Genomic DNA, 45,285 nt, shown 5'->3' with positions numbered 1-45,285 from the left:
GGGCGGGGTGTGGGCGGTGTCCAGCCGAACAGGTGTTCCAGGACAGCGCCGCACACTCGGCCCTGGCAGGCACCCATGCCGCAGCGGCTTGCCAGTTTTGCTTCGCGCCAGTTTTCATGGCCGACCAGTTCGCCGTACGGTACGTCTTCGCAGCGGCAGACCAGGGTATCGTTGCGGGCCAGGGTCTTGAGCCGTGGATCGAGGGCGAAGGCCTTGCTCAATGCCCCGGCGAAACTCTGCCAGCGTGCGCGGCGCGGCCACAGCTGCTGGGCGGCTGCGCTATTGCCAACCGCCGCGTGGCCGGCGATGGCGCCTTCCACCAGCGCCAGTTCGCTGCCGCCAAAACCGGTGCATTCCCCGGCGGCGTAATGTTCATGGCGAGTGGTCGCTTGCCAGGCGTCAACCGCCAGCGCCTGGTCTTCAACCGCGCAGCCCAGGGCCTGGCCTAATTGAGTATTGGGAATCAGCCCAAAGCCGCAGGCGAGCCGGTCGCAGGCCAATTCAATCGTCTTGCCTTGCTGATGCAGTCGCACACCCTCCAGCCGTTCCCGACCGAGCGCTTCCACCACATGGGTGTCGGTGCGGTAGTGCTGGTCGAACAGACTGAACGATTGGAAAAATTTGCCTGGCCAACGTGGCAGTTGCGCGGCGAAACCGACGACAGCGGTGCGGCTGGCCTGCTCGGCGATGCGCAGCACACGTGCACCTTGATGCTTCGCGGTGGCGGCGCCGGCCAACAGCAAGGGGCCGCTGCCGGCGATGACCAGCCGTTCGCCACGCACCGGCAAGCCACCTTTGATCAGCGCCTGCAAGCCGCCAGCACCGGTCACGCCGGGGAGTGTCCAGCCGGGAAACGGCAGCAACAACTCACGGGCACCGGTGCAGAGAATCAAGCGCTCGTAGCTGATCTGCCAGCCGCGCTCGGCATCTTCCACCAGCAAGGTTTTATCCGCCGCGCAGGCGATCACGCGGGTGCCGGCATGGCAGCGCACGTTGGCGCAGCTTTGCAGTTGCTCGCGCAGGCGTCGGGCGGCGCTGGGCAGGTTGGCCTGGGGGCCGTCGCGCCAGATCTGCCCACCGGGCAGCGGGTTGTCGTCCAGCAGCATGATGCGCGCGCCGCTGCTGGCTGCGGCGAGGGCGGCGGCCATGCCAGCGGGGCCGGCGCCAATGATCAGCAGGTCGGTGGCTTCGTTCATGGTCGGGTCTGCACCTGCATGCCGTCGTGGCACAGGGTCTGGCAGGCCAGGCGTCGACGGCCGTCGATCAGCACCCGGCACTCCTGGCAGATACCCATGCCGCACAACGGCGCTCGGCGCTGGCCGCTGACCGAGGTGCGACTGCAACCATCCGCGCCCAACGCCAATGCCGCCGCGACGCTGGTGCCGTTGGCGACGGACAGCGGGCGGCCGTCCAAAAACAAGTCAGGCATGGGCCGGATCTCCCAAAAAACGCTGCGGCAGGTAAGGCTGCGCGGCCAGTGGTGGGGTTTCGTCGAACAGTTGCGCGACGAGCAGGTCGGCCGTTGCCGGCGCTGTTGTGACGCCCAGGCCTTCGTGACCCACCGCCAGCCACAGTCCCTGGCGCTGTGGATGTTGGCCCACCAGGGGCAAGCCGTCGGGGCTTGCTGCGCGAAAACCGGTCCAGGCCCGGATGCCATTCAGGTGCGCCAACCCAGGCAGGTAGTCGACGGCGCGCTTGAGCATCTTCGCCAGCATCCAGCCTTCCACCTGCGGGTCAAGCGTGCCGAACTGCCGCGAGGCGCCGATGAACAATTGTCCGGTCGGGCGTGGTTGGATATTGCACGCCACCGACGGTCCGCTGGCGTTATGGGCGCTGGTGACGTAGCCCAGTTCCACCAGGGTGTGGGTGACGGTAGCGGGGTAGCGGTCGGTGATCAGCAAGTGGCCCTTCTTCGGCACGATCGGCAGTTCCGGGCATAATTCAGTGGCCTGGATGCCATTGGCGAGGACCACCGCTTGGGCGCTCAACCAGCGACCGTCGTCGAGGCGCACGCGATGACCGTCGACTTCGCTGACCTGCGCCCGTTGCTGGCGAATGTTCGGCGCGTCCAGCATCCAGCGCGCGGCCGCCGGGGCGTAGAGGATGCCGTCGCCCTTGATCAGCAGCCCACCTTCCAGCCCCGGACGCAGCTCGGGTTCACGCTGATGCAGCGCGGCGTGGCCGATCAGTTCGCAGGCTTCGCCATGGGCCAGCAGGTTCAGGTATTTGCTATGGGCCACCGCCATTTCTTCGGCATTGGCTGCCAGCCACAAGGTGCCGTTGTTGCGCCAGGCGCAGCCGTCGGGCAGGGCTGGGGCCAGTTCGCGCCAGCGTTGCAGGGAATATTGACTGAGGGCCAGTTCCGCCGGGTTGTCATCGAGCACCAGCAGGTGCCCCATGCCGGCCGCCGTGGCGCCGTGCCAACCGGCGTCCAGCACCAACACGTTGACGTTGCGTCGGGCCAATGCCTGGGCACAGGCTGCACCGATGATGCCCGCGCCGATGATGATCACGTCGGCGACATGGCCCTCGCTCACGGACGAATGCCCCAGGCGAACGGGTCATCTGCTTCGATGATCAGTGTGGTTTCGGCGCTGATGTAGGCGCGACCGCGAATGGTCGGCACGATGCGCTCGCCCGAGTGCTCATAGGAACCCTCGAACTCGCTGCCAATGACACTGGCCTGGCGCCAGATCTGGCCGGGTTGCAGTTTTCCATCGGCGGCCAGGCACGCCAGTTTGGCGCTGGTGCCGGTGCCGCAAGGGGAGCGGTCATAGGCCTTGCCCGGGCAGAGGACGAAGTTGCGGCTGTCGGCTTGCGGGTCGTCGGCAAACAGTTCGATATGGTCGATCAGGCCGCCGTCCTCGCCGCGAAAACCCTGCTGCTCCAAGGCTTGCTGCACGGCGTAGGTGTAGGCGGTCAACGCGTCGAGGTTATCGCCGGCCACGCGCTGACCATGTTCGGCGATCAGGAAAAACCAGTTGCCGCCCCAGGCCACGTCGCCCACCACCTGGCCGATGCCGGGCACTTCCAGGGTCAGGGCCTTGCGGTAACGGTAGGCCGGCACGTTGCGCACGCTGACCGAGCGGTCTTCGTGCAAGGTTGCCTGTACCGTGCCCACTGGGGTTTCGATGCTGTGCACGCCGGGGCCGATCCTGCCCAGGTGGGCCAGTGACGCCACCAGGCCGATGGTGCCGTGGCCGCACATGCCCAGGTAGCCGCTATTATTGAAAAAGATCACGCCGGCACAGGCGCTCGGGTCCACCGGCTCACAGAGCAGCGCCCCCACCAGCACATCGCTGCCCCGCGGTTCGAGCACGCAGGCCGTGCGCCAGGCGTCGTGTTCCGTGGCCAGGCGTTGCTTGCGCTCGGCCATGCTGCCCTGGCCCAGGTCAGGAAAACCGTCGGTGACCAGTCGGGTCGGTTCGCCGCCGGTGTGGGAGTCGATCACGGTGATGCGTTTCATGGGAGGGCCACGTCCGTTCAGATGAGTGACGGCAAGCGTGGCCCGCGCCGGGGGGCGACGGCTTGATGTTTTTATCTGTCGCCGATGACGAAATCGGCACAGTGCCGATCCATCAATGGCTGGAAGGTAGGAACTTGAACAACGTCTCGCAGACCCCGGCGATGTGTTCGTCCAGCAGCATCACCGCACGCTCGACGTCACCGGCGCGGCAGGCCTTGATGATTTCCCGGTGCTCGTGATCGGCGCGCTCCTTGCCCGCCGAAAGGCTCATCTGCATGCGCAAGTAGCGCTCCAGCTTGTCGTGCACCGAGCGGATCAAACTAACCATGAAGGGTCGTTGCGCCGGTTCGTAGAGGCAGGCATGCAGTTGCCAGTTCAGCTCGGCCCAGCGCCCGACGTCGTCTTCACCGACGAACTCCCGGCAGATGCTTTCGGCGCGGGCGAAGGTGGCTTCGGTCATGTTGGGAATCGCCAGGCGCAGCACTTTGTCTTCCAGCAGCATCCGCACTTCGAACATCTGCGCCAGCTCCGCCTCGGAAATGCGCGTCACCATCGCCCCACGATTGCGCTGGAACATCACCAGGCCCTCGGCCTCCAGGCGCTTGAGGGCTTCGCGCACCGGGATCTTGCTGACGTTGAACTGCCGGGCGATGTCATCCTGGCGAATGGGCTCGTCCTCGGCAAAGTGCCCGGCCACGATGGCATCGCGCAGGTGGCGGGTGATGATTTCCGAGGTGGAAGGGGTGTTGCCCAGGTCAGGCAGGTTGAACTTGGATAAAGTCACGGCGGCGGGTCGTTCGGCTTAGGTGGGGATATGGTATACGACTTTGCCGGGATGGTCCTTGGAGCAGGCGATGAAGCAGTCAAGGGTACGAAACTGTGGCGAGGATCCGCCATCCGGTGATAGACGCCCCCGCCAGCAGCGCCAGGCCGAACACGATCAACGCCACGTCGGCGCCGAAATGATCGGCCAGCACCCCTGTCACCACCACCGGGATGCTGAACCCGACATAGGCGAACAGGAAGAACCCGGCGCTGACCCGGGCCTTTTCCGTGCCGGCCATGGCCGTGATGGCCGATAACCCGCCCAGGTACAGGAAACCGTAGCAGGCGCTGCTGGCGCCCAGCGCTCCGAGCAACACGGCGAGCAGGGAGCCGGCGCTCGCGCCCCAGGCCAGCAACGCATAGCTCGCGGGCAGGATCAGCAGACCCAAGCCCGTCGCCCTGGCCGGTTGCATGCGCCGAACCCAGGGCTGGAAGAGCAAGCCGCAACTGATGACCGTGAAGGTCGACAGGCCAGACCAACGCTGCAAATCATGGGTCGCCAGCACCGACGGTAATATGGCGATGACCAGGCCCGAGGTCGCCCAGGCCAGCAGCATGGAAAAACTGTAGGGCAGGCTGCCGGCGGGAAACAAAGGCAGGCGCAGCAGCGGTGCGTCTTTGATTTTCAACGCCGGGTCCGGTAGCCGCCAGACCACGACGATCGCCATGGCAGCCAACATCAGCTGCAACCAGAAGCTGCCGGGCGTGGCGCTGTGATGGACGAACAGGAACAGACTGGTCAACGCCGCGCCCAGGCCAAAGCCCAGGGAAGTGCTGGCGGTGACCCGGTTGGCCGGCGAGCGGGGATCGCGGGTTGCCATTAGCTCGGCCATATAGGCGGTTGATGTGGCCGAGGCCAGCCCTGTGCCGACCCCCATCATCAGGCGCGCCACGCCCAGCGCTTCCAGGCTCGGCCAGAGCAGTGTCACCAGCGTCGCCAGCATCGACAGCCCGAGGGCGACCAGGATCAACGGTTTGCGTCCCACCCGGTCGGCCAGCCCGCCAAACGCCAGCAGGACCGGTAGTACGCCCAGCACATAACCGGAAAACGCCACCGCCGTGGCGCCGGCCCCGTAGCCGGACAACTGCGCGTAGGTGGTGTACAGCGGTGCCTGCAGGTTGACCGCAAGGGTGATCAGGCAAAGGCCGAAAGCCAGCCCCCAGGAATGTCGATGCGATGGGTTCAAGGGTGTTCCTTAAAGGGTGTGCATGAAGTCCCGGGGACTATCTCTGCCGGGCACCGCGCAAACAAGGAACAGGTCCAGGCCATTTGTGCTTAACTGTTCGCTAAAAAATCGAGAACACTTAGCCAAGAGTGCAGCCGTGGACCTGAAGATCGATCGCAACGTTGCCGAACCCGTGATCCGGCAGCTCGTGACGCACCTCATGGGCTGGATCAACGCCCATGGCATCCGCCCCGGCGCGCGCATGCCATCCATTCGCCAACTGGCCCGGGAAAACGGCCTGAGCCAGTCGAGCGTGATCAAGGCCTATGACCAACTGGTCGCCAACGGGGTGCTGGAGTCTCGACATGGCGCGGGTTTTTTTGTCGCGCAGCAGTTGGTCCGACCCGTGGAGCCGGAGCCCGAAACGGATAACGCGCGGTGGCGGTTGTTCGACAATGAATCGACGCAGCTCAAGCTCGGTTGCGGCTGGCTGCCCGACGCCTGGCGCGACGACACCGACCTGGGCCAGGCGATCCGCCAAGTGGTGCGCAGCGACAACCACGCGTTGTTCAACTACAGCACCCCGTTGGGCTCGCCTCATCTGCGCCTGCACATTCAAAAGCGCCTGGGCCTGATCGATATTCATGTCGATCCGGCGCAAATCATTACCACCCAAGGTGCCAGCCAGGGCCTCGACCTGCTGGTGCGAACCTTGCTCAAGCCCGGTGACCTGGTGCTGGTGGAAAGCCCCGGCTACTACAACCTGTTCAATCTGCTGAAGCTGCATGGGGTCAAGACCGTGGCGGTGCCGAGAACCGCGCAAGGCCCGGACATCGCCCGCCTGGAACAGCTTCTCGGCGAGCATAAGCCTTCGTATTTCTTCATCAACAGCATGTATCAGAACCCCACCGGCACCAGCCTGGCGCCGAGCGTGGCCTATCGTCTGCTGCAACTGGCAACGGCCCATGACTTTCGCCTCATCGAGGACGACATCTACGCCGATTTCCAGAACGGTCCGACTTCACGCCTGGCTTCCCTGGATGCCCTGGACCGGGTGATCTACCTGGCGAGTTTTTCCAAGACGCTGTCCAGTTCGCTGCGCATCGGCTACGTGGTCGCCCATCCCGAGATCATCCAGCGCCTGGCCGAAGTCAAGATGATTACCGGCATCGGTTGTTCGCTGCTGGCTGAAAACGTGGTGGCGACGTTGCTGGCCAACGGTGCCTATCGCAAGCTGATCCAGCGCTTGCGCCAGCGCCTGAACAAGCAGATGGCGAGCACGCTGCGCCAATTGGACCCGGTCCACTGGGAGGTATTTGCCGAGCCGATGGGGGGCTTGTTCGTCTGGGCCAGGCCTCGGTGCCTGGCGGCACAACGGGTGCAGCAGATCGCCCAAGAGCTGCAGATCCAACTGTCCCAAGGCTCGACGTTCCTGCCCCAGGGCGAGGCGTGCGACTGGTTGCGGTTGAACGTGGCTTATACCCAGGATCATCGTGCGCAGGTGTTCTTCCAGCGGGTGGAGCAGGAGTCGATTGCGGCGGGCCAATAGGGTATGGGGGATTGTTCTGGCGCCATCGCGAGCAAGCTTTGCTCCCACAGGGGAGGGCCGGGGCCAGTCACAAGACTTGTACCCACTGAAGATCTCTGTGGGAGCAAAGCTTGCTCGCGATAGCGGACTAAACGGTCACAAAAAAAATCACAGTGTTAATGGGAATAAATATCAAACAGGAATGAGTTGTTGTATCTTTCGCGACACATTCTTGTCAGCCTCCAGATGTGGTGGCTTTTTTCCATTAGGATTGTGCATCGATGCGTCGGATTCTCGTTTCACTGTGTGTGCTCCAGGCTTACTCCGTTTCCACCTGGGCAGAAGAGCCAATCCCTGCCAACCCGGCGACCCTTGAGCTGCAAGCCACGGATATCGTGGGTAATGCCGACTATGAATCAGCACAGGGCCCGGTGAAGGGCTATCACGCCACCCGTTCGGCCAGCGCCACCCGTACCGACACGGCGATCCATGAAACCCCGCAATCCATTTCCGTGGTGTCTCGCGACGTTGTCGAAGACCTCGGCGCCACGCGCCTGCAGGACGCCCTCGATTACGCTGGCGGGGTCGGCCGGGGCAACAACTTCGGCGGCCAGGGTCTGACCACCTTCACCGTACGCGGTTTCACCACCGGAGAGTTCTATCGCAACGGCTTCCCGATCAACCGTGGCTACCCGAACATGCCGGACGCCAACACCATCGAGCGACTGGAAGTCCTGCGCGGCCCGGCCACCATGCTCTATGGCCGTGGCGACCCGGGCGGCACCTTCAACGTGGTGTCCAAGCAGCCGTTGGCCGAGCGTACGGTGACCCTGGGCAGCCAGGTCAGCGACCAGGGGATGCGTCGCGGTACGCTGGACGCCTCCGGTCCGTTGGATGAAGAAGGGCGCCTGGCTTATCGCCTGAACGTGATCGGCGAGGGCGGCGATACGTTCCGCGACCACGTCGAGACCGAGCGTTACGGCATCGCGCCAGTGGTGAGCTGGCAGGTCAACGACACCACGCGCCTGACCTTCGAAGGCGATTTCATGCGCAACAATGCGCCGCTGGACCGTGGCGTGACCCATTACGCCGGCCAGCGCGGCACCGCGTCGCGCGATACGTTCTTCGGCGAAAAAGACGCCGGCAAGCTGCACAACGACAACAATATGCTGCAGGTGCGTTTCGAGCACATGCTCAACGACGACTGGACCCTGGCCGGCGGTACCCAGTGGCTCGACGGCACCTTGCAGGGCAATGCCATCGAAGGCAACGGCATCGCCGCCGATGGGCGTACCCTGGGTCGCAACTTCAACTACCGCAAATTGGAATGGACCGACCGCGACACTCAGCTCAACCTCACCGGGCATTTTTCCACTGGCGGGTTCGAGCACACGTTGCTGACGGGTATCGAGTATGAAGACTACGACTACCAGTCCATTATCCAGCGCTCCTCCGGCGCTATCGGGGCCTACCCGATCGATATCTTCGACCCGGTGTATGGCCAGCCACGCCCGGCGTTGACGCGCACGCCCACAAATGATCAGGAAAATCTGAAGACGTTTGGTGTATTCGTCCAGGATCAGGTGGCGCTGACTGAGCGCTTGAAGCTGTTGGCCGGGGCGCGTTTTGAGCGGTTCGAGCATGAGTACGAGAGTTTCGTCCCCCAGAACCCGCCCGGTAGCCGGAACTGGGAGGTCACCGACAGCGCCGTCACCCCGCGCCTGGGTGTGATCTACGACTTGACCGACACCGTGGCTGTCTACGCCAACACCGCCCGCTCGTTCAAACCCAACAGCGGTGCCAGTCGCGAAGGTGGCGGGTTCAAGCCGGAAGAGGGCAAGTCCTACGAAATGGGCGTCAAGTGGGAAGCGCTGGATCGCCAGTTGAGCGTCGATGCGGCGGTTTACCAGATCGAAAAACGTAACGTGCTCACCACTGACCCGGTGGACTCCACCTTCAGCGTGGCCGCCGGCGAAGTGCGCAGCCGTGGTTTCGACCTGAACGTGGCGGGCAATTTGACGCCGGAGTGGCGCGTGATCGGTGGTTACGCCTATGTGGATGCCGAAGTGACCAAGGACATCAATATCCCGTCCGGCACTCGCTTGCTCAACGTGCCCAAGAACACCTTCAGCCTGTTGAACGTCTACGAGTTCCAGGATGGCGGCCTCAAAGGGCTGGGCCTGGGGCTAGGCGCCAAGTATGTGGATGAACGGGCCGGCCAGACGGCGGCGAATGCGTTCTCCATGGACAGCTACACCGTTGTGGACCTGCTCGGCTACTACAAGGTCAACGAGCGGATCCGCCTCAACCTGGACCTGAAGAACCTGTTCGACGCCGACTACGAAGAAGGCGCTTTCGGTAACGTCTATGCCTACCCAGGCGCACCGCGGACCGTGCAGGCTGGCATCTCCTACACGCTCTGAATCCAATGCGTCATGAAAACCCCGAAGGTCCTGCCTTCGGGTTTTTTCTTTTTACCACTTGTCTCTTTACCACTTGCCTGTGCTCATCCCGCCGTCCACCGGCAGTATCGCACCAGTCGTGAAATCGGCGCCCGCCAGGTACAACACGGCCTCGGCAATTTCCTCGACGGTGCCCACGCGACCGGCCGGGGCCAGGTTGTCGAGAAATTCGCGGTGCGCCGGGTCGTGCATGGGCGTGTCGATGATGCCGGGGGCGACGGCATTGACCTTGATGTTGTGAGGCGACAGTTCCAGGGCCAGGGCGCGGGTCATCTGGTTGACGCCGCCCTTGATCAACACCGGCAGTGCTGCCGGCACCTGGATGTTCGGTTGCAGGGCCACGGCGGCTGAAATGTTGATGATGAAGCCTTGCTGGCGCCCGATCATGTGCGCGGCAGCGGCCTGGCTGGCGTAGACCAGCCCCTTGAGGTTGGTGTCCAGCAGCGCGTCCAGGTCCTGGGGGCTGTATTCGACGAAGGGTTTTGGCAGGAAGAAACCGGCGTTGTTCACCAGCCCGTCAACGGCGCCAAACGCCGCGACGGCTTGGCTGATGAGGGCGGTTGAAGTGGCCGGGTCAGCGATGTCGCCGGCCACGCCGATGAAACCCGCCGGGTGGCCGAGCTCGGCGGCGGCAGTGTCCAGGCCGGAAGGGGAGCGGGCATTGCCCACCACGTTATACCCCCGGGCCAGGAACGCCTTGACCAAACCCAGGCCGATCCCGCTGGAAGCGCCGGTGATGATGACGGTTTTGTTGAGGCTCATGATTGACTCCTGATCACATTGAGTTGAACCGATGCGCCTGTGTTGGCGGTGGTTGAGTTCAGGGTATTGATGCGCCAGGGTTTGATAAATAAGGCTTCTGGTACTTGAGTTGATACGTCATGTAATCAATGGCCGGGGCCACACATACCCCCGGTGGACCCCTGTGGGAGCGAGCTTGCTCGCGATGGCGTCAGGCCAGTCGGTATTGATGCTGACTGACACACTGCTATCGCGAGCAAGCTCGCTCCCACAGGATTGTCAGGCAGTCCGGTTGGTAGGCAGAAAAAAGCCCGGTCAATCGGACCGGGCTCGGAAGGGTGGAGGGTTATTCCTTGGGAAGACTTCGATACTGCGTCGTCGTCATCCCCGCGTACCCCCAGTTATCGGTGTCGACTTCCTCGATCACGATATGGGTCAAGTGCGGGTCCTTGCCCAACACGCGCTGGAGGGTTTCGGTGATTTCGGAAATCACCTGGGCTTTCTGTTCCCGGGTGACGCCGTCTCGGGTAATTCGCACATTGACGAAAGGCATGTTGCACTCCAACTGATGGGAAATGAGCGCAGGACAACCCTGCGCGGCGGAAGGCCACTGTATTTATACGCTGCAGACTGATAAACAGGCTTTGGGAAACTTCAGTTGATACGCGGTGTAATGAATCATGAAGCGTCATTTCGAAGATCTGCAGTTGGGCAGCATAGAACTGTTCTGCCTGGCGGCGGAGGCGGGCAGCTTCACGGCGGCGGCGCAGTTGGCGGGGGTTACCCCGGCGGCGGTGAGTCGCTCGATCTTTCGCCTGGAAGAGCGCCTGGGTTCACGGCTTTTCGTGCGCACCACCCGCAGCATTCGCCTGACGGAAGCCGGCAAGACCTATTTCGAGCAATGCCGCCAGGCGTTGACGCAACTGGTCGAGGCACAACAGGAAATGATGGGCGCGCAATCGGTGCCGTCCGGACAACTGCGCATCAGCCTGCCCACCACCTACGGTCATCACCGCATCCTGCCCTTGCTGCCGGCCTTCCGGGCGCTGTACCCGCAAGTCAGCGTGGACCTGCACCTGAGCAATCGAAACATCGATTTTGTTGCCGAGGGGTATGACCTTGCCATCCGGGTGCGAGCCCAACCCGACTCGTCGATGATCGCCCGGCTGCTGGAAGACGCGAAACTGGTAGTGGTCGCGTCTCCTGACTATCTGCACAAGGCCGGCATGCCGCAGGTTCTTGAAGACCTGGACGAGCACGAATGCATCCAGTTCGAATTGCCCAGCAGCGGACGACGGATTTCCTGGTTGTTCAATGTCGAGGGCAAGGAAAAGGAGGTGTTCGGCGAAGGGGGTTACTGTTGTTCGGACGATGTGCTTGGTGGCGTGACGCTGGCCAAACATGGCGCAGGCTTGTTCCAGACTTACAAATTCATCGTCGAACAGGAACTCGCCAACGGGCAACTGGTGGAGGTGCTTGCGCCTTTCGCGGGTCGCTCACGGCCGTTCACCTTGCTCTATCCCCATGGCCGCTACGTGCCGCAACGGGTGCGCGCTTTTGTGGATTTTTTGCTGCAGTACCGGGAGCAGTGGGCCGCGGATTGAGGGGAAAAAACTACCGGTGAGGGGAGCAAACCGTCATGTGATTTTTAAGGCTGAAAATACATATCGATCGTTCCCACGCGGAGCGTGGGAACGATCAAAACAGATATCTCGTGGACCCGGTCAACCCGCTATCAGAACCGAAACGCCTGACGACCGATCAGCAGCCACTTGCCATTCTTCTGCTTCTGCCAGATCTGGAAGTTCTCGATTTCCGTTGGCACCACTTCAGTGCCCTTGAGCGCCTGGGCCGAGAAGTGATTGCGCACCAGGGCCACATCACCGGACAGGGTGATTTTCTGGTTCTGCATTTCCAGGGTCTTGAACGCACTCTTGCCCGTTTCAATGTCGGCGATGAAGGCTTTCTTGTCCTGGATGTTGCCGCTGGAGTGGCCGTAGGTCAGGTTTTCGGCAGCCAGTGCCTGGAGTTGTGGGATGTCTTTGTGCAGCATGGCTTGGGTCAAATGATCGACCGCCTGGGCCACTTCCTGCTCGGGCGATGTAGGGGCGGCCGCTGCGTAGCCGCTGAACAGGCACAAGAAGCTGATGACCAATGTCGCTTTTTTCATGGGGATTTCCTTGTTGTTGTAGGTATCAGGAACGCGAGCGATGGGTGCTCGTCGGTCATCGTACAACTAGGAGTGAGATGTTGGCAAACCAGCCGGGTGCATGGCTCAAGAGCGCTGACAATGTGGCGAGGGAGCAAGCTCTCATGGAACAAATTGCAACCATGTGATTTTTAAGGCTGAAAATACATATCGATCGTTCCCACGCTTCTGCGTGGGAATGTCGCCAGGGACGCTCCGCGTTCCGCTTCTGGAAGGTGACGCAGAGCGTCACGGGATGCATTCCCGCGCAGAGCGTGGGAACGATCAAAGTCCAATCGGTCTATGAGGAACCGCAGGAAAATATCGGGCAAGGTGCCATTTGATAACGCAACAAGTTGTAGCCGGTCAACTGTAGGAAAATTCCCCAAAGCATCCGCCAACGTATTATCTACGGCATGACCTCGTTTAATATCGATGAGGCCAAAGCGTCCCGTAAGGCACTGTATTTACACCAATACAGCCCCAAGAAATAACGAAGAAAAATCGCCCCGTTTAATTGCCATAAACATATCCAGCTCGACACGTTTAAATACATTCCACATTACGCTCTAAAGGCTACGAGACCTTGCGTCCTTACTTACGCATGCGTCAGAATCCGCCGGCTTGTGCGCTTTGCCCCGGGCCTCTATCGTTTACCTGCCACTGCCCATCAGTGGTCGGGTTTAGTCGCCCGGATGGTTTTAGTAAAGTGCGTAAGTACCATTCAGTCAGGTCATTCTATCCCTGTACTTGATGGTGGTTGTGCGCAGGGCGCCCCTGGGCGCGCCGGGCTTGCTAATTCCACCGGTCGACTAACCTGCGCACAGCCGCCACCCTTCTTTTAGTCGAGAAAGGTTGCGGCCCCAACTGAGGGAATTAGTTATATGTTCAAGGTTACTCCCAACCCCCCGGATATCGACTCGGTACTCTACGGCGACTCTCTCGACCCTGAAAAGTTGAAAGAGGCGGCAGACCGCGCGCTCAAGCACTACCTGAACCCCGGGGCAACGAAAACGCAGATACAGCCCCGCAAGCCCAGCACGATCTTCACCATCGACGCAGCGGTGGATGACGAGACGTTGCTCGTTGAGGCGTGCGAATCCTTGGCATCCGCCAGCGTGATGGTCAGCGACCTCACCGATTTGACGGACGGCCCAAGACGCCAAACGATGCTGGTGCTGCAACGGGTCATCATGTTGGGTGAGCTAGCGGTCAATCGAGTACTGGATAACCACAAGCCTGGGTAGTCGCCAGGCAGTGTTGTGGGGGGGCGCCGCAAGCGCCCTCACAACCTAAGTCCGCGAAGCTCGGTGGAACGTTGGGTTCCGTCAGGCACTGCCAACCGCATGGGCCTTGTTGCTCCGCCTTCACAAGCCTTCCCGAACCGCCCCCCGAATCCCTTCCAGCAACATGGTGAACGCCGGGTTGTCGTTATCCTCGCGCCACACCAGGTGCAATTCGCTTTGCACCCCTTCGCCCAGGTCGATCTCGCGAAACACCACCTGCTTGAACACCACGCTGCTGGCGCAACGCGGCACCAGTGCCAGGCCCATGCCGGCGTTGACCAGCGCCAGGATCGTCAGCGACGACCCCAGCCATTGTACGAATTGCGGCGCGACCCGGGCCGAGCGCAGCATGCCGGTGAGCAGTTCGTTGAAGGGCGGGTAGGCGGCGTGGGAGTACATGAGGAACGGTTGGGCGTCCAGATCCTGGACGCTCACGGTCTCGGCGCTGGCCAGCGGATGCCCGGCAGGCACCGCCAGCACGAAGGGTTCGCGCACCAGGCATTCGGTGGCATAGCCGGTCTCCAGCAGCGGCGAGCGGACGATGCCCAGGTCGATGCGCCGGGCGCGCAGGGCTTCGTGCTGCTGGTAGGTGTTCATCTCCGCCAGGACGATTTTGACCTGGGGCTGTTTCAGCCGGGCCTCGGCAATCACCTTGGGCAAGAACTCGTATACCGCGCTGCCGACGAAGCTGATGGTCACCGAACCGATGTCGCCCTGGGCATAGCGCCGGGCGGCGATGGCGGCTTGTTGGGCCTGTTCCAGCAGGTTCTGCGCTTCGATGAAAAACGCCCGGCCGGCGGCCGTGAGCGCCACGCTGCGGGTGCTGCGGGTGAACAGCTCGACACCCAGGTGGTGCTCCAGCAATTGGATCTGCCGGCTCAGCGGTGGCTGGGTCATGTTCAGGCGTTCGGCGGCGCGACGGAAGTTGAGTTCGGTCGCCACGGTGGTGAAGCAGCGTAGCTGGGCCAGTTCAAACATTGATTCAATCCAGGTATCAATCAAGTGCCAAGTTAGATTAGACGGGAACAATCCGCTGCGTCCATCATCGTTCCGTTCCCCACAAAAATAATGATCGGGAGGCACCCTTGAATAACGTAACGGACTCCACCCATGACAGCACCCTGGCGCTCGCGGCGGCCAAGGTCAAACGTCATGTCCTGCCGCTGGTGGTGGTGATGTTCATCGTCAACTACATCGACCGGGTCAACATCGGCTTCGTGCGCAGTCACCTGGAAACCGACCTGGGCATCGGCGCAGCGGCCTACGGGCTCGGTGCCGGGCTGTTCTTCGTCGGCTACGCACTGTTTGAAGTGCCGTCCAACATGCTGTTGCAACGCTACGGCGCGCGGGCCTGGCTGACACGCATCATGTTCACCTGGGGCGCGGCGGCGATGGCCATGGCCTTTGTGCGCGGCGAGACCAGTTTCTATGTGCTGCGCTTCATCCTCGGCGCGGCGGAGGCGGGGTTCTTTCCCGGCATCATCTACTACTTCACCCAATGGCTGCCCGCCAACGAGCGCGGCAAGGCGATGGCGATCTTCCTCAGCGGCTCGGCCATCGCCTCGGTGATTTCCGGCCCGGTGTCCGGCGCCTTGTTGAACGTCAGCGGGATGGGCCTGCATGGCTGGCAGTGGATGTTCCTGATCGAAGGTTTCGCCTCCATCGTGCTGTGCGGGTTTGTCTGGTTCTGGCTGCAGTCGCACCCGAGCCAGGCGAAATGGCTGAGCGCTGGAGAGAAAACCGTATTGATCGCGGCCATCGCCGAAGAGCAACGGGCCCGGGAAGCGGCCCAGGTGATCAAGCCGTCGATGTTCAAATTGCTGGCCGACCGGCAGATCGCGCTGTTCTGTTTCATCTACTTTTCCATCGCCCTGACCATCTACGGTGCCACGTTCTGGCTACCGAGCATGATCAAGAAAATGGGCAACCTGGGGGATTTCCAGGTTGGTTTGCTCAACTCCATTCCATGGATCATTTCCATCATCGCGATGTACGGCTTTGCTGCCCTGGCCGGCAAATGGAAATTCCAACAGGCCTGGGTCGCGGTGACGCTGGTGGTCGCCGCGTTCGGCATGTTCATGTCCACCACCGGCGGGCCGATCTTTGCCTTCGTGGCGATCTGTTTTGCGGCGATCGGTTTCAAGGCGGCGTCGGCGTTGTTCTGGCCGATTCCCCAGGGCTACCTGGATGCGCGCATCGCGGCGGCGGTGATCGCCTTGATCAACTCCATCGGTAACCTCGGCGGCTTTGTCGCGCCGACGGCCTTCGGTTTCCTGGAGCAGACCACCGGTTCCATCGAGGGCGGCCTGTATGGGTTGGCCGCCACTTCGCTGGTCGCCGCCGTGGTGATCTTTTTCGCCCGCACCGCACCGAAGCGCGATACCCCGAACTCACGGTCCGGCCGCCCCGAAACCGTTGTCCAAGCCGATCAGTCGCAAACCTCTCAAGCTTTGAAACCTGGCCCATCGGGAGCCGCTGTATGAAGATCAAACGCGTCACCGTCACACCCATCGCTTTTCGCGATCCACCTTTGCTCAACGCCAGCGGCATCCATGAGCCGTTCGCGTTGCGCTCGATCATCGAGATCGAGAGCGACAACGGTTACATCGGCCTCGGCGAGAGCTACGGCGATGCGCCGGCCCTGGCGATCCAGCAGCAGTTGCAGAGCCAGTTGATCGGCCTGGATCCGTTCAACCTCAACCAGTTGCGGGCTATCGTCCAGGCGACCGTCGCCGCGCATAAACCGGTCAGCATTGCCGGTGCCGAACTGGCGCCGGGTTCCCACGCGAGCAAGGCGGTGAGCAATGCCTATTCGGCGTTCGAAGTGGCTTGCCTGGATTTGCAGGCCCATTACCTGAACGTGCCGCTGGTGGACTTGCTGGGCGGCGCGATTCGCGACGAGATTCCGTTCAGCGCCTACCTGTTTTTCAAGTACGCCGAGCACATCGACTCGCCGTACCCACCCGACAGTTGGGGCGAGGCGCTCAACGAAGAGCAGATCGTTGCCCAGGCCCGGCGGATGATCCAGGACTATGGCTTCAAGAGCATCAAGCTCAAGGCCGGCGCCCTCGATCCGGAGCATGAAGTCGCCTGCATCAAGGCGCTGAAACGGGCGTTTCCCGGCTACCCGTTGCGCATCGATCCCAATGGCAACTGGTCCCTGGAAACCTCGATTCGCATGGCCGAGCTGCTGGGGGATGACCTGCAGTATTACGAAGACCCGACGCCGGGGCTTGAGGGCATGGCCGAGCTGCACAAACGCACGGGGCTGCCGTTGGCGACCAATATGGTGGTCACCGATTTCGATGAGTTTCGCCGCAGCGTGGCGCAGGACAGCGTGCAGATCGTGTTGGCCGACCACCATTACTGGGGCGGCCTGCGCGACACCCAGGCCTTGGCGAAAATGTGCAGCACCTTCGGCCTGGGTGTGTCGATGCATTCGAACTCGCACCTGGGCATCAGCCTCATGGCCATGGCCCACGTGGCGGCCGCGGTGCCGAACCTGGACTACGCCTGTGACACCCATTACCCGTGGCAGGAGCCGGATGAAGAAGTGATCAAGGGCGGCAAGCTGCCGATTGTCGACGGCTGCGTGAAGATCACCCGCGCGCCGGGCCTGGGCTTGGAACTGGATCGGGATCAACTGGGCAAGCTGCATGAGCAGTTCCTCAGTTGCGGCATCCGCCAGCGCGACGATGTGCGCCAGATGCAGCGTTACCGGCCGGACTGGAAGACCGTCAAGCCGCGGTTCTGAAGTCACAAAAGCAACACGGTGGAGACCTGTGGGAGCGAGCTTGCTCGCGGTAGCGGTGTATCAGTCGGCATCAATGTTGAATGATTCTCCGCCATCGCGAGCAAGCTCGCTCCCACAGGGTTGGTGGCCACCCAATGATCAACTGGCAGGACAACCGGCCCACACCCAAAGTACCGCCCCCCGTCGCAATAGCCGTCTTACACCCAAACTGCCGCGCCGGGCCGGCGCTGCCAAAGCATCCGCCAATTGCCTCCAAGGCAGCGTATGACGCGCCCGGGCGCCTTTCGATAATCGCCTCCGACATCCCGTCCCCTGTTGCGGAGCGCGCCATGCACAACAATAAAAATACCCGCCAACGTTTTTTGCCTGCGGTCATCGTAGGTGTTTCGAGCCTGGGCCTGATGCCTTGGGCCAGCGCCGAAATCATGCTGTACGACAAGGACCAGACCACCTTTTCCACCGACGGCTACATCAACGCCTTTTACGTCAACAGCGACGTGGACCGCGCGGGTGAGCAGTACGACCGTCGGCAGGCGCGGGTCAAGATGGGTTTCTTGCCCAACTACCTGGGCTTCAACATGGGCAAGCAGGTCGATGACCTCAAGCTCGGTGCCCGGGCCTCGTTCTGGGTGACCATCAACGACAGTGAAACCAACGGCACCGACACCGCCATCGACGTGCGCCAGTTCTACGGTACCGTGGCCAACCCGGAGTGGGGCGAAGTGCTGATCGGCAAGGACTTCGGCCTGTTTGCCCGCTCCAACATCCTGCTGGACGAACTGCTCGCCGGTTACGGCCAGGTCAGTGACAGCCTGGGCTTGGTGGACGGCGGTGGCGTCTCGTTCGGCAACATCGGCAGCGGTTATCCGTACCCGTTCCCGACCTCGCAGATCACCTACCGCACGCCGGTGATGGAAGGCTTGCGCGTGGCGGTGGGGATCATGGACCCGGTGGATACCAACGACAACAGCGCCACGGGCAAGGCCTATCAGGAAAACCCGCGCACCGAGAGCGAGATCACCTATCAGTTCGACCTGGCTGGGGCGAAGATCTACAGCTGGCTCAACGGCAGCTACCAGACCTCGGACAACACCGACTCCACTGTCGAATCGGTCACCTCCAAAGGCCTGGGGTACGGTGTACAGGCGAAGATGGGTGGGTTGTCGCTGACCGGCTCGGGGTTCCAGGCCAAGGGCATCAACCCGTTCTTCACCAACAACGCCGGTGAAGCCACCCTGCGCAATGTCGACAGCAAGGGCTACCTGTTGCAGGGCTCCTACAAGCTGGGCAAGAACCGCCTGGCGTTGTCCTATGGCAAGACCGATGACGACGGCAACGGCGTGGTGGGCAGTGGCGCCGATTACGAAACCCGTGGCATCGCGCTGTTCCACGACATCAACGACAACCTCAAGCTCGTGGCCGAGTACAACCAGTTCGAAATCAACGGCCACGATACCAGCGCCCAGAACGAAGACACCGATACCTTTGCGGTGGGGGCGGTGCTCACCTGGTAAGAGTTGGATCCTTTGGGTCCGACGCCGTCTGTGGGAGCAAGGCTTGCCCGCGATAGCCGCGCCGCGGTCGAACAGCAGAACCGCGTTATCGTTCATCGCGGGCAAGCCTTGCTCCCACAGGCCTTTGATATTGGGGGCTGCGCATCAGCCCCCCTTTTTTTCAGTGTGACGTCCCCTCGGCGAACTCGATCTTGTTGCCGACGTTGTACTTGCCCGAAGGCTTGTTCATGGGCAGGCGCTTGATTTCCTTGAGGGTGTTGCTGTCGTAGACGATCAGCGCGCCATCGGTATCCCAGATACTCAGCAGCAGGTAGCGGCCGTCGCGAGTGAACTCGACGTGGGCGGCGGTTTTGCCGGGCATGGGTCGCAGGGTGTGGGCGATTTCCAGGGTCTGTTTGTCGATCAGGTGGATGGCATCGTTGTCCGGGCCGAAGAACACATCGGTCCAGGCGTAGCGAGAGTTGACGTGGCTGCGCAGGAAGAAACCCGGCCCGAGCGTGGGGATCTGCTTGATGACTTTCCAGGTGTCGAAGTCGATCACCGAAATCAGCCCCTTGCTGATGTTGGGCGTGGCGAACACCCAGTGCCCATCGCGCTTCCAATAGGTCCCCGAGCCCAGGTGCGGCATGCCGGGCAGCGCGATGTCGGTGACGATCCGCCCCGTGTCGAGGTCGATCACCTGGCCGCCCTGGGCCTTGCGCGAGGTGGCGAGCAACTGCCGGTAATCGGGCGAGAAGGAAAAATCATCGAGGTAATCCTCGGCCTCGATCCGCCTGGGCACAAAGTCCGGGCTCGGGCCGGTGGACAGTTCCCAGACCTCTTTCACATCTTTCAAGGCGACGATGAAGCTGTTGCGCGGCGGCGCGGTATAGACCGCACTGACCCGCGACGCCTGGCCGTCCAGCCCCACCGTTGCAATGGTCTTGACCAGTGACAGGTCGCGGGCATCCAGCACCACCAGGTTGCCGGGCAGGGTGTTGCCCACCAGCACCCAGCGCCCATCCTTGCTCACCGCCAGGTTGCGGGTATTGAGCCCGGCCCGCACTTCGGCGATGAGCGTGAGGTTGTGCAGGTCATACAGGCTGATCCAGCCATCCCGGGAGGCGAAATAGACGAAGCGTCCGTCCGGCGAAAACTTCGGTCCGCCATGCACCGCGAAATGTGAGGCGAAGCGCGCCAGGACCTCGAAGCGATCGCCGTCGACGATATCGACGTGATGATCGCCAGCCTCCACCACCACGAACAGGTTCAGCGGGTCGGCGTGGTGCTGGGGTTTATCGGGCAGGCTGGCGACATCCGCCAGCAGGCGATGGCTACGGCGAGTGTCGTCCTCGCTCCAGGTCGGTTCGACCGCGGGTGGGCGCTGGAGATAGTGGGTCAAGCCATCGATCTGCGCAGGCTCCAGCACCGCACCGAACGCCGCCATCTGGCTGGCCGGGCGGCCATTTTCGATCACCTGGCGGATTTCGTCGGGCTTGATCCGACTCAGGCTCTGGGGCAACAGCGCCGGCCCGGCGCCGCCGATGCGGTTCACCCCGTGGCATTGCTGGCAGTGTTGCTGGTAGTTCTGTTCGGCCAACGCCAGGTCCGGTTCAGATGCCGGGGCGCCGTGGGCGGCACCGATCCACAGCAATGGGGCAAGCCAGCCGATTCTCATGAGGCCACCCTCGCGATATTTGGCTGGAGCGGTAGGGCCGGGTGCAGGCGGGCCGGATGCTCCAATACCTGATGGGCAAACAAGCCAACCACCTTGCCGATCACCGTCAAGGTCGGCAGCCCTTCGGCGCAGGCCAGCGCCATCTCCGGCAATTGCTGGAGGGTGCCGCGCAGGACCTGCTGGTCGGGGCGCGTGCCGTTGCTGATCAGCGCCGCCGGCGTATCAGCCGCCAGGCCCGCCGCGATCAGTTGTGCGGCGATGGTGCCGAGGTTCGACAGGCCCATGTAGAACACCAGGGTCTGGCTGTCATCCGCCAGGCTTTGCCAGGGCAGATTCAAGTCGCCTTCGCGTTGCAAATGACCGGTGATGAAGCGACAGGAATTGACCAGGTCGCGATGGGTCAGGGGAATGCCGGCATAGGTGCTGCAACCGGCCGCGGCGGTGATGCCGGGCACGACTTGGCAATCGATACCGCGGGCCAGCAGATACTCCAGTTCCTCGGCGCCGCGACCGAAGATGAACGGATCACCGCCCTTGAGTCGCACCACCCGCTGTCCCTGGTCGGCCAGCTCGGCCAGCAGTTCGTTGATCTGTGGCTGGGGCAGGCTGTGGCAACCGGCGGCCTTGCCGACGTAGTGTCGGGCGCAGGTCAGCGGGATCAGGCTGAGCAATTGCGGGCTGATCAAGCGGTCGTAGACCACCGCGTCGGCCTGCATCAACAGGCTCCAGGCGCGCAATGTCAGCAGGCCCGGGTCACCGGGGCCGGCGCCGACCAGGGCGACTTCACCCGATCTGAAGGGCGATTGCAGGGCAGCGGGCAAAACGATGGAGGCAGGCATGGGACTTCCTTGGTTCGGTATCAGGTTCGCCGTCGGTTGATCAGGCGCAGGGCATCGCAACGCTGGGGATCGCGTGCAAGCCGATTTCTTCGTCGCTGAGGTGGCAGCCAGGGTCCTGGCCCCACAGGTCGCCGTCGGCCCAGGCCCGGGTACGGGTATTGCCGTTGCAGATCGCCAGCCAGCGGCATTGCCCGCAGCGACCGCCCACGGCCCGGGGGTGTTCGCGCAGTTTCAGCAGCAGGGCATCGGGGCGATCGAGCCAGAGTGTCTTGAATGGCGTCTTGCGGACATTGCCCACCGAGTGCTGCCACCAGTACGTATCGGGGTGAACCTCGCCGGTATTGTCGATGTTGGCGATGCCGCTACCCGACGCGTTGCCGCCCCAGGCCCGCAGCATCTGCTCCAGTGCGGCGTAGTGTTGGGGCAGGCGCCGGGCGACCCATTGCAGCAGCAGGATCGCGTCGGCGTCGTTGTTGCCGCTGACGAAGTCACTGTCGCGGCCCTGTTCGATGTCGCGCCAGGCCCGCTCGAAGATCAGGGTCATGGCCTCGCGGCTCATCTGCTGATGGGCATCGAGCTTGCGACTGCGCTTGCCCCGGCCGCTGTAGTTGAGGTGCGACAGGTAGAATTTCTGTACGTCGTACTCATTCATCAAGTCCAGCAAGCGTGGCAACTGGGCATGGTTCTGCTGGGTGAGGGTGGTGCGCAATCCGACCCGGATGCCTTGTTCGCGGCAGAGCCGGATGGCCGCCATGGAGCTGGCGAAACTGCCCTTGAGCTGGCGGAATTCATCGTGGGTCGCTTCCAGGCCATCGATGCTGATGCCCACGTAATCGAAGTTTGCCGCCGCAATCTGTTCGATATTGGAAGCGTCGATCAGCGTGCCGTTGGTGGACAAGGCGAGGAAAAAACCTTTGTCGCGGGCATAGGCGCTGAGTTGGAACAGGTCCTCGCGCAACAGCGGTTCGCCGCCGGACAGGATCAACACGCGCACGCCGGCATCGTGCAGGTCGTCGATGACCTGAAGCGCCGCCGGAGTGTCCAGTTCATCGCGAAACACGCTGTCGGCCGACGTTGCATAGCAGTGCTTGCAGGTCAGGTTGCAGCGCCTGAGCAGGTTCCAGATCACCACCGGCGGGCGGCTGCTGCCCGGTGGCGCGACACGTGGGGCGGGGCAATGCCCGGCCAGGGCTCGCAGGTAATGGCTGATCCTCAACATAAGGCGCTCCTTCGATTTCGATCGATGTCCGAGTTCAGCGCGGCTTATTCCCGCTTTGTGGGAGCAAGCCTTGGTGGGAGCAAGGCTTGCCCGCGATGAAGCCGATGCGGTCCTTCATAAAACCGACGCATCTGTTTCGCGAGCAAGCTTTGCTCCCACAGGCGAAAGGCGCAGGCCGGTTTTTTTCAGGATGCGGCTGCTCACCAGCATGTCGTCGGCGGCGCAGGCGTCCCCCAGCAGGTAGCGCAAGTGTTCGCGGTAGCTGTCGATTTCTTCGCGGCTGCGGCCATGGACCATGGCGAACAGGTTGTAGCGCCAGCCGGGCTGGCGCGGGCGCCGGTAGCAGTGGCTGACGAAGGGCTGCGCCCCCAGCAGGGCGCCGAGACGCGAGATGTCGGCATCGGCCACGTCCCAGACCGTCATGCCGTTGTGGCGATAGCCCAGGCGATAGTGATTGGGCACGGCGGCAATGCGGCGGATCGCGCCTTCGGCCTGCAGGCGCTTGAGCAGGTCGAGGGTGGATTCCACGCTCAGTTCCAGTTGCTCGGCCAGCCAGGCCCAGGGGTCTTCAAGCAAGGGCAGGCCAGCCTGGGTCAGTTCCACCAGGCGCAGGGCCAAGGGCGTTTCATCCAGCCGTGGCGGCGCTTGCCACAAAGACTCAGACGGGGAAATACAGGCCGACATGGTAGGTCTCCTCTTTGGGCAGGTTCAGCGGCACCAGGCCGGTCAGGTGTTCGATGCGCAGCAGGGTGTCGTCGATCGCCTGTTCGCTGGGGCAGGCGAGCACGAACCACATGTTCCAGGTGTGCTCGCGGCGGTAGTTGTGGGCGACCTCGGGCATCTCCGCGAGGAGCTCGGCGATGGCCTCGAAGCGCGGCTCGGGCACCGCCAGCGCCGCCAGGGTGAACGCACCGCCCAGGCGATCGATGTCGAACATCGGGCCGAAGCGGGTGAGCACACCGTCGTTGAGCAGCTCATGCAGGCGGTCGAGCAATTCGCTACTGCTGCTGTCCAGCTCCTGGGCAAGGGCCTGCCAAGGGTGGCGCACCAGCGGCAGGCCCAGTTGCAGGCGATTGATCAGGCGGCGGTCCAGGTCATCCATCGATACGGGCTCCGGCCGGGGCGGCGAAACGTCCGCCGCATTGCTTGAACAGGTGCGTGCTGAACAGCAACTGGTGGGGCAGGTCGTCCAGCAGATGTTCTTCAAGCAGCGCCTGGACATGGGCCTCGACACGGTCACGCTGGCGACCGTGGATCATGCAGAACAGGTTGTATTGCCACTGGGGCAGGCGCCTGGGGCGTTGGTAGCAAAGGCTGATGCCCGGGGTTTGCCCGAGGCGACGGCCGACTTCATCGACCAAGGCGTCCGGCACGTCCAGCACCAGCATGGCGTTGGCGGCAAACCCCAAGGCGCGATGGTTGACGACCAGGCCGACACGGCGGAACAGCCCCTGTTCATGCCAATGCTGCACCTGCTCGAGCACCTGTTGCTCGCTGGCCTCGATCTGCTCGGCCAGGGCCTGGAAGGGACGCGATGTCAGGGGCAGGCCGGTTTCCAGCAAACGGCGCAGTGCCAGTGACTGTTGTTCGCTCAGGGCGTTTTTCATGGGGTGGCCTCCAGGGCAAAGCCCAGGTCGATGCGGTAGGCGGTCAGCATGGGCAGGTCCAGTGGCGTGAGACCGGTGTCGTTCTCCAGTTCCTGGAGGATGTTTTCCAGGTGGGCGCGGTTGGGGCCGGTCAGCACGAACCAGAGGTTGTAGCGATGTTCGCGGGCATAGTTGTGATTGACTTCCGGGTATTGGCTGATGCGTGCGGCCACTTGGTGCAGGCGCTCTTCGGGCACGGCCAGGGCGGCTAGCGTGCTGGCCCCGGCTCGGGTGTGTTCGAACACCGGGCCGACCCGCGACAAGGTCCCGGCCACTTGCAGGTGTTGCAGGCAGTCGATGACCTGGGCTTCGCTGCAGCCCAAGGTCTCGGCCATGGCCCGATAGGGTTCGGCGCACAACGGCAGGCCATGCTGGAATTGATCGATCAGGCGCCGGGCCAGTGAGCTGGAAGTCATGGTCAGTACCCCGGCTTGTGCGCGCGACTGCTGAAGAAAATGCCGCTCGGGCTCAGGGCCGGCAGGCTGTTCAGGCGTTCGAGGCGATAAGGATCCCAGACCTGCACCTGACCACCATCCCGGGCGGACAGCCACAGTTGGTCACCTCGCGCGGTGAACTCCATGTGCAGCACCGCAGGGCCTGGCCGCAGGTCGGCGACGATGGCGTGGGTCTGGGTGTCGATGACCTGGACGCGGTCGTTGTCCGGGTAGGCGAAGTTGACCCACAACTGCCGGCCGTCCGGTCGCGCCGTGACGAACACCGGTTGGCCGACCACGGCGATGGCGTCGGTCTGTTGCCAATCCTGGGCGTTCATCACCAACACCTGGTGATGCCCGACGGCAGGCACGAAGGCTTGCTGGTCGGCCAGGGCCCAGCCTTCCAGATGCGGCATCTTGTACACCGGGAGCCGTTCCTGGCCGCGGCCGTAATGCCCCAGTACCCGTTTCACCCCGCGCTCCGGGTGCCAGAGATCGAGTTGGGCCATGCCGTCTTCACCGAACAGCCCGGCCATGTAATAACGCCCGTCCGGGGTGATGAGGGCATCGTAGGGTTGCTGGCCGATGGCGGTGAAACGCTCGATGCGCGGGGTGAGGCCGAGGCTGAAGTCGGCGGTCCAGATCTCGCCAGTGTCGAACAGGCTGAACACGAAGCGTTGCCCTGGCGCGTCCACCAAGCCAACCACCCGTGAGCGCTTTTGGCCGTCGGGCAAAGGCGTGGCCGGGATGTCGGCGACCTGTTCCAATGTCTGGGCATCGAATACCTTGACGCCGCCGGGCTCGTAGTTGGAGACGGCGATCAGCTTGCCGTCCTGGCTGATTGCACCGCCGATGCTGTTGCCGCCCTGGATGATGCGCCGCTCGATGCGCGCGGTCAGCAGGTCGACTTTGCTCAGGCCACCGTCGCGACCGAACACGTAGGCGTAGCGCTGGTCGCGGGAAAACACTACCGAGGCGTGGGACAAGTCACCCAGGCCTTCGACGCGGCCCAGGGCGGTGCGGGTGTCGCTTTCAATGATTTGCAGGCTGCCGGTGGCGCGCTCTACCACCACGCCCAAATCGCCGGTGCCGCGCAACGGTGTCTGGGCGCAACCGCAGAGCAGCAGGGCGATGGCGGTGGAGGAGAGCAATGAACGGATCATGAGGCGGGTTTTCCTTGAAGGAGCCGGTCCACCAGCCAGCGAATGTCGTCGGGCGCAAGCAACGGTGCCCAACCGGGCATGGCGCTGCCGGGCCGTCCGAGGGTGACGGTGGCGATGAGGCTGTCGCGGGATTTTCCGGCCAGGGCTTCGTGGGTCAGGGGTGGGCCGAGGCCGCCGGTCATGTACAGGCCGTGGCAGGCGCCACAATCCTGGTCCAGCAGGTGTTGCAGTTGGGCCTGGCGCTGGCTGTCGGGAGCGGCCAGCACGCAGGAGGAGAAAACAAAGAGGAGGGTGGTTATCAAGGTTGCAGAGCTGTGTCGTTCCATGACGTCCTCCTGATCAAGAAATAAAGTTGGGCGCGGCTCCTGTGGTGAGGGGATTTATGTGGGAGCAAAGCTTGCTCGCGAAACAGCCGCCTTGATCTCTGAAAGACTGCATCGCCCCCATCGCGGGCAAGCTTTGCTCCCACATAAATCCCCTCGCCACAGGGATGTGCTCCTTGAGCGTTATTTAAGGGTCAAGACCCACGCAGCCAGGATCTTGGCTTCTTCTTCCGTCACGGGGTTGGCCGGCATCGGCATCGGTCCCCAGTTGCCTTGCGTACCTTCCTTGATGTGCTTGGCGAGCAGGTCTTGCGCTCCAGGGACGCTGGCGTTTTTCGCCGCGACGTCCTTGAGTGCCGGGCCAACCACCTTGGTGTCGATGGAGTGGCAGGCCGCGCAGGGCTTGCTCTTGAACAGCGTCGGGCCGTCTTGGGCCAACGCCGGCAGGCTGTAGGCGGCAGTCAAGGCCAAGGCAATCAGAATAGGCTTCATGGTTTTTCCTCTTATTGATGGGGCTCAATAGATGTCGTGTTGGGTGTTGTAGACGTTGAATTTCCCGGTCGGGGTGATCAGGCGCTTGTCCTTGATCACGTTCTTGACCTTGAGGGTCTTGTCGTCGATCACCACCAGCGCCGACTCGTCTTCCTGGCCACTCCAGACCGAGAACCAGACCTCGTCACCGGCCTTGTTGTATTCCGGTTGCACCACACGCAGCGCGCCTTTCTTGATACCGGCGTACTCGGCAATCGGCAGCACGGTGTAGCCGGCGTCGAGCTTGTCGATGTCGAACACCGCTACCGACTGGCTGAGCTTGGCGTCGGGGCTGAGGGTGGTGTCGACATACAGGTGACGGGACGCGGGGTGAGTCTTGATGAACAGCGAGCCGCCGCCCTGGCCCTGGAGCGTACTGACCTGTTTCCAGGCGTATTGCGGGTGATTGACCGGGTCGGTGCCGATCAGCGAAACCCCGGCATCGCCCAAGTGGCTGGTGGCCCAGACCGGTCCGTAGAGTGGGTGGTTGAAGTTGGCGCCGCGTCCCGGGTGCGGGGTCTTGCCAACGTCCACCAGGGCGGTGAGCTTGCGCTCCTTGGAGTCGATCACCGCGACCTTGTTGGAGTTGTTGGCGGCCGTCATGAAGTAGCGATGGCTGCTGTCCCAACCGCCGTCATGCAGGAACGGCGCGGCGTCGATGCTGGTGATGGTGAGGTTCTTGATGTCCTGGTAATTGACCAGCATCACCTTGCCGGTTTCCTTGACGTTGACGATGAACTCCGGCCATTCGTGGGAGGCGATGATGGCCGCGACGCGAGGCTCGGGATGGTATTGCTGGGTGTCGACGGTCATGCCGCGCGTCGAGACGATCTGCTTGGGCTCCAGGGTCTCGCCGTCCATGATGGTGAACTGCGGCGGCCAGTACGAGCCGGCGATGGTGTACTTGTCTTCGTAGCCTTTGAACTTGGAAGTCTCCACCGAGCGCGCTTCGATGCCCACCTTGATTTCCGCGACCTTGGTCGGCTCCTTCGGCCACAGGTCGATCATGTCGATCTTGGCGTCCCGGCCGATCACCAGCAGGTAGCGGCCCGACGCAGAGATGCGCGAGATGTGCACCGCATAACCGGTGTCGATCAGCTTGACGATCTTCTTGCTGTCGCCGTCGATCAGGGCAATCTTGCCGTCGTCGCGCAGGGTCACCGAGAACAGGTTCTGCAGGTTGAGGGTGCTGATCTGCTTGGTCGGCCGGTCTTCGGGTTTGACCAGCAGTTTCCAGGTCTTGCGGGTTTCCGCCATGCCCCATTCCGGTGGGGTCGGTGGGGTGTGCTGGATGAACTTGGCCATCACCGTGATCTGGTCTTTGGTCAAGGCATTGGACGTGCCCCAGTTCGGCATGCCGGCGGCCGAGCCGTAGGTGATCAGCGCCTCCAGGTAGGCCTGGCCGCGCGATTGGGTGATGTCGGGTGTCAGCGGCTTGCCGGTGGCGCCTTTGCGAAGCACACCGTGGCAACCGGCGCAGCGCTGGAAGTAGATTTCCTTGGCCGTGTCGAAGTCGGCCTGGCTCAGGTCGGGCGCGCCTTCGGTCTTGACCACGCGGGGTTGTTCCGGCGCAGCGGTTTGGTCGGCGAAGGCGTGGGGGGCGGCCAGCGCTGTACACAGCGCCGTGACCCGCAGGGCCCACGATTTTTTGTGGCTGATCAGCATTCCATTTCTCCTCAGGCGTGACCCGCGCTGCGCTGTAATTGACGTTCGGCGCGCAGGTTCTTGGTGCGGTGCAAGGCTATGCCCAGGCCGGTGGTTAGCCGCTTGACGGCGATCAAGTTTGCCGGCCGCAGCCCTTGCCAGGTTGTCGCAGGGCACCGTAGCGTGGCCTGCAATCGTGTTGTCTGATCAGGCCTTGCCATGAACGCTATCCACACTTTGCAGCACCCCGATGAACCCTTTTATCAACCCCAGGACAACGAGCAGGCGATGTTCGAACAGGCCTGGCATCACGGCATGCCGGTACTGATCAAAGGCCCGACCGGCTGCGGCAAGACCCGTTTCGTCCAGCACATGGCCCACCGCCTGAAACTGCCGCTGTACACCGTGGCCTGCCACGATGACTTGAGCGCGGCCGACCTGGTGGGCCGTCACCTGATCGGCGCCCAGGGCACCTGGTGGCAGGACGGGCCCTTGACCCGGGCGGTGCGCGAGGGTGGCATCTGTTATCTGGATGAGGTGGTCGAAGCGCGCCAGGACACGGCCGTGGTGTTGCACCCGCTGGCCGATGATCGTCGGCAGTTGTACCTGGAACGCACCGGCGAAGTGCTGCAGGCGCTGCCGTCCTTCATGTTGGTGGTGTCGTACAACCCCGGTTACCAGAACCTGCTCAAGGGCATGAAGCCCAGCACTCGCCAGCGTTTCGTGGCGATGCGCTTTGGCTATCCAGCCGTGGCCGATGAAGAGCGCATCGTCGCCCGCGAGGCGGGGGTCGATCTGGCCCTTGCGGCCCAGGTGGTGCGATTGGGGCAGGCGCTGCGCCGGCTCGATCAGCATGACTTGGAGGAAGTTGCCTCCACGCGCCTGTTGATTTTTGCCGCGCGCATGATCGGCTCTGGGATGGACCCGCGCCAAGCCTGCCTGGCGTGCCTGGCCGAGCCATTGAGTGACGACCCGCAGACCGTCGCCGCGCTGATGGATGTGGTCGATGTCCACTTTGGCTGAAGCGGTTGCCGTGCCCCGGCGGTTGCCCGGGGACCTGGCGATGTGGTTTTTCATCCTCGCCGAGTTGTCGGTGTTCGCGTTGTTGATCCTGACGTTCGCCGTCGCCCAGGCGTTGTACCCGCAGACTTTCAGCGAAGGCCGGCAATTGCTGGACCGCTCCACGGGCCTGGCGATGACCCTCAGCCTGCTGACCGCCGGCCTGTTCGCCGCATTGGCCCAGGAGCAAGTCAGGCAGGACCGGCCGCGTCGAGCCGCGTCGTTGTTGAGTGTGGCGTTGTTGCTTGCCTGCGGTTATGTGGGGATCAAGCTCACGGAGTACGCCCATCTGTTGGCGAACGGTCTGGGGATGGAGCACAACACGTTCTTCACCTTGTACTGGATCCTTACCGCGTTCCACTTCCTGCATGTGCTGTTGGGCATGGTGATCCTCGCCTGGCTGGCCGAGGGTTGTCGGCGACGTCGTTATGGATCGCAGCGCAACAGTGGGCTGGAATCCGGCGTGCTGTATTGGCACATGGTCGATCTGGTCTGGGTGCTGCTATTCCCGGTTGTCTACATCCTTGATTGAGCGGAGGTGCTCATGTCGGCTTCCCGTGTCTTGATTGCTTGCTGGATGACGCTGGCCGTGCTGAGCACCGGCACCGTTGCCCTGGGCCAGATCGCGGCTACCGGACTGGTGTCCATCGCCATCCTGGTGATCGCGGTGACCAAGGCCTGGCTGATCGCCGACGGCTTCATGGAGCTGCGCCATGCGCCGCGATTGTGGCGGCGGTTGGTGTTGAGCTGGGCGGCGCTGCTGGCGACGGTGATCGGGCTCGTCATTTCATTCACGATCTGACCCTGCAAACACAAACCCTGTGGCGAGGGGATAAATCCCCTCGCCACAAAAGCTCATCTGCCTTTCGGGCTGTGTTGGAACAACCCACCAAAACCATCGGAGATTCTTGATCGCCATCAAGCGGTTTCCGACCCCGCGCTTCCTAGAATGAACACGCCAAGCAATGAGGAAGTGACCATGTCAGATACCTTCACCAAAGGCATGGCCAGGAATATTTATTTCGGGGGAAGCATCTTCTTCTTCCTGATATTCCTGGCCCTGACCTACCACACGGAACAGACCTTTCCAGAACGCAGCAACCAGGCGCAATTGACGGAATCGGTGATACGCGGCAAAGGCGTCTGGGAGCGCAACAACTGCATCGGCTGCCATACCCTGCTGGGCGAGGGCGCGTACTTTGCGCCGGAGCTGGGCAACGTGGTCAACCGCCGCGGCGGCGATGAAGCCTTCAAGCCGTTCCTGCAGGCCTGGATGAAAATGCAGCCGCTGAACGTTCCGGGTCGTCGGGCCATGCCGCAGTTCAACCTGAGCGAGCAGGAAGTCGACGACATCGCCGAGTTCCTCAAGTGGAGCTCGAAAATCAATACCAATGGCTGGCCGCCAAACAAGGAGGGCTGAGAGATGAGCATGGCTAATCCGCATCTGAAATTCGCCTCGCAGGCCGTCGCCAAACCCTACTTCGTGTTCGCCCTGATGCTGTTCCTGGGGCAAGTGTTGTTCGGTTTGATCATGGGCCTGCAATACGTGGTCGGCGACTTCCTGTTCCCGCTGATCCCTTTCAACGTGGCCCGCATGGTCCACACCAACCTGCTGATCGTCTGGCTGCTGTTCGGCTTCATGGGCGCGGCGTATTACCTGATACCGGAGGAGGCCGACCGCGAACTGCACAGCCCGAAACTGGCGCTCGTGCTGTTCTGGGTGTTCGCCGCCGCAGGTGTGGCGACGATCCTGGGCTACCTCTCGGTGCCTTATGCGACGCTGGCGAAATTCACCGGCAACGACTTGCTGCCGACCATGGGCCGCGAGTTCCTCGAGCAGCCGACCATCACCAAGATGGGCATCGTGGTGGTGTGCCTGGGGTTCCTCTACAACATCGGCATGACCCTGCTCAAAGGTCGCAAGACCACGGTCAGCATGGTGATGATGACCGGGCTGATCGGCCTGGCGGTGTTCTTCCTGTTCTCTTTCTACAACCCCTCGAACCTCGCCCGCGACAAGTTCTACTGGTGGTGGGTGGTGCATCTTTGGGTCGAAGGCGTCTGGGAACTGATCATGGGTTCGATGCTTGCCTTCGTCCTGATCAAGATCACCGGCGTGGACCGCGAAGTGGTCGAGAAGTGGCTCTACGTGATTATCGCCATGGCGTTGATCACCGGGATCATTGGCACCGGCCACCACTTCTTCTGGATCGGCGCGCCTGAGGTCTGGTTGTGGGTAGGCTCGATCTTCTCGGCGATGGAACCGCTACCGTTCCTGGCCATGGTGGTCTTCGCCTTCAGCATGGTGAAAAACCGTCGTCGGCAACACCCGAACCGCGCCGCCACGTTGTGGGCCAAGGGCACCACGGTTACCGCGTTCTTCGGCGCGGGTGTCTGGGGTTTCCTGCACACCCTGGCACCGGTCAACTACTACACCCACGGTTCGCAACTGACCGCGGCCCACGGTCACCTGGCCTTCTACGGTGCCTACGCAATGATCGTGATGACGCTGATCAGCTACGCCATGCCACGCTTGCGGGGCTTGGGTGAAGCGGCGGACGAGCGTTCGCAGCGCCTGGAGATCTGGGGCTTCTGGTTGATGACCTTGTCGATGGTGATGATCACCTTGTTCCTCACCGCAGCCGGCGTGGTCCAGGTGTGGTTGCAACGCTGGATGACGGATGGCAGTGCCTTGCCATTCATGGCCACGATGGATCATTTGAAGCCGCTGTTCTGGGCGCGACTGGTCAGCGGCGTCGGGTTCCTGGCCGGGTTGCTCTGCTACCTGTTCAGCTTCCGTCAACGTGGCCGTGCGGCCCTGCGCGCACCGGCGGCGGTGGTGCCTTCGTAAGTCATCACAACTACTGAGCCGGACTTATTTGTGATGAGAGGATTTATGTGGGAGCAAGGCTTGCCCGCGATGGGGGCGATGCGATCTTTCAGAGATCAAGGCGCCTGTTTCGCGAGCAAGCTTTGCTCCCACATGAATCCCCTCTCCACAATGGGTTCGGCTTAAGAGGAGATAACCATGGCATTCACCCTCGAGCTGGAAGAATGGGTCGGCAGTGTCTGGCACCGTTTCATCACCCGTCGGGCCAGTGTCGATTTTCCTGAGGCCCGGGTCGAGCTGGTCCCCCGGCAACGCTCGTTGCAGGTGCTGTTTCGCGCCACCGGCGGTGCGCCTCACCTGGGGGTGGAAGCGGTCAGCGACCGCGATTTGCTGCTGCGTCGCAACCTGTTGCAGCAGATCGCCGGCACCTGCAAGCAAGTGCCCCTGGCCTGTTGTGACGGCGATAACTTGCGGCTGCCGGCGAGCCTTGCGGCGTTTCCCGATGTCGGGCTCAACGAAGAGCTGTATCGCTGGCTCGCGCTGTTGGCCGCGCAGTCGGGGCCGATGAAACACTGGGGCAGGGACAATCAGTGCTGGACCCTGGCGGTGTTGAAGCGCTACCCGGCGCTGCGCCCTCGCTACCGGCGACTGGTGGACGCGCACCTGTCCCTGCGCCCCGATCCGGCCACGCTCAACCCGGCCGAAGCCGCCCTGGAGCGGGCGCTGTGCCAAGCCTTGCGCGAACCGGGCAGTGTCGAACATTTTCCACGCAGCGAGCGGGCGGCCTGGCCGTTGCCGCTGTGGCTATACCCACCCCAACACCTGGCCAATCCCCAGGCCGCCAACCTTGAGGAGTCCGAGCAATACCTGGCCACACCCCCCGGTGAACAGCAGGGCGGGCGCAAGCGCGCCGAGCGAATCGACGACGCCACCCGTGACGGTGGGCTGCTGATCGTGCGCCTGGAAAACCTGTTCAGTTGGACCGAACACGTGGACCTGGATCGCTGGGCGGATGACAGCGAAGACCCGGACGCTGCCCGCGTCGCCGAGGATCTGGATCAGTTGACCCTGTCGCGCACCCGCTTGCGCAAGGGCGGTGGTTTGAAACTGCACCTGGACCTGCCTCCGGCCGATGTAGATGACATCCCGTTGGGCGCAGGCATCCTGTTGCCGGAATGGGATTACCGCAAACAACGACTGCAGGACGACTTCGTCAGCCTGCAAACCTTCACCCCTCGCGATTGCCAGCCCCAGCCGTTGCCCGCACGCCTGCGAAGCTCGGCCCAGCGTTTGCGTCGCCAGTTCGAACACTTGCGCAACGATCGTCAATGGTTGCGCCAGCAAACCCAAGGCTCGGAACTGGACCTGCAAGCCTGGCTGGACTTTCATGTCGAGCGCCAGCACGGCCAGTGCAGCGAACGCGGACTGTTCATGGACCAGCGCCAGACTCGCCGCGACCTGGCCTGCCTGCTGCTGGCCGATTTGTCGATGTCCACCGATGCCCACCTCAACGACGAGCACCGGGTGATCGACGTGATCCGTGACAGCCTGTTGCTGTTCGGCGAAACCCTGTCGGTGCTGGGGGATGATTTCGCCTTGTACGGGTTCTCTTCCTTGCGCCGCCAGCAGGTGCGCATGCATGAACTCAAGGCCTTCAACCAGCGCTACGACGATCACACCCGCGGACGGATCCAGGGCCTCAAGCCCGGTTACTACACGCGCATGGGCGCGGCGATCCGCCAGGCCACGCAACGGTTGGCGGGCTGCAAGCGGCGGCGCAAATTGTTGTTGCTGCTCAGTGACGGCAAGCCCAATGACCTGGACCTGTACGAAGGACGCTACGGTGTGGAAGACACCCGCCAGGCAGTGCTGGAAGCCCGGCGCCAAGGGCTGACGCCGTTCTGCATTACCATCGATCGCGAAGCGGGGGATTACCTGCCGTACATGTTCGGGGCCAACGGCTACACCTTGATTCGCCAGCCCGAGCAACTGCCGCTGCGTTTACCGCAGTTGTACCGGCAATTGACTCAGGATTGAGGGTTCAGACGATGTCGCGGGGCAGCCAGAAGAACATGACGATGCAGAAGATCGTCAAGCCGACACAGAACCAGGTGAAGCGCCGCAACCGGCGCTCGCTGGCCTTTGCGGCCTCGACTGGCAGGGGCATGCCGCACTGGCGACATTCGGTTTCGTGTATCGGGTTGGCTTGTTGGCAATACAGGCAGGTGGGCTGTGTAGTCATTCGAACTGTTCCAGGCGCAGGCGATCGAGAATGGCGATCTGGCGACCGTCCTGGGTGATGATTTTTTCATCGATCAGGCGCCGGATGATCCGCGAGAAGGTTTCCGGCTGGATCGACAAGTGCCCGGCGATCAACTGCTTGGCCATCGGCAATTCGAACTGGCTGTCCACGGTTTGCAGGCGCACCAGTTGCGTCAGCAGGTAGCGCACCACGCGGTGGGTGGCGTTCTTCAGCGACAGGGTTTCAATCTCGTTGACCCGTTGGTGCAGGCGCACGCAGAGCTTGCCGAGCAAGGCGAAGGTCAGCCGGCTGTTGCTTTGCAGCAGACGCATGTACGTGGCGTTGGACAGCCGGTACACCTGGGTCGGGCCGACGGCTTCGGCGGACGCGACGTAGTTGGGGGTGTCCATCAGCATCATGGCTTCAGCGAAAGTCTGGCGCTCGCCGATCACCTCGAAGACCTTTTCCTGGCCATCCGGGGTCAGCCGGTAGATTTTCACCGCGCCGGAAATCACGAAGTAAAACGCCTGCGCCGGCTCTCCCTGGCGAAACAGCGGATCGCCCCTGTCGATGTTCAGCAATTGGCTGTTGCTCATCAATTCGTTGAGCTCTTCTTCGTTCAAAGGCTCGAACAGGTGATGGCTGCGCAGAATCTGGTGATGGACGCGGTGGAGCACCATGGCATGGAATCCTTGTAATAGCGAAAAGGTGATCGGGGTCAGACCAGGCTCAGGGACAGGCCGCTGGCCAGCGCCACGACGCAGGAGAGCAAGACGAACCAGGTAAGCGGCAGAACGACGGATTTCATGGATGACCCCGACAAGAAAGGTGATGCCGTGCCTGAGCAAGAGACGGGCCATGCCTGCGGGCGTTGATTCGTGGGGCGTTGGGGATGAGATGGGTAAAAATGACCCTGACCTGACAGGGTTAAAATAACCATGAAAGGGTGTTAAATACCCTATGAACTATAGTCCCTGTGAGAGCGAACTTGCTCGCGATGACGGTAGCACACCCGACATCAATGCCTGCTGACCCAGCGCTATCGCGAGCAAGCTCGCTCCCACAGGGGCAGAGGTGTTTTGTTGGGATGCTTGACCCGGTCCGGCAAGCCCCTTGCAAGTACCTGTTCGAGACGGGAGGTTGCCGATGAACTGGCTTGATCTGAGACAAGGCCAGTCAGCGTCGATAGCCGATCATTCGAACCCTGATTTGTCGTACCTCGCTGGCGGTTCAGCGAGGCAAAGGAGTGGTGTATGCAAGTGCTTGACCGTCGCAAGGCCATGGCCATTTTGCCGTTGTGGCGCCTGGCGTTCCGGCCGTTCTTTTTGGCCGGGTGTGTATTGGCGCTGTTGGTCGTTCCCCTTTGGCTCGCGGCGTTCACCGGGCGCTTGTCGGCCTGGCAGCCGGCTGGCGGCTGGTTGGCCTGGCATCGGCATGAACTGTTGTTCGGTTTCGGCCTGGCGATCATTGCCGGGTTCCTGCTGACGGCAGTGCAAACCTGGACTGCAATCCCCGGCCTGAGCGGCAAGCGCCTGGCAACCCTGGCGTTGTTGTGGCTGGGCGCGCGGCTGGCCTGGCTGGTGGATGCGCCCTGGCCGTTACTGACGCTGCTGGAGCTGGGTTTTGCCCTGACGGTCGCCGCGTTGATGGGCGTGATGTTGTGGCGTGTGCGGCAGAAGCGCAATTACCCGATTGTGCTGGTATTGCTGCTGTTGGCCGCCGCCGATGGGTTATCCGTATTCGGCCTGGTGCAGCACAACGAGGGCTTGCAGCGCCAGAGCGTGCTCACCGGCCTGTGGCTGGTGGCGGCGATGATGGGGTTGATCGGCGGTCGCGTGATTCCATTCTTTACTCAGCGCGGCCTCGGACGGGTCGAGGGCGTTGCCCCTTGGCCATGGCTTGATCGCCTGTTGCTGGCAGGGGCGGCGCTGGTGGCACTGTTGTATGCCTTCGGTCCGGCACTGGTGGCCAGCGTCTGGGTCGGCCTGTTGTTCGCCGCGTTGGCGGTGGGCCACGGGATTCGACTGGTGCGTTGGCATGATCGGGATTTGTGGCGGGTGCCGCTGCTGTGGTCGTTGCACCTGGCCTACGCCTGGCTGGCGGTGGCGTGCCTGGGCATGGCGCTGTGGCACTTCGGCGTGCCAGTGAACCCGAGCCTGGCGGTGCACGGCCTGACCATCGGCGCCATGGCCGGATTGATCCTGGCGATGGTTGCCCGTGTCAGCCTGGGCCATACCGGGCGCGCCCTCGAGCCACCGGCGGGCATGACCCTGGCGTTCATCCTGCTGAACCTGGCGTGCCTGAGCCGCGTGCTGTTGGTGCTGCTGTTGCCGTTGGCCGGGCTGTGGCTGGCGGCGCTGTGCTGGACGTTGGCGTTCGGTCTGTACGCCTGGCGCTATGGGCCGATGCTGCTCAAGGCTCGGGTGGATGGGCATCCGGGATGAGCCGGTTGGGCGGAGGGAATCGATGATGTACGGGGTCTTGCTGATCACGCACCTGTTGGCGGCCATCGCCTTTATTGGCACGCTGTTTTTCGAGGTTTTCATCTGGCATAGCGCCCGCCGGCCGCTGGCGCAAGGCACGCGGGACGCTGCCGACCAGGCCATCGCCCAGCGCTCGCGACGCGTGCTGCACGGCGTCGTGCTGGTGCTGTACGGCGCCGGCATGGCCCTGGCCTGGCAGCATCGCGGCGCATTGAGCCAGCCGTTGAACAACAGCTTCGGCCTGCTGCTGAGCCTGAAGATCCTGCTGGCGCTGAGTATCATCGGTCATTATTTGTGGCTGGCGTACTGGCTCAAGAGCGGTCGCCTGACACCCAGCCGCGCCTGCTGGTTGCGCCGCAGTATCCTGGGGCACATGGTGCTGATCGTGGTGTTGGCCAAGGCGATGTTCTATTGGCAGTTTTGAGCTGGAGAGTGAAGCCGGCACTTGATTCAAGGGGTTTGCAAAATAGGCTGGACACCCTCAATCCCCTGTGGGAGCGAGCTTGCTCGCGATGGCGCCGGATCAGTCAGTGTTGAGTTGCCTGACCCAGCGCCATCGCGAGCAAGCTCGCTCCCACAGGTGTGGTGTGCTGTTTGAGGTTAGTGAGCAGGCTTCATCGCATTGACGAACAACACATTGTTTTCCAGGTGGATGTGCTGCATCAGGTCATCACGAAACTCCACCAACCCGCGATACAGGGCGCGCCAGGTGTTGCAGGCGTCAGCGGGAGGGGTGATCTGGTCGGTCAGGGCGAGCATGGTTTCCAGGGCTTCACCGTGCTGGTCGTGTTCGTAGCGCAGTACCTGTATTGGCGCCGAGGCCCGCTCGCCCAGGCCCTGTTGCAGCATCGGGAACAGCACCTGTTCTTCCTTGAGCATGTGGCCTTCGAGTTCCTGGTACATGTCCTGCAGGTGATCGGCCAGGCCGTTCGGGCAACTGGGGCGCGCCCCGTGGACCTGCTCGACGCGCCGGGCCAGACGGATCAGCTCCGGCAGCTGTTCGCGATGGCGTGCGTGGTAGCGCTCCAGGATGTGGGCAATCAAGGTCGCCTGGGGCTCGTCGCGCCAGTCATGGCCCAGCTCCCCGGCGGCTTGCAGGGTGCGCAGGGCGTCGGCGATCAGCAGCGGGTTCAGGCCTTTGCCCAGCGCCGCTTCACGCAAGGACTTTTGCCCGCCGCAGCAGAAGTCGAGGTTGTAATGATGGAAGGTACGGGTTGCACCGGGAATATCGCAGGCCAGTTGGCCGAGGCTTTGTTCCAGCAGATCGAGGCTCATCATGTTTCCTTGGGTTGAATCCCGGCAGGGACAGATGAATGCTCTCTTTGCAGCCGACGTGCCAGATTCAACTGATTGAAAATGAAGCATTAAATTTTTGGCAGGGTGATTGTCACCCTGGCTGTGAAGGGTCAAACGAACCCTGGAGGGTCATCACTACCATGCTGCGTGAAAGCCTGGCCGCCGACCTGATCGTCGAGCTGCCCAATGCGGTGCGATTGCAGCGCCTGGTGCAGACCCTGCGCGAATACTTCAACAGTGGCGCCGTGGGGCTGCTGCGCCTGGACGATGACAGTCTCAGGCCCGTGGCCACCGTAGGCCTGGTCCACGAGGCGCTGGGACGGCGCTTCGTGATTGCCCAGCATCCGCGCCTGGCGGCGATCATGGCGTCGCGCGAACCTACCTGGTTCGAGCCGGACAGCCGTCTGCCGGACCCTTATGACGGCTTGCTCGACAACCACGTCGGTGAACCGCTGCCGGTGCATGACTGCATGGGCGTGAGCCTGTACGTGGAAGGCCGGCTCTGGGGGGCGATCACCCTGGATGCGTTGCACGCCGGCACCTTCGACAGCCGCGCCCGCGAAGAACTCAAACGCTGTACGTTGCAGATCGAAGCCGCCGTGCGGGTCACCCGGCTCGAGCAGGAAAACCGTAGCTTGCGGGCGTCGCGCAGCGATCCGGCGGACCTGCGCCTGCCAGCCGAAGAAGGTGAGATCCTCGGGCGCAGCGAGGGGTTGCAGCAATTGCTCAACGAGCTGGATGTATTGGCCGACTCCGAACTGCCAGTGCTGTTGCTGGGGGAAACCGGTGTCGGCAAGGAGTTGTTCGCCCGGCGGCTGCATCGGCTGTCCCGACGTGCCCACAAGCCGTTGGTCCAGGTCAACTGCGCAGCGTTGCCCGAGTCCCTGGCCGAAAGCGAGTTGTTCGGCCACGTCAAAGGCGCGTTCTCCGGGGCGACCACCGACCGCGCCGGGCGCTTCGATGCGGCCAATGGCGGCACGCTGTTTCTCGATGAGGTCGGCGAGTTACCGTTGAGCGTGCAGGCCAAGTTGCTGCGTACCCTGCAGAACGGCGAGATCCAGCGCCTAGGGGCGGACAAGCCACTGCACGTCGATGTGCGGATCATCGCCGCCACCAACCGGCATCTACCTGACAGCATTCGCGACGGGCTGTTTCGCGCCGACCTGTATCACCGGCTCTCGGTCTATCCGGTGCCGATCCCACCGCTGCGCGAGCGCGGCCACGATGTATTGATGTTGGCCGGGCACTTTCTCGAACTGAACCGCACGCGCCTGGGCTTGCGTGGGTTGCGTCTGTCGCCGGCGGCCGAACAGGCGCTGCTGGCGTACAGCTGGCCCGGCAATGTGCGGGAGCTGGAACACGTAATCAGCCGCGCGGCGTTGAAGCAATTGAGTCGCGGCGCCAATCGCAGTCTGATCATGACCCTGGAACCGCAGGTGCTGGACCTTGACGTCAACGCCAGCGCGGCCTCGGCGCAGGCGCTGCCGGAACAGGCCCTGCAAGCGTTGGATGCGCCCGTGCAACCCTTGAGCGAGGCTGTCGATGGTTGCCAGCGACAGGCGATCCTCAAGGCCCTGGAACGCTGCGGGCAGAACTGGGCGGGGGCGGCGCGGCTGTTGGAGGTTGACCCGAGCAATCTGCATAAGCTGGCGCGGCGGTTGGGGCTCAAGTAGCCGTTGACCGGCTAGACCGAGTTGCCTTCATCGCGAGCAAGCTCGCTCCCACAGGGATCTTGTGAACACAGCAGATCACCTGTGGGAGCGAGCTTGCTCGCGATAGCGCCCTTCAACCCACCACAAGAACCGCCATTGACAACGATCAAGGCCCGCCACCGCCGCAGAATCCACACTGGCCCAAACCCACAGTGGAGATCACCGTCATGCCCCTTTCCCTGGCCAAAATGCGCCGCCATTACACCCTCGATGGCCTGGATGAAACCCAGGCCCCCGACGACCCCATGGCGTTGTTCGCACTCTGGATGCAACAGGCCCGCGACACCGAAAGCCCGCCGGTGGAAGCCAACGCCATGGCCTTGGCGACGGTGGACGAGCAGGGCCGGCCTCACTGCCGGGTGTTGTTGCTCAAGGGTTTCGACGCCCAGGGCTTTTCGTTTTTCGGCAACTATGACAGCGCAAAGGGCCAGGACCTGGCGGGCAACCCCTGGGCGGCCATGACGTTTTTCTGGCCGGGTTTGGAGCGGCAAGTCCGCATCGAAGGGCCGGTCGACAAACTCGATCCGGCGCTGTCGGATGCCTATTTCGAATCCCGTTCCGTCGCCAGTCGCCTGGGTGCCTGGGCCTCGCCACAAAGCCGACCACTGGAGGACAGGGCTGCGCTCGAGTCCTTGCTGACGCAAACCGAAAAACGCTTTGCCGATCAACCCGTGCGGCGCCCCGACCATTGGGGAGGCTATTGCCTGCGGCCCGAACGGATGGAGTTCTGGCAAGGCCGCGCCGACCGTTTGCACGATCGCCTCGACTACCGCCTGCAAGACGGCGTCTGGCAGCGCAGTCGCCTGGCGCCTTGAGCGCCGAGGGAGGTACCTCCAAGGAGGAATAGGCCCGGCAACGATTGCGGTTCAGGCTGGGCCATCTTTTCTGACAGGACGGCTGATCATGGCCCATCTGACGCAACGCCTCTTTCAACCGCTGAACATCGCGGTCCTCACCATCAGCGATACCCGAACCTTCGAAACCGACACCTCGGGCCAAACCCTGGCGGACCTGCTGCAAACAGCCGGACACGTGCTCATCGACCGTGGGCTGGTGAAGGACGATATCTACCAGATCCGCGCCCAGGTCTCCCAATGGATCGCCGACCCCAAGGTGCAGGTGGTGTTGATGACCGGCGGCACCGGGTTCACCCCGCGCGACAACACCCCCCAAGCGGTGGCGCCACTGCTGGACAAGCAGGTGGACGGTTTCGGCGAGCTGTTCCGCCAGGTGTCGCTGGCGGAGATCGGCATGTCCACCCTGCAATCGCGCGCCTTGGCGGGCATGAGCAATGGGGTGCTGGTGTGCTGCTTGCCGGGTTCGCCGGGGGCTTGCCGGACCGGTTGGGAGCAGATCCTGGCCGGGCAATTGGACAGCCGCACCGGCCCGTGCAATTTCACTCCGCACCTCAAGCCCCAGGACGGCATCGCCCCGACGGCTTGTGAGACACGCTCGTGAGCGGCCGGGTGTGCGACAGCGGCGTGCTGATGCCGGTGGATGAGGCGATCCGTCATCTGCTCGACCAGGCACCGCCGCCACCGCCCGTGCAACGGGTTGGCCTGGACCAGGCCCTGGCGCGTGTGCTGGCCACTGACATTGTGTGCCCGATGAACCTGCCGGCCTGGGACAACAGCGCGATGGACGGCTATGCCCTGCGGGCCGCTGACCTGCCGGGTGACGGCGGCTACCTGCTGTTGGGCGGGCGGATCGCCGCGGGTGACGAGCCGGGCGAACCGTTGCAGGCGGGGCAGGTCGTGAGGATTTTTACTGGCGCGCCGCTGCCACCGGGGGCCGACACGGTGGTGCCGCAGGAAAGCTGTCGCGTCGATGGCGAGCGGGTCTGGTTGCCGTCGGTCAACGGCGGCGACCATGTTCGCAAGGAAGGTGAGGAACTGCGTCGAGGAGACCGGCTGCTTGAAGCCGGCACGCGTCTGCGCGCCCAGGAGTTGGGTTTGCTCGCCGGTGCCGGTGTCGGCCAGGTGGACGTCTATCGCCCCTTGCAAGTGGGTTTGCTCAGCAGCGGCGATGAGCTGCGTGAGCCGGGCGAGCCACTGGCGCCAGGACAGATCTACAACAGTAATCGCCATAGCCTCGCCGCGCTGTTGCGCGGTTGGGGTGTCGAGGTGCATGACTTCGGGGTTATGCCCGACCAGCTATTGGCCAGTCGACAAGCGTTGCGCCTGGCCGCCGCCGAATGCGATGTGCTGATCACCTCGGGCGGTGTCTCGGTGGGTGAAGAGGACCACCTCAAGCACGCCATCGAAGCCTTGGGCAGCATTGACCTCTGGCGCCTGGCCATCCAGCCGGGCAAGCCCCTGGCTTTTGGGGATGTGGAAGGCAAGCCATGGATCGGGCTGCCGGGCAACCCGTCGGCGGCATTGATTACCGCGCTGATCGTCGTGCGTCCGTTCCTGTTCCGGGCCCAGGGCATGGGCGACGTGTTACCCGTGCCGTTGCAGGTGCCGGCCGGGTTCGACTGGCTCAAGCGCAACCGGCGCCGGCAGTACCTGCGGGCCAGGTTGGTTCCGGATGCCAACGGCCACCTGTGCGTGGAACTGCACCCTCAGCAAAGTTCGGCGATGCTGACGGCCGCTTGCTGGGCCGATGGACTGGCGGTGGTGGAGTGTGAGGCGCAACTGCACAAGCACGACAAGGTGCTGTACCTGCCATTCGCCGAGCTGATGCATTGACGGCAATTGATTGCCGTCAAGGTCGCCGGCCGAGGGCTGGCTAGACTGGCGGCGCTTGAGTTTTTCTCATGAGGATGCCCCATGCAACTGGTTTGCCCGGCAGGGAATCTGCCTGCCCTCAAAGCGGCGGTGCGCCAAGGCGCCGATGCCGTCTATGTCGGCTTTCGCGATGACACCAATGCCCGGCACTTCGCCGGGCTGAACATGGACGACAAGCAGTTCGACGCGGCTGTCGCACACATCCGTCAGCACCAACGCAAGCTGTACGTGGCGGTCAATACTTACCCGCAACCCAAGGGCTGGGAACGCTGGCAACGGGCGGTGGACCGCGCCGCCGATTTCGGCGTGGATGCCCTGATCGCCGCCGACCCCGGCGTGCTCAGCTACGCCCGCCAGCGCCATCCACAACTGGCGCTGCATCTGTCGGTACAAGGCTCGGCCACCCACGCGGCGGCCCTGGCTTTTTATGCAGAGCGCTATGACATCCGCCGCGCCGTGCTGCCACGGGTACTGTCCCTGGCCCAGGTGCGCCAGGTGGCGGCGGGCAGTCCGGTGCCGATCGAAGTCTTCGGTTTCGGCAGCCTGTGCATCATGGCTGAAGGTCGTTGCCACTTGTCTTCCTACATCACCGGCGAATCGCCGAACCTGTGTGGCGTCTGCTCGCCCGCCAAGGCGGTGCGCTGGAGCGAGGACGCCCAAGGCCTCAGCGCACGCCTGAGCGAGGTGCTGATCGACCGCTACACGCCCGAAGAACCGGCCGGTTATCCGACCTTGTGCAAAGGCCGCTTCCTGGTGGGCGGCAAGCGCTTCCATGCGCTGGAAGAACCCACCAGCCTCGACACCCTTGACCTGCTGCCGGAGTTGGCAGCCATCGGTGTCGAAGCGGTGAAGATCGAAGGTCGCCAACGCAGCCCTGCCTACGTTGAACAAGTGACCCGGGTCTGGCGCGCCGCACTGGATGCCCATCAGGCCGCGCCGCAACGGTTCCGGGTGCAGGAAGAATGGCGCCAGGTGCTGGCTGGCTTGTCCGAAGGCAGCCAGACCACCCTGGGTGCCTACCATCGATCATGGCAATGAGGGGAGGCCAGATGAAACTCAGCCTGGGACCGGTCCTGTTTTATTGGGACAAAGCGCAACTGGGGAATTTCTATGCCGAGATGTCGGCATTGCCGCTGGACGTGATTTACCTGGGGGAAACCGTTTGTTCGAAACGCCGGGCGTTCTCCCTGGATCAGTGGCTGGGCTTGGCGCGCGAGCTGCAAGCGTGCAGCCAGGCACAGATTGTATTGTCGAGCCTGACGCTGATCGAGGCGGCCTCGGAGCTGTCCTCGCTGCGACGCCTGTGTGACAACGGCCAGTTGTTGGTGGAAGCCAATGACATGGGCGCGGTGCAGTTCATGGCCGAACGCAAGCTGCCTTTCGTCGGCGGCCCGGCGCTGAACCTGTACAACGGCCACGCCCTGGGGCAATTGCTCGACAGCGGCATGATCCGGTGGGTGCCGCCCGTGGAATGTTCGGCGGCGCTGATCGGCGATGTGCTGGAGCAGGTGCGGGACATGGACCGCGAGGTGCCCGAGGTGGAGATTTTCGCCTACGGTCATCTGCCCTTGGCGTACTCGGCGCGCTGCTTTACCGCCCGAGCCGAAAACCGCCCCAAGGACGACTGTCAGTTCTGCTGCATCAACTACCCCGACGGCCTTGCGCTGAGCAGTCAGGAAGGCCAACAGCTGTTCACCCTCAACGGCATCCAGACGATGTCCGGCGAGGTGACGAACCTGCTGGCCGATTACAACGCGCTGATGGCCTGCGGCGCCGATGTGCTGCGCCTGAGCCCTCGCGCCCAGGGCATGGCCGAGGTGGTCACGGCCTTCGACAAGGTGCGCCAGGGCGAGGCACCACCGCTGTTCGTGGACGGTTGCAATGGTTACTGGCACGGCCATGCCGGCATGTTGAAGGTAGAGGAGGCGGGCCTGTGTTGAGTCCGAAGAAGTGGGTGCTCAAAGGCGCCGACCGCTTGCTGCCGCTGGTGGGCAAGGTGCCGTTCGTGGTGCAGCGACTGGCGTTGCAGCAGGCGCTCAATCGCTGCCTGGCCGAGCCGCTGCGCGATGGCGGGTTCGATGTGCTGCGTGGGCGATGGTTGTGCCTGCGTGTGCCGGACTTGAAGTTGTGCTGGTACCTGACTTTGGCACGGGATGGATTGCGGATTGCCGAACGGGCCGAGGCCCAGGTCACCATCAGCGGCAACTGGCGTGAGTTTCTGTTACTGGCCAGTCGGCAGGAAGATCCTGACACGTTGTTCTTCCGTCGCCGGTTGGTGATCGAGGGGGATACCGAGTTGGGGCTGGCACTGAAGAATCTGATCGACAGTCTTGATCCGGACGTCCTGCCGCCGTGGCTCTGGCGCAATCTGGAGAGGGCGGGCAAGGGGTTGGCGACGGTCTGATGAAAGCTTCGAACGCGCTTCCCCTGGTGTATTCGTGTTCCGGTTGTTCCAATGTGGCGCAACTGGCCAACACCGTCGCCCTGCGGCTGGACCGTGCGGGTCTGGCGGAGATGTCTTGTATTGTCGGGGTGGGTGGGCATGTGG

The 45,285-nt window shown here is 63.0% G+C and carries 47 protein-coding genes; 23 read left to right on the top strand and 24 right to left on the bottom strand.

What is annotated here, in order from left to right; all coding sequences use genetic code 11:
• From KGA89_RS21870 to KGA89_RS21845, 6 genes are all read right to left on the bottom strand, one after another.
• Positions 1–1,196, bottom strand: a 1,196-nt coding sequence (locus KGA89_RS21870) for an FAD/NAD(P)-binding oxidoreductase (RefSeq protein ID WP_223472518.1), incomplete at its 3' end; no start/stop codon positions are given.
• A complete protein-coding gene (locus KGA89_RS21865) occupies positions 1,193–1,429 on the bottom strand; it encodes a 2Fe-2S iron-sulfur cluster-binding protein (protein WP_003202550.1) in 237 nt (78 codons plus the stop codon). The genes KGA89_RS21870 and KGA89_RS21865, both read right to left, overlap by 4 nt.
• Positions 1,422–2,537: an NAD(P)/FAD-dependent oxidoreductase gene (locus KGA89_RS21860; RefSeq protein WP_223472517.1), complete on the bottom strand. Its 1,116-nt coding sequence runs from the start codon at positions 2,535–2,537 to the stop codon at positions 1,422–1,424. The genes KGA89_RS21865 and KGA89_RS21860 overlap by 8 nt, the downstream gene beginning before the upstream one ends.
• Positions 2,534–3,466, bottom strand: a complete 933-nt coding sequence (locus KGA89_RS21855) for a 4-hydroxyproline epimerase (protein ID WP_003202546.1) — start codon at positions 3,464–3,466, stop codon at positions 2,534–2,536. Before KGA89_RS21855 ends, KGA89_RS21860 begins: the two co-directional genes overlap by 4 nt.
• Positions 3,467–3,578: 112 nt before the next feature.
• Entirely contained in the window at positions 3,579–4,250 is a 672-nt protein-coding gene (locus tag KGA89_RS21850) for a GntR family transcriptional regulator (RefSeq protein WP_003202544.1), read from the bottom strand.
• A gap of 79 nt (positions 4,251–4,329) precedes the next feature.
• A complete protein-coding gene (locus tag KGA89_RS21845; RefSeq protein ID WP_223472516.1) occupies positions 4,330–5,478 on the bottom strand; it encodes an MFS transporter in 1,149 nt (382 codons plus the stop codon).
• A gap of 136 nt (positions 5,479–5,614) precedes the next feature.
• Between KGA89_RS21845 and KGA89_RS21840 the strand changes: the two genes are divergently transcribed.
• On the top strand, positions 5,615–7,006 hold the full coding sequence (locus KGA89_RS21840) for a PLP-dependent aminotransferase family protein (protein WP_223472515.1): 1,392 nt from the start codon (positions 5,615–5,617) through the stop codon (positions 7,004–7,006).
• A gap of 260 nt (positions 7,007–7,266) precedes the next feature.
• Positions 7,267–9,408, top strand: a complete 2,142-nt coding sequence (locus KGA89_RS21835) for a TonB-dependent siderophore receptor (RefSeq protein WP_223472514.1) — start codon at positions 7,267–7,269, stop codon at positions 9,406–9,408.
• 66 nt (positions 9,409–9,474) lie between these two features.
• Here KGA89_RS21835 and KGA89_RS21830 read toward each other — a convergent pair whose 3' ends face one another.
• Both KGA89_RS21830 and KGA89_RS21825 read right to left on the bottom strand, forming a co-directional pair.
• Positions 9,475–10,209: an SDR family NAD(P)-dependent oxidoreductase gene (locus KGA89_RS21830; protein ID WP_028236921.1), complete on the bottom strand. Its 735-nt coding sequence runs from the start codon at positions 10,207–10,209 to the stop codon at positions 9,475–9,477.
• 325 nt (positions 10,210–10,534) lie between these two features.
• Positions 10,535–10,741 (bottom strand): tautomerase family protein, encoded by a 207-nt coding sequence (locus KGA89_RS21825; RefSeq protein ID WP_003202537.1) that lies wholly within the window; start codon positions 10,739–10,741, stop codon positions 10,535–10,537.
• 127 nt (positions 10,742–10,868) lie between these two features.
• Between KGA89_RS21825 and KGA89_RS21820 the strand changes: the two genes are divergently transcribed.
• On the top strand, positions 10,869–11,792 hold the full coding sequence (locus tag KGA89_RS21820; protein ID WP_223472513.1) for a LysR family transcriptional regulator: 924 nt from the start codon (positions 10,869–10,871) through the stop codon (positions 11,790–11,792).
• A 131-nt stretch (positions 11,793–11,923) separates the two neighbouring features.
• On the opposite strand, the gene KGA89_RS21815 is transcribed toward KGA89_RS21820, so the two are convergent.
• The gene (locus KGA89_RS21815) at positions 11,924–12,358 is read right to left on the bottom strand and encodes a nuclear transport factor 2 family protein (protein WP_223472512.1); all 435 of its coding nucleotides are present in this window, start codon (positions 12,356–12,358) and stop codon (positions 11,924–11,926) included.
• 902 nt (positions 12,359–13,260) lie between these two features.
• Between KGA89_RS21815 and KGA89_RS21810 the strand changes: the two genes are divergently transcribed.
• Positions 13,261–13,623: a DUF6124 family protein gene (locus KGA89_RS21810; protein ID WP_003202533.1), complete on the top strand. Its 363-nt coding sequence runs from the start codon at positions 13,261–13,263 to the stop codon at positions 13,621–13,623.
• A gap of 120 nt (positions 13,624–13,743) precedes the next feature.
• Here KGA89_RS21810 and KGA89_RS21805 read toward each other — a convergent pair whose 3' ends face one another.
• Complete coding sequence (locus KGA89_RS21805; protein ID WP_003202532.1) at positions 13,744–14,640, bottom strand: LysR substrate-binding domain-containing protein; 897 nt, start codon at positions 14,638–14,640, stop codon at positions 13,744–13,746.
• A gap of 107 nt (positions 14,641–14,747) precedes the next feature.
• Between KGA89_RS21805 and KGA89_RS21800 the strand changes: the two genes are divergently transcribed.
• From KGA89_RS21800 to KGA89_RS21785, 3 genes are all read left to right on the top strand, one after another.
• Positions 14,748–16,145: an MFS transporter gene (locus KGA89_RS21800; protein ID WP_223472511.1), complete on the top strand. Its 1,398-nt coding sequence runs from the start codon at positions 14,748–14,750 to the stop codon at positions 16,143–16,145.
• Entirely contained in the window at positions 16,142–17,416 is a 1,275-nt protein-coding gene (locus tag KGA89_RS21795) for a glucarate dehydratase family protein (RefSeq protein ID WP_053162828.1), read from the top strand. The genes KGA89_RS21800 and KGA89_RS21795 overlap by 4 nt, the downstream gene beginning before the upstream one ends.
• A gap of 329 nt (positions 17,417–17,745) precedes the next feature.
• Positions 17,746–18,930: a porin gene (locus KGA89_RS21785; RefSeq protein ID WP_223472510.1), complete on the top strand. Its 1,185-nt coding sequence runs from the start codon at positions 17,746–17,748 to the stop codon at positions 18,928–18,930.
• Between the two features lie 160 nt (positions 18,931–19,090).
• Here the strand turns inward: KGA89_RS21785 and KGA89_RS21780 are convergent, their stop codons facing one another.
• The 11 genes from KGA89_RS21780 to KGA89_RS21730 all read right to left on the bottom strand — a co-directional run bounded on the left by KGA89_RS21780 (position 19,091) and on the right by KGA89_RS21730 (position 28,407).
• Positions 19,091–20,587: a nitrite reductase gene (locus tag KGA89_RS21780; RefSeq protein WP_223472509.1), complete on the bottom strand. Its 1,497-nt coding sequence runs from the start codon at positions 20,585–20,587 to the stop codon at positions 19,091–19,093.
• Complete coding sequence (gene cobA, locus KGA89_RS21775; protein WP_223472508.1) at positions 20,584–21,426, bottom strand: uroporphyrinogen-III C-methyltransferase; 843 nt, start codon at positions 21,424–21,426, stop codon at positions 20,584–20,586. The genes KGA89_RS21780 and cobA overlap by 4 nt, the downstream gene beginning before the upstream one ends.
• A 40-nt stretch (positions 21,427–21,466) precedes the next feature.
• A complete protein-coding gene (gene nirJ, locus KGA89_RS21770) occupies positions 21,467–22,645 on the bottom strand; it encodes a heme d1 biosynthesis radical SAM protein NirJ (RefSeq protein ID WP_003202520.1) in 1,179 nt (392 codons plus the stop codon).
• Positions 22,646–22,759: 114 nt separating this feature from the next.
• On the bottom strand, positions 22,760–23,329 hold the full coding sequence (locus tag KGA89_RS21765) for an Lrp/AsnC family transcriptional regulator (RefSeq protein WP_003202518.1): 570 nt from the start codon (positions 23,327–23,329) through the stop codon (positions 22,760–22,762).
• Complete coding sequence (locus tag KGA89_RS21760) at positions 23,304–23,747, bottom strand: Lrp/AsnC family transcriptional regulator (protein WP_003202515.1); 444 nt, start codon at positions 23,745–23,747, stop codon at positions 23,304–23,306. Before KGA89_RS21760 ends, KGA89_RS21765 begins: the two co-directional genes overlap by 26 nt.
• Positions 23,740–24,252, bottom strand: coding sequence for an Lrp/AsnC family transcriptional regulator (locus tag KGA89_RS21755; protein WP_003202513.1), 513 nt, complete (start codon positions 24,250–24,252; stop codon positions 23,740–23,742). The genes KGA89_RS21760 and KGA89_RS21755 overlap by 8 nt, the downstream gene beginning before the upstream one ends.
• Positions 24,249–24,707, bottom strand: coding sequence for an Lrp/AsnC family transcriptional regulator (locus KGA89_RS21750; protein WP_046065825.1), 459 nt, complete (start codon positions 24,705–24,707; stop codon positions 24,249–24,251). The genes KGA89_RS21755 and KGA89_RS21750 overlap by 4 nt, the downstream gene beginning before the upstream one ends.
• Before the next feature lie 2 nt (positions 24,708–24,709).
• Entirely contained in the window at positions 24,710–25,888 is a 1,179-nt protein-coding gene (locus tag KGA89_RS21745; RefSeq protein ID WP_223472507.1) for a cytochrome D1 domain-containing protein, read from the bottom strand.
• Entirely contained in the window at positions 25,885–26,214 is a 330-nt protein-coding gene (locus KGA89_RS21740; RefSeq protein ID WP_024616180.1) for a c-type cytochrome, read from the bottom strand. The genes KGA89_RS21745 and KGA89_RS21740 overlap by 4 nt, the downstream gene beginning before the upstream one ends.
• A 180-nt stretch (positions 26,215–26,394) precedes the next feature.
• The gene (locus KGA89_RS21735) at positions 26,395–26,703 is read right to left on the bottom strand and encodes a c-type cytochrome (protein WP_003182369.1); all 309 of its coding nucleotides are present in this window, start codon (positions 26,701–26,703) and stop codon (positions 26,395–26,397) included.
• A 24-nt stretch (positions 26,704–26,727) separates the two neighbouring features.
• On the bottom strand, positions 26,728–28,407 hold the full coding sequence (locus KGA89_RS21730; RefSeq protein ID WP_003202504.1) for a cytochrome D1 domain-containing protein: 1,680 nt from the start codon (positions 28,405–28,407) through the stop codon (positions 26,728–26,730).
• Between the two features lie 267 nt (positions 28,408–28,674).
• Here KGA89_RS21730 and KGA89_RS21725 point away from each other — a divergent pair, with 267 nt between their 5' ends.
• The 6 genes from KGA89_RS21725 to KGA89_RS21700 all read left to right on the top strand — a co-directional run bounded on the left by KGA89_RS21725 (position 28,675) and on the right by KGA89_RS21700 (position 34,312).
• Complete coding sequence (locus KGA89_RS21725) at positions 28,675–29,409, top strand: CbbQ/NirQ/NorQ/GpvN family protein (RefSeq protein WP_411740647.1); 735 nt, start codon at positions 28,675–28,677, stop codon at positions 29,407–29,409.
• Positions 29,393–29,977, top strand: coding sequence for a cytochrome c oxidase subunit 3 family protein (locus KGA89_RS21720; RefSeq protein ID WP_223472505.1), 585 nt, complete (start codon positions 29,393–29,395; stop codon positions 29,975–29,977). Before KGA89_RS21725 ends, KGA89_RS21720 begins: the two co-directional genes overlap by 17 nt.
• Positions 29,978–29,989: 12 nt before the next feature.
• Positions 29,990–30,247 (top strand): cytochrome C oxidase subunit IV family protein, encoded by a 258-nt coding sequence (locus KGA89_RS21715; RefSeq protein WP_223472504.1) that lies wholly within the window; start codon positions 29,990–29,992, stop codon positions 30,245–30,247.
• 177 nt (positions 30,248–30,424) lie between these two features.
• The gene (locus KGA89_RS21710; protein ID WP_003202495.1) at positions 30,425–30,865 is read left to right on the top strand and encodes a c-type cytochrome; all 441 of its coding nucleotides are present in this window, start codon (positions 30,425–30,427) and stop codon (positions 30,863–30,865) included.
• 3 nt (positions 30,866–30,868) lie between these two features.
• A complete protein-coding gene (locus tag KGA89_RS21705; protein ID WP_003202492.1) occupies positions 30,869–32,296 on the top strand; it encodes a cbb3-type cytochrome c oxidase subunit I in 1,428 nt (475 codons plus the stop codon).
• A gap of 177 nt (positions 32,297–32,473) precedes the next feature.
• The gene (locus KGA89_RS21700; protein ID WP_003202491.1) at positions 32,474–34,312 is read left to right on the top strand and encodes a nitric oxide reductase activation protein NorD; all 1,839 of its coding nucleotides are present in this window, start codon (positions 32,474–32,476) and stop codon (positions 34,310–34,312) included.
• A 4-nt stretch (positions 34,313–34,316) separates the two neighbouring features.
• Here KGA89_RS21700 and KGA89_RS21695 read toward each other — a convergent pair whose 3' ends face one another.
• Both KGA89_RS21695 and KGA89_RS21690 read right to left on the bottom strand, forming a co-directional pair.
• The gene (locus tag KGA89_RS21695; protein WP_003202489.1) at positions 34,317–34,517 is read right to left on the bottom strand and encodes a hypothetical protein; all 201 of its coding nucleotides are present in this window, start codon (positions 34,515–34,517) and stop codon (positions 34,317–34,319) included.
• On the bottom strand, positions 34,514–35,197 hold the full coding sequence (locus KGA89_RS21690) for a Crp/Fnr family transcriptional regulator (RefSeq protein ID WP_003202487.1): 684 nt from the start codon (positions 35,195–35,197) through the stop codon (positions 34,514–34,516). The genes KGA89_RS21695 and KGA89_RS21690 overlap by 4 nt, the downstream gene beginning before the upstream one ends.
• Positions 35,198–35,770: 573 nt before the next feature.
• On the opposite strand from KGA89_RS21690, the gene KGA89_RS21685 reads away from it, so the two are divergent.
• Positions 35,771–36,961 (top strand): NnrS family protein, encoded by a 1,191-nt coding sequence (locus tag KGA89_RS21685; protein WP_223472503.1) that lies wholly within the window; start codon positions 35,771–35,773, stop codon positions 36,959–36,961.
• Between the two features lie 25 nt (positions 36,962–36,986).
• Positions 36,987–37,424, top strand: coding sequence for a membrane protein (locus KGA89_RS21680; RefSeq protein ID WP_013693510.1), 438 nt, complete (start codon positions 36,987–36,989; stop codon positions 37,422–37,424).
• A gap of 176 nt (positions 37,425–37,600) precedes the next feature.
• Here the strand turns inward: KGA89_RS21680 and ytfE are convergent, their stop codons facing one another.
• A complete protein-coding gene (gene ytfE, locus KGA89_RS21675) occupies positions 37,601–38,275 on the bottom strand; it encodes an iron-sulfur cluster repair protein YtfE (RefSeq protein WP_003202481.1) in 675 nt (224 codons plus the stop codon).
• A 161-nt stretch (positions 38,276–38,436) separates the two neighbouring features.
• Here ytfE and norR point away from each other — a divergent pair, with 161 nt between their 5' ends.
• The 8 genes from norR to KGA89_RS21635 form a co-directional block, all read left to right on the top strand.
• Positions 38,437–39,969, top strand: a complete 1,533-nt coding sequence (norR, locus tag KGA89_RS21670; RefSeq protein ID WP_223472502.1) for a nitric oxide reductase transcriptional regulator NorR — start codon at positions 38,437–38,439, stop codon at positions 39,967–39,969.
• A gap of 206 nt (positions 39,970–40,175) precedes the next feature.
• Positions 40,176–40,823 carry a pyridoxamine 5'-phosphate oxidase gene (pdxH, locus tag KGA89_RS21665; RefSeq protein WP_223472501.1) on the top strand — a complete coding sequence of 216 codons (648 nt, stop codon included), beginning with the start codon at positions 40,176–40,178 and terminating at the stop codon, positions 40,821–40,823.
• Positions 40,824–40,911: 88 nt separating this feature from the next.
• Positions 40,912–41,466: a molybdenum cofactor biosynthesis protein B gene (gene moaB / locus KGA89_RS21660; protein ID WP_003202476.1), complete on the top strand. Its 555-nt coding sequence runs from the start codon at positions 40,912–40,914 to the stop codon at positions 41,464–41,466.
• Positions 41,463–42,698, top strand: coding sequence for a gephyrin-like molybdotransferase Glp (glp, locus tag KGA89_RS21655; RefSeq protein ID WP_223472500.1), 1,236 nt, complete (start codon positions 41,463–41,465; stop codon positions 42,696–42,698). The genes moaB and glp overlap by 4 nt, the downstream gene beginning before the upstream one ends.
• 81 nt (positions 42,699–42,779) lie before the next feature.
• The gene (locus tag KGA89_RS21650; protein WP_003202473.1) at positions 42,780–43,775 is read left to right on the top strand and encodes a peptidase U32 family protein; all 996 of its coding nucleotides are present in this window, start codon (positions 42,780–42,782) and stop codon (positions 43,773–43,775) included.
• Positions 43,776–43,786: 11 nt separating this feature from the next.
• Positions 43,787–44,677 (top strand): U32 family peptidase, encoded by an 891-nt coding sequence (locus KGA89_RS21645; protein ID WP_003202470.1) that lies wholly within the window; start codon positions 43,787–43,789, stop codon positions 44,675–44,677.
• Positions 44,671–45,141, top strand: coding sequence for an SCP2 domain-containing protein (locus tag KGA89_RS21640; RefSeq protein WP_003202468.1), 471 nt, complete (start codon positions 44,671–44,673; stop codon positions 45,139–45,141). Before KGA89_RS21645 ends, KGA89_RS21640 begins: the two co-directional genes overlap by 7 nt.
• On the top strand, positions 45,141–45,285 hold a 145-nt coding region (locus KGA89_RS21635), incomplete at its 3' end, for a putative zinc-binding protein (RefSeq protein WP_317850995.1). The genes KGA89_RS21640 and KGA89_RS21635, both read left to right, overlap by 1 nt.

Source organism: Pseudomonas sp. A-RE-22 (genome assembly GCF_019956035.1).
GTDB lineage: Bacteria > Pseudomonadota > Gammaproteobacteria > Pseudomonadales > Pseudomonadaceae > Aquipseudomonas > Aquipseudomonas brassicacearum.
This window is presented reverse-complemented; position numbering and strand designations above follow the sequence as displayed.

What these genes read in the sequence shown, in the direction of transcription:
- KGA89_RS21865 (WP_003202550.1), bottom strand. Translation starts at nt 1,429, where the DNA reads ATGCCTGACTTGTTTTTGGACGGCCGCCCGCTGTCCGTCGCCAACGGC.
- KGA89_RS21855 (WP_003202546.1), bottom strand. Translation starts at nt 3,466, where the DNA reads ATGAAACGCATCACCGTGATCGACTCCCACACCGGCGGCGAACCGACC.
- KGA89_RS21835 (WP_223472514.1), top strand. Translation starts at nt 7,267, where the DNA reads ATGCGTCGGATTCTCGTTTCACTGTGTGTGCTCCAGGCTTACTCCGTT.
- KGA89_RS21830 (WP_028236921.1), bottom strand. Translation starts at nt 10,209, where the DNA reads ATGAGCCTCAACAAAACCGTCATCATCACCGGCGCTTCCAGCGGGATC.
- KGA89_RS21825 (WP_003202537.1), bottom strand. Translation starts at nt 10,741, where the DNA reads ATGCCTTTCGTCAATGTGCGAATTACCCGAGACGGCGTCACCCGGGAA.
- KGA89_RS21820 (WP_223472513.1), top strand. Translation starts at nt 10,869, where the DNA reads ATGAAGCGTCATTTCGAAGATCTGCAGTTGGGCAGCATAGAACTGTTC.
- KGA89_RS21815 (WP_223472512.1), bottom strand. Translation starts at nt 12,358, where the DNA reads ATGAAAAAAGCGACATTGGTCATCAGCTTCTTGTGCCTGTTCAGCGGC.
- KGA89_RS21810 (WP_003202533.1), top strand. Translation starts at nt 13,261, where the DNA reads ATGTTCAAGGTTACTCCCAACCCCCCGGATATCGACTCGGTACTCTAC.
- KGA89_RS21805 (WP_003202532.1), bottom strand. Translation starts at nt 14,640, where the DNA reads ATGTTTGAACTGGCCCAGCTACGCTGCTTCACCACCGTGGCGACCGAA.
- KGA89_RS21795 (WP_053162828.1), top strand. Translation starts at nt 16,142, where the DNA reads ATGAAGATCAAACGCGTCACCGTCACACCCATCGCTTTTCGCGATCCA.
- KGA89_RS21785 (WP_223472510.1), top strand. Translation starts at nt 17,746, where the DNA reads ATGCACAACAATAAAAATACCCGCCAACGTTTTTTGCCTGCGGTCATC.
- KGA89_RS21780 (WP_223472509.1), bottom strand. Translation starts at nt 20,587, where the DNA reads ATGAGAATCGGCTGGCTTGCCCCATTGCTGTGGATCGGTGCCGCCCAC.
- cobA (WP_223472508.1), bottom strand. Translation starts at nt 21,426, where the DNA reads ATGCCTGCCTCCATCGTTTTGCCCGCTGCCCTGCAATCGCCCTTCAGA.
- nirJ (WP_003202520.1), bottom strand. Translation starts at nt 22,645, where the DNA reads ATGTTGAGGATCAGCCATTACCTGCGAGCCCTGGCCGGGCATTGCCCC.
- KGA89_RS21765 (WP_003202518.1), bottom strand. Translation starts at nt 23,329, where the DNA reads ATGTCGGCCTGTATTTCCCCGTCTGAGTCTTTGTGGCAAGCGCCGCCA.
- KGA89_RS21760 (WP_003202515.1), bottom strand. Translation starts at nt 23,747, where the DNA reads ATGGATGACCTGGACCGCCGCCTGATCAATCGCCTGCAACTGGGCCTG.
- KGA89_RS21755 (WP_003202513.1), bottom strand. Translation starts at nt 24,252, where the DNA reads ATGAAAAACGCCCTGAGCGAACAACAGTCACTGGCACTGCGCCGTTTG.
- KGA89_RS21750 (WP_046065825.1), bottom strand. Translation starts at nt 24,707, where the DNA reads ATGACTTCCAGCTCACTGGCCCGGCGCCTGATCGATCAATTCCAGCAT.
- KGA89_RS21745 (WP_223472507.1), bottom strand. Translation starts at nt 25,888, where the DNA reads ATGATCCGTTCATTGCTCTCCTCCACCGCCATCGCCCTGCTGCTCTGC.
- KGA89_RS21740 (WP_024616180.1), bottom strand. Translation starts at nt 26,214, where the DNA reads ATGGAACGACACAGCTCTGCAACCTTGATAACCACCCTCCTCTTTGTT.
- KGA89_RS21735 (WP_003182369.1), bottom strand. Translation starts at nt 26,703, where the DNA reads ATGAAGCCTATTCTGATTGCCTTGGCCTTGACTGCCGCCTACAGCCTG.
- KGA89_RS21730 (WP_003202504.1), bottom strand. Translation starts at nt 28,407, where the DNA reads ATGCTGATCAGCCACAAAAAATCGTGGGCCCTGCGGGTCACGGCGCTG.
- KGA89_RS21725 (WP_411740647.1), top strand. Translation starts at nt 28,675, where the DNA reads ATGTTCGAACAGGCCTGGCATCACGGCATGCCGGTACTGATCAAAGGC.
- KGA89_RS21720 (WP_223472505.1), top strand. Translation starts at nt 29,393, where the DNA reads ATGTCCACTTTGGCTGAAGCGGTTGCCGTGCCCCGGCGGTTGCCCGGG.
- KGA89_RS21715 (WP_223472504.1), top strand. Translation starts at nt 29,990, where the DNA reads ATGTCGGCTTCCCGTGTCTTGATTGCTTGCTGGATGACGCTGGCCGTG.
- KGA89_RS21710 (WP_003202495.1), top strand. Translation starts at nt 30,425, where the DNA reads ATGTCAGATACCTTCACCAAAGGCATGGCCAGGAATATTTATTTCGGG.
- KGA89_RS21705 (WP_003202492.1), top strand. Translation starts at nt 30,869, where the DNA reads ATGAGCATGGCTAATCCGCATCTGAAATTCGCCTCGCAGGCCGTCGCC.
- KGA89_RS21700 (WP_003202491.1), top strand. Translation starts at nt 32,474, where the DNA reads ATGGCATTCACCCTCGAGCTGGAAGAATGGGTCGGCAGTGTCTGGCAC.
- KGA89_RS21695 (WP_003202489.1), bottom strand. Translation starts at nt 34,517, where the DNA reads ATGACTACACAGCCCACCTGCCTGTATTGCCAACAAGCCAACCCGATA.
- KGA89_RS21690 (WP_003202487.1), bottom strand. Translation starts at nt 35,197, where the DNA reads ATGGTGCTCCACCGCGTCCATCACCAGATTCTGCGCAGCCATCACCTG.
- KGA89_RS21685 (WP_223472503.1), top strand. Translation starts at nt 35,771, where the DNA reads ATGCAAGTGCTTGACCGTCGCAAGGCCATGGCCATTTTGCCGTTGTGG.
- KGA89_RS21680 (WP_013693510.1), top strand. Translation starts at nt 36,987, where the DNA reads ATGTACGGGGTCTTGCTGATCACGCACCTGTTGGCGGCCATCGCCTTT.
- ytfE (WP_003202481.1), bottom strand. Translation starts at nt 38,275, where the DNA reads ATGAGCCTCGATCTGCTGGAACAAAGCCTCGGCCAACTGGCCTGCGAT.
- norR (WP_223472502.1), top strand. Translation starts at nt 38,437, where the DNA reads ATGCTGCGTGAAAGCCTGGCCGCCGACCTGATCGTCGAGCTGCCCAAT.
- pdxH (WP_223472501.1), top strand. Translation starts at nt 40,176, where the DNA reads ATGCCCCTTTCCCTGGCCAAAATGCGCCGCCATTACACCCTCGATGGC.
- moaB (WP_003202476.1), top strand. Translation starts at nt 40,912, where the DNA reads ATGGCCCATCTGACGCAACGCCTCTTTCAACCGCTGAACATCGCGGTC.
- KGA89_RS21650 (WP_003202473.1), top strand. Translation starts at nt 42,780, where the DNA reads ATGCAACTGGTTTGCCCGGCAGGGAATCTGCCTGCCCTCAAAGCGGCG.
- KGA89_RS21645 (WP_003202470.1), top strand. Translation starts at nt 43,787, where the DNA reads ATGAAACTCAGCCTGGGACCGGTCCTGTTTTATTGGGACAAAGCGCAA.